The organism is Larkinella punicea, assembly GCF_003334855.1.
GTDB lineage: Bacteria > Bacteroidota > Bacteroidia > Cytophagales > Spirosomataceae > Larkinella > Larkinella punicea.
In genome coordinates, this window is sequence record NZ_QOWE01000027.1 from 57672 (window position 1) to 115342 (window position 57671).

At 53.2% G+C, this 57671-nt stretch carries 44 protein-coding genes (2 of these 44 cut by a window edge); 10 read left to right on the forward strand and 34 right to left on the reverse strand.

The genetic code is table 11. The features are described from left to right. Positions 1-65 carry the final stretch of a 3-keto-disaccharide hydrolase gene (locus tag DUE52_RS26670; RefSeq protein ID WP_114409136.1) on the forward strand. Its footprint begins 634 nt before the window's first position, so 65 of the gene's 699 nt are visible here — the last part of the coding sequence; its start codon lies off the left edge, out of view; the stop codon is at positions 63-65. 69 nt (positions 66-134) lie between these two features. Here the strand turns inward: DUE52_RS26670 and DUE52_RS26675 are convergent, their stop codons facing one another. The 4 genes from DUE52_RS26675 to DUE52_RS26690 form a co-directional block, all read right to left on the reverse strand. Next, entirely contained in the window at positions 135-3242 is a 3108-nt protein-coding gene (locus DUE52_RS26675) for a tetratricopeptide repeat protein (RefSeq protein ID WP_165841045.1), read from the reverse strand. A gap of 108 nt (positions 3243-3350) precedes the next feature. Continuing rightward, positions 3351-4118 (reverse strand): LytR/AlgR family response regulator transcription factor, encoded by a 768-nt coding sequence (locus tag DUE52_RS26680; protein WP_114409138.1) that lies wholly within the window; start codon positions 4116-4118, stop codon positions 3351-3353. Further along, complete coding sequence (locus tag DUE52_RS26685; RefSeq protein WP_229312322.1) at positions 4090-5292, reverse strand: sensor histidine kinase; 1203 nt, start codon at positions 5290-5292, stop codon at positions 4090-4092. The genes DUE52_RS26680 and DUE52_RS26685 overlap by 29 nt, the downstream gene beginning before the upstream one ends. Before the next feature lie 141 nt (positions 5293-5433). Next, positions 5434-10353 (reverse strand): glycoside hydrolase family 44 protein, encoded by a 4920-nt coding sequence (locus DUE52_RS26690; RefSeq protein ID WP_114409139.1) that lies wholly within the window; start codon positions 10351-10353, stop codon positions 5434-5436. Positions 10354-10645: 292 nt separating this feature from the next. Here DUE52_RS26690 and DUE52_RS26695 point away from each other — a divergent pair, with 292 nt between their 5' ends. Next, positions 10646-11680, forward strand: a complete 1035-nt coding sequence (locus DUE52_RS26695; protein WP_229312323.1) for a DUF3500 domain-containing protein — start codon at positions 10646-10648, stop codon at positions 11678-11680. Positions 11681-11687: 7 nt separating this feature from the next. Here the strand turns inward: DUE52_RS26695 and DUE52_RS26700 are convergent, their stop codons facing one another. From DUE52_RS26700 to arfB, 4 genes are all read right to left on the reverse strand, one after another. Then, positions 11688-11930 (reverse strand): type II toxin-antitoxin system HicA family toxin, encoded by a 243-nt coding sequence (locus DUE52_RS26700; RefSeq protein WP_114409185.1) that lies wholly within the window; start codon positions 11928-11930, stop codon positions 11688-11690. 72 nt (positions 11931-12002) lie between these two features. Continuing rightward, positions 12003-12212, reverse strand: a complete 210-nt coding sequence (locus DUE52_RS26705; RefSeq protein ID WP_114409140.1) for a type II toxin-antitoxin system HicB family antitoxin — start codon at positions 12210-12212, stop codon at positions 12003-12005. A 67-nt stretch (positions 12213-12279) separates the two neighbouring features. Then, entirely contained in the window at positions 12280-13677 is a 1398-nt protein-coding gene (locus tag DUE52_RS26710; protein ID WP_114409141.1) for an FAD-binding oxidoreductase, read from the reverse strand. Positions 13678-13683: 6 nt separating this feature from the next. Then, the gene (gene arfB, locus DUE52_RS26715; protein ID WP_114409142.1) at positions 13684-14088 is read right to left on the reverse strand and encodes an alternative ribosome rescue aminoacyl-tRNA hydrolase ArfB; all 405 of its coding nucleotides are present in this window, start codon (positions 14086-14088) and stop codon (positions 13684-13686) included. Between the two features lie 85 nt (positions 14089-14173). Here arfB and DUE52_RS26720 point away from each other — a divergent pair, with 85 nt between their 5' ends. Then, the gene (locus DUE52_RS26720) at positions 14174-14539 is read left to right on the forward strand and encodes a hypothetical protein (protein WP_114409143.1); all 366 of its coding nucleotides are present in this window, start codon (positions 14174-14176) and stop codon (positions 14537-14539) included. A gap of 7 nt (positions 14540-14546) precedes the next feature. Here the strand turns inward: DUE52_RS26720 and DUE52_RS26725 are convergent, their stop codons facing one another. The 10 genes from DUE52_RS26725 to DUE52_RS26770 all read right to left on the reverse strand — a co-directional run bounded on the left by DUE52_RS26725 (position 14547) and on the right by DUE52_RS26770 (position 24068). Then, positions 14547-15017: a GNAT family N-acetyltransferase gene (locus DUE52_RS26725; RefSeq protein WP_114409144.1), complete on the reverse strand. Its 471-nt coding sequence runs from the start codon at positions 15015-15017 to the stop codon at positions 14547-14549. A 49-nt stretch (positions 15018-15066) separates the two neighbouring features. Then, positions 15067-16251, reverse strand: a complete 1185-nt coding sequence (locus DUE52_RS26730) for an FG-GAP repeat domain-containing protein (RefSeq protein ID WP_114409145.1) — start codon at positions 16249-16251, stop codon at positions 15067-15069. Between the two features lie 77 nt (positions 16252-16328). Next, entirely contained in the window at positions 16329-17183 is an 855-nt protein-coding gene (locus tag DUE52_RS26735; RefSeq protein ID WP_114409146.1) for an MBL fold metallo-hydrolase, read from the reverse strand. Positions 17184-17313: 130 nt separating this feature from the next. Beyond that, complete coding sequence (locus DUE52_RS26740) at positions 17314-18339, reverse strand: methionine synthase (RefSeq protein WP_114409147.1); 1026 nt, start codon at positions 18337-18339, stop codon at positions 17314-17316. After that, complete coding sequence (locus DUE52_RS26745; protein WP_114409148.1) at positions 18279-19277, reverse strand: phosphotriesterase family protein; 999 nt, start codon at positions 19275-19277, stop codon at positions 18279-18281. The genes DUE52_RS26740 and DUE52_RS26745 overlap by 61 nt, the downstream gene beginning before the upstream one ends. Next, on the reverse strand, positions 19274-20638 hold the full coding sequence (locus DUE52_RS26750; protein ID WP_114409149.1) for an FAD-dependent oxidoreductase: 1365 nt from the start codon (positions 20636-20638) through the stop codon (positions 19274-19276). Before DUE52_RS26750 ends, DUE52_RS26745 begins: the two co-directional genes overlap by 4 nt. A gap of 19 nt (positions 20639-20657) precedes the next feature. Next, on the reverse strand, positions 20658-21536 hold the full coding sequence (locus DUE52_RS26755) for a sugar phosphate isomerase/epimerase family protein (protein WP_114409150.1): 879 nt from the start codon (positions 21534-21536) through the stop codon (positions 20658-20660). 31 nt (positions 21537-21567) lie between these two features. Beyond that, positions 21568-22356 carry a sugar isomerase domain-containing protein gene (locus DUE52_RS26760; RefSeq protein WP_114409151.1) on the reverse strand — a complete coding sequence of 263 codons (789 nt, stop codon included), beginning with the start codon at positions 22354-22356 and terminating at the stop codon, positions 21568-21570. 28 nt (positions 22357-22384) lie between these two features. Continuing rightward, positions 22385-23263 carry an ROK family protein gene (locus DUE52_RS26765; RefSeq protein WP_114409152.1) on the reverse strand — a complete coding sequence of 293 codons (879 nt, stop codon included), beginning with the start codon at positions 23261-23263 and terminating at the stop codon, positions 22385-22387. 13 nt (positions 23264-23276) lie between these two features. After that, positions 23277-24068 (reverse strand): SDR family NAD(P)-dependent oxidoreductase, encoded by a 792-nt coding sequence (locus DUE52_RS26770; protein ID WP_114409153.1) that lies wholly within the window; start codon positions 24066-24068, stop codon positions 23277-23279. A 236-nt stretch (positions 24069-24304) separates the two neighbouring features. Between DUE52_RS26770 and DUE52_RS26775 the strand changes: the two genes are divergently transcribed. The 3 genes from DUE52_RS26775 (at position 24305) to DUE52_RS32220 (ending at position 26189) form a co-directional block, all read left to right on the forward strand. Then, positions 24305-25036 (forward strand): GntR family transcriptional regulator, encoded by a 732-nt coding sequence (locus tag DUE52_RS26775; RefSeq protein WP_114409154.1) that lies wholly within the window; start codon positions 24305-24307, stop codon positions 25034-25036. A gap of 173 nt (positions 25037-25209) precedes the next feature. Further along, the gene (locus DUE52_RS26780) at positions 25210-25953 is read left to right on the forward strand and encodes a protein NO VEIN domain-containing protein (protein ID WP_114409155.1); all 744 of its coding nucleotides are present in this window, start codon (positions 25210-25212) and stop codon (positions 25951-25953) included. Then, a complete protein-coding gene (locus DUE52_RS32220) occupies positions 25950-26189 on the forward strand; it encodes a hypothetical protein (RefSeq protein WP_133299955.1) in 240 nt (79 codons plus the stop codon). The genes DUE52_RS26780 and DUE52_RS32220 overlap by 4 nt, the downstream gene beginning before the upstream one ends. Positions 26190-26840: 651 nt before the next feature. On the opposite strand, the gene DUE52_RS26785 is transcribed toward DUE52_RS32220, so the two are convergent. Beyond that, positions 26841-28037 (reverse strand): Gfo/Idh/MocA family protein, encoded by a 1197-nt coding sequence (locus DUE52_RS26785; protein ID WP_114409156.1) that lies wholly within the window; start codon positions 28035-28037, stop codon positions 26841-26843. A 121-nt stretch (positions 28038-28158) separates the two neighbouring features. Here DUE52_RS26785 and DUE52_RS26790 point away from each other — a divergent pair, with 121 nt between their 5' ends. The 4 genes from DUE52_RS26790 to DUE52_RS26805 all read left to right on the forward strand — a co-directional run bounded on the left by DUE52_RS26790 (position 28159) and on the right by DUE52_RS26805 (position 33259). Beyond that, positions 28159-28524 carry a DUF8478 family putative metalloprotein gene (locus DUE52_RS26790; protein ID WP_114409157.1) on the forward strand — a complete coding sequence of 122 codons (366 nt, stop codon included), beginning with the start codon at positions 28159-28161 and terminating at the stop codon, positions 28522-28524. Positions 28525-28669: 145 nt separating this feature from the next. Then, positions 28670-30967, forward strand: a complete 2298-nt coding sequence (locus DUE52_RS26795; RefSeq protein ID WP_114409158.1) for a TonB-dependent receptor — start codon at positions 28670-28672, stop codon at positions 30965-30967. Positions 30968-31371: 404 nt separating this feature from the next. Then, positions 31372-31683, forward strand: coding sequence for an isoamylase early set domain-containing protein (locus DUE52_RS26800; RefSeq protein ID WP_114409159.1), 312 nt, complete (start codon positions 31372-31374; stop codon positions 31681-31683). A 154-nt stretch (positions 31684-31837) separates the two neighbouring features. Further along, a complete protein-coding gene (locus tag DUE52_RS26805) occupies positions 31838-33259 on the forward strand; it encodes a sulfatase family protein (RefSeq protein WP_114409160.1) in 1422 nt (473 codons plus the stop codon). A gap of 45 nt (positions 33260-33304) precedes the next feature. Here the strand turns inward: DUE52_RS26805 and DUE52_RS26810 are convergent, their stop codons facing one another. The 15 genes from DUE52_RS26810 to DUE52_RS26880 form a co-directional block, all read right to left on the reverse strand. Next, positions 33305-34240 carry a hydroxypyruvate isomerase family protein gene (locus DUE52_RS26810; RefSeq protein ID WP_165841046.1) on the reverse strand — a complete coding sequence of 312 codons (936 nt, stop codon included), beginning with the start codon at positions 34238-34240 and terminating at the stop codon, positions 33305-33307. Between the two features lie 17 nt (positions 34241-34257). After that, a complete protein-coding gene (locus DUE52_RS26815) occupies positions 34258-37368 on the reverse strand; it encodes a PVC-type heme-binding CxxCH protein (RefSeq protein WP_114409162.1) in 3111 nt (1036 codons plus the stop codon). Between the two features lie 65 nt (positions 37369-37433). Beyond that, the gene (locus tag DUE52_RS26820; protein ID WP_114409163.1) at positions 37434-38426 is read right to left on the reverse strand and encodes an FAD:protein FMN transferase; all 993 of its coding nucleotides are present in this window, start codon (positions 38424-38426) and stop codon (positions 37434-37436) included. 12 nt (positions 38427-38438) lie between these two features. Then, a complete protein-coding gene (locus tag DUE52_RS26825) occupies positions 38439-39578 on the reverse strand; it encodes a hypothetical protein (protein WP_114409164.1) in 1140 nt (379 codons plus the stop codon). Between the two features lie 121 nt (positions 39579-39699). Continuing rightward, a complete protein-coding gene (locus DUE52_RS26830; protein ID WP_114409165.1) occupies positions 39700-41082 on the reverse strand; it encodes an FAD-dependent oxidoreductase in 1383 nt (460 codons plus the stop codon). Positions 41083-41381: 299 nt separating this feature from the next. After that, entirely contained in the window at positions 41382-42818 is a 1437-nt protein-coding gene (locus DUE52_RS26835) for a RagB/SusD family nutrient uptake outer membrane protein (protein ID WP_114409166.1), read from the reverse strand. Between the two features lie 107 nt (positions 42819-42925). Further along, positions 42926-46231, reverse strand: a complete 3306-nt coding sequence (locus tag DUE52_RS26840; protein WP_114409167.1) for a SusC/RagA family TonB-linked outer membrane protein — start codon at positions 46229-46231, stop codon at positions 42926-42928. A 236-nt stretch (positions 46232-46467) separates the two neighbouring features. Further along, positions 46468-47496 carry a FecR family protein gene (locus DUE52_RS26845; protein WP_114409168.1) on the reverse strand — a complete coding sequence of 343 codons (1029 nt, stop codon included), beginning with the start codon at positions 47494-47496 and terminating at the stop codon, positions 46468-46470. Between the two features lie 687 nt (positions 47497-48183). Next, on the reverse strand, positions 48184-48762 hold the full coding sequence (locus tag DUE52_RS26850) for an RNA polymerase sigma-70 factor (RefSeq protein WP_114409169.1): 579 nt from the start codon (positions 48760-48762) through the stop codon (positions 48184-48186). A gap of 123 nt (positions 48763-48885) precedes the next feature. Next, entirely contained in the window at positions 48886-50244 is a 1359-nt protein-coding gene (locus DUE52_RS26855) for a hypothetical protein (protein WP_114409170.1), read from the reverse strand. Between the two features lie 7 nt (positions 50245-50251). Next, positions 50252-51577 carry a hypothetical protein gene (locus tag DUE52_RS26860; protein ID WP_114409171.1) on the reverse strand — a complete coding sequence of 442 codons (1326 nt, stop codon included), beginning with the start codon at positions 51575-51577 and terminating at the stop codon, positions 50252-50254. Beyond that, a complete protein-coding gene (locus tag DUE52_RS26865) occupies positions 51574-53070 on the reverse strand; it encodes a RagB/SusD family nutrient uptake outer membrane protein (RefSeq protein ID WP_114409172.1) in 1497 nt (498 codons plus the stop codon). Before DUE52_RS26865 ends, DUE52_RS26860 begins: the two co-directional genes overlap by 4 nt. A gap of 20 nt (positions 53071-53090) precedes the next feature. Beyond that, entirely contained in the window at positions 53091-56534 is a 3444-nt protein-coding gene (locus DUE52_RS26870; protein ID WP_229312324.1) for a SusC/RagA family TonB-linked outer membrane protein, read from the reverse strand. Between the two features lie 24 nt (positions 56535-56558). Beyond that, on the reverse strand, positions 56559-57566 hold the full coding sequence (locus DUE52_RS26875) for a FecR family protein (protein WP_114409173.1): 1008 nt from the start codon (positions 57564-57566) through the stop codon (positions 56559-56561). Between the two features lie 99 nt (positions 57567-57665). Beyond that, on the reverse strand, positions 57666-57671 hold the 3' end of the coding sequence (locus DUE52_RS26880; RefSeq protein WP_229312325.1) for an RNA polymerase sigma-70 factor. It continues 687 nt past the right edge of the window; only the last 6 of its 693 coding nucleotides appear in the window; its start codon lies off the right edge, out of view; its stop codon occupies positions 57666-57668.

Below are 57671 nucleotides of genomic sequence, written 5' to 3' on the forward strand. Positions count from 1 at the left end.
CGCTGCAAAACCACAGCCCGAAAGAAGTGGTCTGGTATAAAAACATCCGGATTCGGGAGTTGTAGGATTTTAGAGAATTTGTTTAACGGGGTGTTGCCGGACGGTTTTTGAAACCGTCCGGCAACACCCCGTTTTTATTTCGCGATTTGCTCTTCTACAAAAGCTAAACTCTCCGAAATTATTGACATATTCGGATGGTTAGCTCCCCAAGCTTTTACCCCAATTTCAAGTGCTTTTTCAAAGCCGTGTTTAGCTTCCACCCAGTTTTTCATGGCGATCCACACATGTCCCAGATTATTGTAACGAACCGCCACATTCGGATGGTCTTTGCCGAAGTTGGTCAAGTCCGATGCCAGGGCCGCTTCCAGCAAGTCCCGAGCCCGGTTGTAATCCCCTAAGGCGCGATACACAGTGGCCAGATTCGACTGACGAACCGCCACTGTCGGATGGTCTTTGCCGAAGTTGGTCAAGTCCGATGCCAGGGCTGCTTCCAGCAAGTCCCGAGCCCGGTTGTAATCCCCTAAGGCGCTATACACATTGGCCAGATTCGACTGACGAACCGCCACTGTCGGATGGTCTTTGCCGAAGTTGGTCAAGGCCGATGCCAGGGCTGCTTCCAGCAAGTCCCGAGCCCGGTTGTAATCCCCTAAGTCGCGATACACATTGGCCAGATTCGACTGACGAACCGCCACTGTCGGATGGTCTTTGCCGAAGTTGGTCAAGTCCGATGCCAGGGCCGCTTCCAGCAAGTCCCGAGCCCGGTTGTAATCCCCTAAGTCGCTATACACTGTGGCCAGATTCGACTGACGAACCGCCACTGTCGGATGGTCTTTGCCGAAGTTGGTCAAGTCCGATGCCAGGGCTGCTTCCAGCAAGTCCCGAGCCCGGTTGTAATCCCCTAAGTCGCTATACACTCTGGCCAGATTCGACTGACTAACCGCCACTGTCGGATGGTCTTTGCCGAAGTTGGTCAAGGCCGATGCCAGGGCCGCTTCCAGCAAGTCCCGAGCCCGGTTGTAATCCCCTAAGTCGCGATACACAGTGGCCAGATTCGACTGACGAACCGCCACTGTCGGATGGTCTTTGCCGAAGTTGGTCAAGTCCGATGCCAGGGCTGCTTCCAGCAAGTCCCGCGCCCGGTTGTAATCCCCTAAGGCGCTAAAAATGATACCTGCGTTATTTTTTAAAGTTGATATCTGTGATTGTTTCAAATCATCTTCTGATAAGCAAGCCAGTAAAAAGTCGGCTACAGGGAGAAAAGAGAATAAATTTATGGTATTGGTTGAAACATCTGAGTGTAAAAAGCCTGTGAGTGTATCCACCAACAATTTTACATCTTCAAACCCAGGCTGTAGTTGATAATGAACCACTTGTTGAATCAGCCGGTGAATGCTAAAAACAAGATCTTTTCTTTGCAGCCAGCCCTTTTTCTCCAGGCTTTGCAAATTCCCGGCAAACTTTCGCTGCTCTTTTTGATCCGTCAGTTGCAGCCATTCCATCAACTGTTCCTGCGGATAAGCTTCGGGTGGTAAAACCGCAAATTGCTTCATGACCCATTTTTCATCGTCACTCAAAGCCGACAAATCGAAGGTCTGCATGAGGTGGATAAAAATCTCGGTTTCCTCGCGGCTGTGTTCGGTTTCAATCCGTGCTTGTAAGTCGGGGTCATCCAACTGTTTGCTTTTATACTTTTCGGTCAGTTCAGCTACGCTAACCAAACCGTAGTGATTTTCCAGCGTTTTCGCGGCCAGCTCGATCGTCAAGGTGTGATGGTCGATAACAACCAATAGTTCATCCAGTTCTTCGCCCGTCAGGGCATACGTATAGAGCGTTCGGAAAAGCGTTCGGGCGGCTTCGGGATCGAGTTTATCCAATCGAATCAGGTCAAAACCGCTCAGTTTCTGACGAGAGGTCACCAGCACCTGCCAGTTGGGCGGTCCGGGCAGGAGATCACGAATGGCGCGGTCGGCAAGTTCGGTACTGGCATTGTCGATAATCAGCAGATTCGGGCCACTCAGGTTTCGAAGCACATTCATGATCTGGCTAAAGAAAACCGTTGTATCGACTCTTTCGGGCAATTTCAGCCGCAGATTCCCTAACAAAATCGGGTCAAGCACAAACGCATTCAGCAGATCGTCGGCGGTTTGGGTTTTCACATCCGGCACCACGATTTCCACCCACAGTACGTGCTGGTAAGCCAACTTGTGTTGCTGCATGAATTTCCGGGCTAAAGTGGTTTTGCCAATTCCACCCAAACCGTTCATCAACACCACCCGCTGACTCGTTTCTAGCTTTTGCGCCAATTCGGTCAGTTCGTCAACCCGCCCAACAAATTCCCCTGAAAACGCCGAAAAGTTGTTCAGTTCGCGGGGATACGTAATGGCCGGTTTTTCCAGTAACTCGATAATTCGCCTAAAGTAGCCAACCGATTCGGCATGGTTGTCACGAAGAATCTGTTTCAATTCCGTTGTTTCTTCGGCAAACTGCTGTAAAACCGCCGTTGACTGACCCGTTTCGCCATTTTTTAGCGTTCTGATTTCAGCCAATAATAATTCCCGTCCCTCCTGTATTTGTTTCAGTATCGCCCGGTTTTGTTCCTGAATTTCTTCCAGCATCCAGATTTGAAACGAGCGAAAACCTTTGTCATCGTTCTGTAAGGCTTCTTTAAACGCCAGTTCGAAGCAAGTCGGCAGTTTTTCGGCAAAAAAAGTCCGCAATTTCTGCCATTCCGCCAGCGATTCGTCCACGCGCGAGACAACAAACAGGTAATCGGTAATGGTCGTCAGGCAATCCTCAGGATTTTCGAGCAAACCACTCTGAATAGTTTCGTGTTTGACCCAGAACTGCAAGTCCCTCTCCATCGTCTCCAGCACCTCTTTCGCCGTACGGATCGGATTTTGCTCAAAGTGCTTTTCAAAAAACGACAGGTCGGTTTCCTGCCCCAATTGATCCAGATACAAGCGTTTAAGGAAACTCACGGAGCGAACAGCGGCATCTTTCAACAAATTTTCGAGGTTGTGATTCAGTTCGGACGGATGCGCAAACCGCTCCCGGAGTTTGTTGTAGCTGAGGTCGCAGGTAAATTGATGGACAAAGTTGGGCGCGATGGCATTCGCCAACCCCAAACCAATGGTCGTAACTAAGCCCGCACCGGGGATCGCTTTGGCGACTTCTTCATGGGTCAGGCAATAGCCGACGCCTGAAACAATCGCCTTGACAAGGTTGGAAGAGGGGTTTGACATGGAAACGCTGGACAGGTTCAGGATGGTTGCTAAAGATAGACTTTCGTGGCAAAACCCACAACCATCTTTGCACCCGTCTCCAATTTTCAGAATCGACATTTCGCCCCTTCACCCCAGAAACGCCTGAATTTTATCCCGGTAATTGCGGGTCCATTTCAGCGTCTGCCCCAGCTTGAGGTGAACGATGTAATCGCCGTTGAAATGCGTTTCTACTTCCTGAACGTAGGCCAGATTGACAATGTGTGAGCGGTGCATCCGCACAAACTGGTTCGGATCGAGCCGGGTTTCGAGCTTCGTCAGGCTGTCGTACACGATGTGCTTGCCGGTGGCCGTGTGCAGGGTGATGTAATTACCGTCTGCATCCAAATACTGCACGTCGTTCAGATTCACGAAATACATCCGGCCCTGCTCCTTCACCAGCACCCGCGACAGATACTCGCGCGGGGGTGCGGGCGTGTGCGCACTGAGCAGTTGGGCCAGCAGGGCCTCGATTTTGGGCTGGTTCTGGTTGTTGAGCCGTTCGATGGCCCGGCCCAGTGCCTGCCCGAATCGAATTTCGTCGAAAGGCTTGAGCAAATAATCGATGGCGTTGACTTCGAAAGCCTGAAGAGCATACTGATCGTATGCCGTCGTGAACACCACCGTCGGCTGGTGGTCGGGCCAGACTTTCCGCAGCACGCTGAAACCGTCGAGCCGGGGCATCTGAATGTCGAGAAAAATCAGGTGCGGGCGGTGAAGCAGAATTTTCTGCACCGCTTCCAGGCCATTGGCCGCTTCGTCGACCACCCGGAGCATGGGCGTGTCGGCCAGCAACGTCCGGATCACCTCGCGGGCGGCCAGTTCGTCGTCAATGATGAGCGTGTGATACGGGTTCATGGGGTACCGTTGAATTTAACAAGGAACACTGGCAGGGAATCCGCAAGCTGACGGTGGTGGTGCCGCCCGGCGGCTGATCGAACTGCATCGTCGCCTGTTCGCCGTAAGCTTTCTCCAGCCGCGAAAGCGTGTTGGACAGGCCCAGGCCCATCCCGGATGTATCGTGTAGTTGTTCCTGACCCAAACCGTTGTCGAACACCTGAATAACGACGGTTTCGTCAAGCCGTTGCGCCGTGATGCGAATTAGCGCCCCTTCGGTGAGGTCGGCAATGCCGTGGGTAATGGCGTTTTCGACGATGGGTTGCAGAATCAACTGCGGCAACAGGCATTCTTCCGCTTCGGGCGCAATCTCGTATTCAACCATCAAGCGGTCTTCGAAGCGAATTTGCTGGATCGACAGGTACTGCCGGGTCAGGGTCATCTCGTCGCGCACCGAAATGAAGTTGGCCTGCTGACGCACCAGCACACTCCGGAGCAGGTCGCTCAGCGTGGTCACCATCAGGGCGGCCCGGCGGGTCTGGTTCCGCAGCATCAAACTGACCACCGTATGGAGCGTATTGAACAGAAAATGAGGATTTAACTGCATTTTCAACGCCTGCAACTGCGCATTAGCCAACTGACTTTTGAGCTGTTCGTTGACCAGTTCGGCCTGTAAATGTTGCTGTTTCAGCGATTGCAGTTGGTAGACGTGCGTCAACACGGTATAACAAACCACCAGCAGCATGTACTGGGCAAACGCATTGCCAAAACTCAGGAAAAATACTGTCATCACCCGCCGAATGGTGATCACCTTCCCCTGCTCGTGGGCAATGGCGGCTCCCAGCAGCAGGTGTTCCACCACCAGTTCAACCCCATACAGCACCGCAGCAATCAGCAGGTGCGTCAGCACCTGGGTGACAAACCGGCTGGCGCGCTGGGTTTTCAGGAGCGAAAACCGCTGGGCGCAGAAAATGATCAGGGGCGTTGCACTCCACCAATACAACAGCTCGATGAGCCAGTAAAGCGTATCGGTGAAATACAGCCGGGCGTTGGGCGTGAGCAGCCAGACCATGACGGCCTGACCATACCAGATCAGCGAAAAAAAACTCCAGTAGAAAAAACTGTACCACCAAAACTGGCGGACGGTCAGCGGCAGACCCGAAGTCTGCAACAAGCGATCGATGGCGGATTTCATGTGTGAACAGAACGACGATAACCGGGTTCCGGCGATTCTCTCAAAAGACAAAGCAATTTTTCTTCCACTCCTCCCTTTCTTTCAAACAAATACACGGCAGCCCGCGCGGACTGCCGTGTAAAACCGGATGAAACGACCACCCTACTGAACAATCAAGTGTTTCGTTATCAGCGTTTTCCCCTCCAGAATCACCAGATACGTACCACTCCGCAGATTCCGAACCGGCACGGTTATTTCAGTAGCATGTTCGGCCACATCGGCGGTATACACCACCACCCCGACGTGATCTTTCAGCACCACTTTCCGAACCTGGGTATCCACAAAATTATAGCGAACCAGCACCTGTTCCTGACCCACCGCCGGGTTGGGGTAAATCATGATGCTTTCACTGGCGTCACTCAGCGTCGCCGAATAGGTGGTTTTGCATTGGCTGACGAGGTCGGTGACCACCACGGAATAGGTACCCGCCGGAACTTCCCAGATGTTCAGGGTTGTGGCACCATTGGACCAGTCGTAGGTATAGATGCCACTCCCGCCCGTCACGTTCAGGTTGATGTAACCTTTGCCGTTCAGGTAGCTGACGTTGGCCGTGACTTCCGGTGCCGAGCCGGACCCTTCCAGCGTCACCTCTTTTTCAATCTGAAAACCGCCGTCGCCTTCCACTTTGATGCGGAAGGCTCCCGGCACCAGCCCCCCAAATTCGGGGTTGTTGATCCCGGCCGGATTCGGTTCGCCGTTAATGTAGTACCTATTGTTACCACCTGACCCCTTCACGGCGGTTACCCGGATTTTTCCATTGGGCGCACAACTGGGGTTCTCAGGGGTCAGCTCGATTCCGGGAATGACGATGGTGTAGGACGCCGTGGTGCTACAGCCCGTTGCCGCATCGGTCACCTCCACCTGGTACGTTCCGTCGAGAACCTCCCACAGATTTTGGGATTCCGACCCTTCCGACCATTTGTAGATGTAAATTCCGCTGCCACCGGTAACCGTCAGATTGATGTACGCTTTTTCATTTTCGATACTGATCTCCGCCTTGACGACCGGTTTTTCGCCCTTGTCCTGCACGGAAACGGTTTTGGCAAACCGGAAATCGCCATCGCCCGTAATAACAATCTCGTAATCGCCCGCAGCCAGGTCGCTGAAAACCGGTTGGTCGCCCCCCGCCGGATTCGGTTTACCATTGATGGCATACTTCGTGTTACCCCCCGAGCCAGTAACATTTTGTACCTCGATCCGGCCATTGGGTTTACACGTCGCGTCGGTCACCACAAAGTCCGCGCCGGCGGTTCCGCCCGTTGCGGTTATGGATGCTTCGATGGTACAGCCGCTCACCAAATCCGTCACCGTGACGCGATACGTACCGGGCGCTACGTTAGACAGATCTTCCGTCGTGCTGCCATTCGACCAACGATAGCTGTAGGAACCGCTGCCGCCCGAAACGGTTAAATCCAGCGTCGTCTGGTTCTGCACAATGGCGGCCGACAACGGATTGGTGCCCCCACCGATGGGTACGTTTTCGTAATACAGAAAACCGTCGTTCCCCTCGATTCGTAAATCATATTTTCCGGGAGCCAGATTACTAAAAACCGCCACATGCTCCCCGGCCGGATTGACCACGTTGTTCAGGTAAAACGTATACCCCGAAACCGCTTCGCTGCCGTTGATGGAAACCACCCGAATGGCTCCGGTAGAACCGCAGGCGGCATTTTGCGTCGTCAGTTTGACATCCGCAACGTTGCTGCCCCCCGCTTCGATGTCATCGACCCAGAAATCGTAGGCCTTGTCCAGTCCGGTCGACAGAAAACCGATCCGCGTCACCTGTTTCGTATCAATTTTGTCACCCGCCAGCAGTGCGCTCATCGGAACCCGAACCCGCTGGTAATCACCGGAGAAAGCAGTCACATAACCCCCTCCGCGCACCGGCACGGGTGAGGTGCTTGCGGCAGAGCGGTCTTTCAGGAACACCTGAAAATCAAAGTTCTCTCCGGGATTGCTGACTTTCACGTAAAACGTCAGGTAACCCTTGGTGCTCAGGTCTTTAATGGCTTCGTCGTTGGTGTTTTCGTTCCAGTCCCAGACCATCGCGGCAAAACCGTTGTCGGCCATATCGAAGTGCATTTTCATGCTTTTGGGAGCCTTGTTGCCGTTGGCTTCATCGACCACGCAGGTCGTCACCGCGTTGAGCGTGGTCGGTTTTCCGGTATTCACCACATCGCCATCCCACAGAACCACCGAACTTGCTGGCTCATTCACCGTGAACTGAACGGACGCATCGGCGGAGTTGCCTTCGGCATCCACAGCCGCAATGTTGAGTTGCTTTGTGCCTTTGACAACGCCCGACGGAACCGTTACCGTAGCCGAATACCGGCCATTTTCGAGCGTCATGGCCTGTTTATTGGCAAGTCCCAGCGGAGCCAGATCGACGGTTACCGCCCGTAGGTTGTTGTCCGGGTCGTCCACCTGCGCAAAAACCGTAACGGTCGTTTTTCCATCGGCATATCCGCTAGCCGGTGTAATCCCCGTTTCGCGGATAACGGGTTGCAAAACCGGGTTGGAATACGGCAGCACCCGCACGTCGTCGATCCAGACATCGAACGGTTTCTGGGCCGTGTTGCAGTTAAAATTCAACTGCCAGATCTGTCCGAGATCAATTTGCGAGTCGGTCGTGAAGGCCGACAGCGGAATTTTAACCCGCGTGTAGCCACTGGAATTGAGCGAACCGAGGTAGCCGCCCTGCTTCAGCCACACGGTGTTGGAAGTGTGCATTTGCGCCGTAGCATCCCGCAGACTCACTTCAATATCGGAATTTTCGGGCGCATTGGATTTGAGGTAGAACTCCAGGGCTCCGAAATCCCGGATGTCCCGGGCGTCGGCGGGGTTGTCATTGTCGGAAAGCCGCCAGGTCATGGTATTGTAGCGGTTATTGGCGTGTTCGAAGTGCATAAACAGACTGCCCGGCTGGTGCTGTCCACCGGCTTCGCGCCGTTCTATTTTTGCATTTAGGGCCTGTGTATCACTCGGATCGTAGTAAGAACCCCCGGTGCCCCGCTTGATTTCGTCGCCGTCCCAGATCACGGTTTCCGCCGTCCGCTTGATGACCCGGTACGAAACGGCGGCTTCGGCGGTGTGATTGGCGGCATCCTTCGCGGTAATTTTTATGGATTTCGATCCGGCCGCGGTTCCAACAGGCACCTGAACCGACAGGCGATACTGCCCCGCTTCCGTTGCACTGGGCGTAAACGCCACGGCAGTTCCCCCGCCCAGGGGACTCAGATCGGCCGTTACACCCGCAAGATCATTGTCGCCATCGGCGACTTTGGCCGTTAGCTCAAACGTTGCCGTCCCGTCGGAATAGCCCGCCGACGGATTGATCGTCGTTTCGGTGATGTCGGGATAAATGGCAATGTTTTCTTCCGACAAAACAAAATGGCAGGCCGTCAGCGCCGGCAGGACGTATTCAAAGGTATTGTTGTTGATGGTTCGAACGCTTTTCAATTGTTTCAGCACCGGGCTGGAATTGTCGAACGCCCAAACCGTGGCACTTTTGTATGGGCGGCTGCCGCCGATGGTAAAAGTGGCGGTGATGGGGCCATCCTGGTTTTTGCTGAGGGCCACGACGTGCAGTTTCGCATCGTCGCTGCCATTGATGGAGGCAAAAACCGAGGTATTGACCAGATCATTCGTGCCTGACTCCACCGAAGTATCGCCAAAATGACCACCCTGTCCGTCGTAGTTCCGGTACAGATCAAACCCCGATTTGATAAAATCCACGACGCCACCCCAGTAGGTAGCCAGGTAAACGCCCTGCTTGCCAAAGATTCCCAGCGCGTCAGCTTGGGCAATCCCGCCGGAAGCGTGCGTCAGACCCATGTAGCTGTATTCGGTAATGGCCAGTTTCGTTCCCGGATAATACTGCCCGATGTGCTGGTGCATTTTGGGCAGAAAGGGCAAAAACAGTTGCCGTTTGACCGGATCATCGCTCACGAACGTACCCTCACTATACGTCGGATCCCACAGCGAACGGGTCATGGCCATGCGGGCAGCATTGTTGGCGTAGTCGGTCCGGTTGTCGGTCGGGCGAAGGCCGTCATTTCTCCGTTCCGGATACCAGTGTACGTCCAGCACGTCGAGCAATCGCTTCCCGCCCTGCTGCTCTTTTTCCCGCATCTTCCCCAGGTACAAATCCAGAAAAATGGGATAATTGCCCTTTTCCTGGTCCCAGTCGGGCGCAAACTGCAGGTTTTCAAACTCCGAAATCCCAAACGATGCCGGACCGAAAACTTCGGCCGTGGGGTCCATTTCCTTGATGCGCTGGGCCAGTTCAAAGGAGTTGTCCATCAGGTAGCGAACGCTGACCGGCGTCGTGCCCCACATGCGGCTGTGGGAACTGGCCCACAAGCCCGGTTCGTTGTCGAGCGCATAGCCCCGAACACCCCGGGGTGTGTTGCTCCGGCCAAAGTGGTGTTGCAGATAATTCAGTTCCTCGTCCACGTACACCTCGCCATCGTTGACATCAGGCAGCAAGGTGAACGGGCTGGGTTTGCGGTATTTGACAGCCGCCCAACGGCTCGACGGAGCCGCCTGCTCCGGCGTAACGGCCCCGTTTTTATCCTTCGTTACGTACTTCGCCATCGGGAGCGTCACCAGCGAGTAGGCATTCTGATTCAACGACCGCTGATGGAATGTCGACAGGGCGGCTCCTGGAACATCGTACTGATTTTCAGGCACATTCTGCTGTCCGGGGACGTAATTATCGCTTTCGTGAAACCAGTCGAAACCGGCGTTCGACGCATTGTTTTCCCAGTTGTAGTTCGTAATGCGGTTGCCGCCCAGCCGCTTGGCAGTCGCGTAGGGGTATTGATCGTTGGTGCCGTAAATCAGCGGGCTGATCGGCTTGCGGGAATTTTGGGGATTGATGCTAAAATTGACACGGGTCTGGCTGTAGGCGTAGCGACTCAACAGAATGAGCATGAGACCCAACAGGGAGGACTTCCAGAAAAGCCGCAGTTTCGGAAGCCGGAAGCTCCGAAACCGGTTGTTGTTTACAGGTTGTGGCACGGTGGTAAATGATAAGTGAATAGTGGACTTGTTTTGTTGTTATACTGAACGCCCGGACGAAGGGTCAAAAAATGGATTGATCCGGTTATTTATCAGACGAAATACGGAAGATCATATCCCGGGATTAAGCACAAATGGCTGAACTGGACTTTCTATTATTCAAACGGGGGTTTGCAGCGGATGAAAAAAGGATGGAGGTAGCCCCCGGTTTCTCAGGCCGGTTCCGGAAAACAAATTGCAGTACTAAAAACCGTAAAATTCCGTATCTTCCCCCCCAAATTCCTAAGCCTTCATGAAAAAGTACTTTATTCTTCTGACCGGGTTACTGCTGGCCTTTACGCCCCCTTCCCGCGAACCCATTGGCAAGGAAATGGCAGCCGCCGTGACCTCCTTCCTGAAATCCCTCGATGAAGAACAGCGCAAAGTGGCGATGTTTCCGTTCAACGACGACGAACGGTTTGTGTGGTTTTACACGCCGGTTCCGCGCAAAGGGTTGTCGATGAAAAAAATGACGCCAGAGCAGCAGAAAGCCGCCATGGCCCTGCTGAAACTGGCCATGAGTGAGCAGGGATTTGAGAAGACAACGGCCATCATGGACATGGAGAATGTGCTGCGCGTTCAGGAAAATCGCCCGCCGAACGACACCCACCGCGATCCGATCAACTACTTCTTTACGTTTTTTGGCGAACCGAACAGCAAAGAACCCTGGGGCTGGCGGCTGAATGGGCACCATTTACTGTGGCAATTTTCGTCGCTGACGGGCAAAATATCGGGCATGACGCCCACCTTCCTCGGCAGCAATCCGGACATCGTCCGGGTCGATGTACCCCAGAAAGGCAAACAGATTCTGAAACAGGAAGCCGAATTGGGGCTGGCGCTGGTCAACTCGCTGAACAGCGACCAGTTAAAGATGGCCCTCATGAGCGAAACCTCCCCGCAGGAAATTTTCTCCACCAACGTTCGGAAAGTATCCATCGAAAAAATGGAGGGCATTCCATTTCTGAAACTGACGGAAAGCCAGCAGAAAACCTTTCTGACCTTACTGGATACCTACCTGAACAACTACCACGTGACGCTGAAGAACCAGCAGATGGACAAGCTGAAAAAAATCGGGCTGGACAAACTGGTGTTTGCCTGGGCGGGCGACCGGCAACCCGGTTTTGGTCCCGGCAAAGGCCAGTATTACCGCATTCACGGCCCCACCCTGCTGATTGAGTACGACAATGCGCAGAATCAGGCGAACCACACCCATACCGTAGTGCGGGATTTAACCAGTGACTTTGGTGAAGATGTGCTGGCGGAACATTACAAATCACAGCACAAATAACTTAAAACTAACCAAATAGCCGTTTAACCAATTCTTCTTTTGTCATCCCAAAATGATTGGCAATGTTATTTAGGATGGCGTTCAACGTACCAATCTTAAGCGGATTGTGGCGAGGGATAGTTTCATGATGCAGGCCATTCTGTTCAGTTTCAATACGGACATGGCTACCGGTTTGACGAGTTATTCGATACCCCAGCGGTTTGAGAATTTGAATGAGTTCAGTACCGGTTAAATCGCGTGGTATTTTCATGACCCAAACGTAGAAGGAATTTGCCTTGATGGAAAGGATGGTAACAAATTGCAACCATGAAAATACAGTTTATTATAGGGCAAAAACTTCATCTTTCACAAAGTGAAGCCGAACAATCTGGGGCCATTGGCTGGCGTCATCAAAGTGGCAGTCAATGGCATCTCGAATCATTTGCTTTAATTCTTCGACGGTTTCTCCCTGGGTAAAAATAGTTTCTCCCAGCGCCCGCGCCGAATAGCCCCCTTCCGGATCTTCTTCAACAACAAAAATCAATTCTTTCATAAAACCATCTGTTTTTGTAAAAATACGACTTTTTCTCATCGATCATTCACTTTCTCCCGCCAGGTTTTTACCTCAAATCGGGTCCAACCGGCGGCAGCAATTTTCCGGGGTTCATGAGGTTGTTGGGGTCGAGGGCGTTTTTGATCGCCCGCATCACGTCGAGCGCTACGCCGTGTTCCTGAGCCAGATACGCTAGTTTCCCGATGCCAATCCCGTGTTCTCCCGAACAGGTTCCTTCCAGCGCCAGCGCCCGATGCACCAGCCGTTCGTTCAGGGCTTTGGCTTTTTCAAACTGGCCGGGGCTAGCGGGATCGATGGGGATGGTGAGGTGAAAATTGCCGTCGCCCACGTGTCCGAGAATGGGGGCAAAAAGCCCGGTTTCGGCCAGATCAGCCTGCGTATCGACGATGCATTGAGCCAGCCGCGAAATCGGTACGCACACATCGGTCGACATCATACTGGAACCGGGCACCATGGCCAGGGCGGCCGGGGCGGCATCCGTCCGGGCCTGCCATAATTTCAGGCGGGCGGCTTCCTCCTGTTCCCAGATCAAATCCGTTCCCCCAAACCGACTCGCAAAAGCCTGTACGCGCTGGATCTGCCCTTCGATTTCGGCGGGTGAACCGTGAAATTCCAGAAATAACGTCGGTTTTTCAGGATAACCGAGACCTGAATACCGGTTGACAGCCTGCATCATCAGCGCATCCAGCAACTCAATTTTGGCAATCGCTACGCCGGCCTGAATCGTTTGGATAGCGGTATTGACCGCAGCTTCCACATCCGGGAAGGAGCAAACGGCCGCATAAATGGCTTCCGGATAGCTGTGTAACTTGATGGTCAGTTCGGCCAGAATCCCCAGGGTTCCTTCCGAACCGATGTACAAGCGGGTGAGGTCATAACCGGTCGAGGATTTCCGGGCTTTGCTGCCTGTTTTAATGACCTGACCGTCCGGCAATACCACCTTTAGCGACAGCACATTGTCTTTCATGGTTCCGTAGCGAACCGCATTCGTTCCCGACGCCCGGGTACTGGCCATGCCGCCCAGCGTGGCATTGACGCCGGGACCGATCGGAAAAAAGAAACCGCTGCCTTCCAGCCAGGCATCCAGTTGGTTTCGGGTCACTCCCGCCTGAACGGTGGCGCACCGATTGGCCGCATCGACTTCCAGAATCTGATTCATCAACTGCAGATCGATGCAGACGCCCCCTTTCAGCGCCAGAACGTGGCCTTCCACCGAGGTTCCGGCGCCGAACGGAATGATCGGGAGCTGATGTTCCTGGCAAAGCCGGACGATCGCGGCAATTTCCTCCGTCGTCTGGGGATAAACCACCCAATCCGGTGGCTGGCAGGGGTGGTAGCTAAACCCAGTTCCGTGTTGCTTCCGGATTTCCGGCTGGTCCGTTACCCGGTCGCCCAAAAGAGCCTGTAGCGTCGTGGAAACGCGTTGTCTGAGCAGATCGTCCATGCGTTCTTAGTCAAAATCGACTTTTTTTCTGCGTTCCTTGACCTCACCCCTTTTTTTCTTCGCAACCAGTTTTTCCTCCCGCGACGCCTTCGTTGGCCGGGTGGATTTCCGGGGCTTTTCTTTCTCAAAAGCCTTGCGGATGAGCTGGTAGAATTTCTCGGTGACCTTATCGCGGTTGCCCAACTGGGTCCGTTCGGTCTGGTGGTAGAGCACCAACACGCCCTCGGTGGTGATTTTATTGATGAGCTTTTCGAGCAAAACCGCTTTTTCTTCCTCCGTCAACACCGCCGAGTGGGGAATGTCGAAGTATAATTCCGCTTTTGTTGCTACCTTGTTCACGTTCTGACCGCCTTTGCCCCCACTGCGGGCAAACTGGAATTGTAATTCGGGGTATAGTTGGGTTGGGTCCATGTTCTGCAAAAACTTGACAAAGCTACAAACATTCCCCGATACCAGCGGTTCAGTTTACAGGAATACGACATAGCACTCGAGCAAAATGGAGCCCCAAAACGATTTTTTAGACAGCCTTCCCGAAACAAGCGAACTGCTTGAGAATACGATCGACACCCTGACCAACGGCATTGATTTGGAAGCCGGCAAAGCCGATACCAGTCTGCTTCAGAAATGGATCGACATTCTGAATCAGACCGAAAATACGCAACCGCTGGGAAGTAAATTGTCGGAACTGAACGAGGCACTGACTACTAAATCGCCAGATAAAGCTACCACCCAGCGGCTTCTGAATGACATTGCCGATGCCACGACCGAATTCGCGACCGAGGTAGGCCCTGAAGGAGAACTTCCTCCCCAATTGGAAGGACTCGCTGCGGCTTTGCGCAATCTGGCCATTCAGCTTTCGTAAAGCGGTTTTATAGGTCGATCTGCATCTTGATGTTCGACCGCTGGTAGGGCGACGGACAAGATTCGACCTTGGAAAAACCCACTTTTTTATACAGCTCCAGCGCGGGAGTCAGGCTGGTGTTCGATTCCAGATAGACCTGTTTGGCTCCCATTTGCCGGGCGGTTTCCAGGGCGTGAAGACAAAGTTTCTTCCCAATTTGTTTGCCTTGCGCTTCCGGTGCTACGGCCATTTTGCCGAGTTCATAGATTTCATTGCTGCTTTTCAACAGCGCACAGGTTCCCACGATTTCGTTACGATACCGGGCAAAAAACACCCGTCCGCCTTTGGCAATCACGTACCCTTCGGGGTTGCTTAAAGCCCGAATATCGGGTTCTTCCACTTTGAAATACTTCTCAATCCAGGCCAGATTCAGTTGCTTGAACTGTTCGCGATAGGCCGGATCGAAATCGATGATTTCAACCTCGTCGAGCTGTTTCATTTTGAAATAAGTTTTGAAACGGGTGAGGTAATGTTCCTGCGCCCAACCGCTAACGCTGATTCCAGTAAATCAGCAGATTCAGCGTGGCCCGACCGGACGCGATCAGATCCAGGTCGCCATCACCATCCAAATCAGCGGCTTGCAGGTCTTCGGCCGCCATCATCACGCTGTCGTCAAGGACGTGTTGCTGCCAGGTTTGCAACGTCTTATCCGGCACAAATAACCGTACGCCCACTTTCTTTTCGGCATTGGGGTTACGCCAGCCAACGGCAATCTGATCGACGCCAAGTTTCAGAAAGTCCCCACAAGCGAGCGCGTGGCCCTGGTTCAACCGCTCCGTCAGCGTCTGCTGAACACCGTACATCAGCTTGTCGGGCGCATCGGCAATCGGGCCGTTTTTATACACCACGAGCTTGTTGCCGTGCATGGGTTCGACGGCGGCCACAAAGGGCAGCCTGGCAGTCTGGAAGCCCCGACGCACCTCTCCCATGCCGTTTCCGGCCCCGATCCAGCGATCCACAGGCGTCCATTTGCCGTTGCGATAGGCCACCGTTTTTCCACCTTCCTTGCTGCCAATCAGCATCCGGGTTTCGGCGCCATCTTCCCAGATCTCAAAATTATGCGTCATGTGCATCGTTGAATCGACCAGTTGCATCCGCCACGGATCGCGGGGGTTTTTCGGTTTTTCGTACCCCAAAATCCGAACACCCCGCCCCTCGCCGTTTTTGTTCCCCAGCCCGTGCAGCGGCACCACAATCAGTTGATACCGATTTGGTGCCACTTTAGCCCAGCGCATCCGGTGGGTCGTCACTTCGTGGTGCAGCCGAACGGCTTCCCAGATTTGGGTCGGATCGTTCGGGCGAATCAGGTAAAAAACCGCCCCGGATTTGGTGGAATCGTTGGTTTCGGACGGGTTCCAGCCCGCTCCGACCGCCACTTCCACTTTGCCATCGCCGTCGATGTCGCGGGCGGCCAGGCAGACGTTGTCCTGCGGGGTTAGATTCTGGGCCATCACATGCCGCTGCCAGGCATCAGCCGGTTTTCCCGGGTTGCGGTACCAGACAATTTCTTTCTGGTCGGCCATCAGAATATCCGGTTTTTTGTCGCCATCGACGTCACCGATGGCCAGTCCGTAGCCAATATCAATCTGATTATCAACAACCTGAATCTTGAAATTGGGATTTTGGGCATAGAGCGGCCCGGCAAGCAGAAAAAATGCGGCTATTTTTTTCATGGGAAGAAAGGCAGGGTTCGTAGATAGACCTTTCTTCAATATTCGGCATTCAGCCGGCAATAATCAACAGTTCCGGCCTATTCCTTTTTTCCGCTCCATCGCTCGCCCAATCGCAGCACTTTAAAGGGCGTCTGCTGCCGTTCCGCTTCGCGAACAAACTGGGCGGGATCTTCGGTATTGAACTCAAACAGGTGGTAATGGTGCGGAATTACCAGACTGGCACCAATCTCCTTTCCCAGGCGGGCAGCTTCTTCCGGATTGAGGTTTCCGGCCACGCGCCGTTCGGGTTTGTTGCCATTGATGGGCAAAAAGGCAATGTCGACATGAAACGATTTCAGCGTTTCGACCATCCCGTCATACCAAAGGGTGTCCCCGCTGTGATACACCGTCCACGGTCCGGCCTGCACCACAAACCCCATGAATTTGCAACGCCCCAGATCGTCGCGCTCCAGGTTGTTATGGGCCGCCGGAACGCCGTGAAACATAAAACCGGCGACTTCGGTGGTTTCGCCATCGTTCAGGCCGATGGGAAAACCGGGATCGCGTTTGGTTCGGTCGGCCACAAAAAACCGGTTGGCTTCCGGAATGACGAACTGAATTTCCGGGTTGGCGTTGAACAATGGAAGCAGGGTTTCCGCGTCCAGATGATCGGTATGGTTGTGACTCGACGTGACGACATCGATCCCGGTGAGTTGGCCCGGATCAACGACCCGTTCCGACATCCGAACGTGCGGCTTGTCGGTTTGAGCGTATTTAACCGACAACGAATCAGACAAATACGGATCAAACAATAACCGTCGATCCTGCCATTGCAGCAAAAAACCGCTCTGCCCCAACCACCAGATGTGCAGGTGACCGGGTTGGGAACGGGCGGTTTTCAGATCCGAAAGAAAGGTCTGGTCTTTTTGGAAAGCAGGGATTAAATCGTTCATAGAATGGTAGGACTCTAGCTTGTTGCTCCTAAATCCCCTAAAGGGGACTTTTAGTAACCGGATTAAACTGCGTCCAAGTCCCCTTTAGGGGATTTAGGGGCGATTAATTGAACGCCCTAATTTTTAATTCCTACCCCAACCGCACTTTTTTCGCGCCAGCCACCATGTTCGTCAGTTTCTGGCGGGCGGCCCAACGGGCGGTCTGGCTCAGACCACAATCGGGTGCAACGGCCAGTTTTTCGGCGGGAATGTATTTCAAACACCGCTCAATGCGCTCGATTACGTCTTTGACGGTTTCGATGTAATAGTTCTTCACGTCGATGATGCCAACGGCGACATCCATTTTTTGGGCAAATTCCGCAATCAGTTCAATTTCGTCAAACTCGCGGTTCGCCATTTCAACGTGCACTTCGTCGACCGCCAGATCCAGAAAATCCGGCAACATCGGGTGGATTTTCCGGTACCCCACCGGTCGCCCTTTGAAATTCCCGAAACAGAGGTGCGTCGACAGGCGGCATTTCCCGACGACCGGTGCGACCGTCCGGTTGAAAATATCGACAAACCGCTTCGTATCTTCCTTGTAAGCATAACACGACATCGACGGCTCATCGACGGTGATTTCGGTACAGCCAGCCGCCACCAGGTCCTCCAGTTCTTTCCGAACAAAGGGCAATAGGGCTTCCGTGATGTCGTAGCGGTCTTTGTAGCGTTCATTCGGCAACATCCGGCCACTGAGCGTATACGGCCCTGGAATTGAAGCTTTTAACGTGGGACCAGCCGGAGCCAGCTTCTTCAGTCGTTCGAATTCGCGGACGGCTCCCAGTCCTTTCGGCGCGGTCAATTCTTCCACGATGGAATGCTTGCCGCGCTGGTCGTGGGCGGGTGGACCAAATTTGCGCGTCTCCGAATGGTTGGGTTGCAGGCCTTTGATGTAGCCGTAAAACGACAGATTGAAGTCCAGCCGGGTTTGCTCGCCGTCTGTGATTACGTCCAGGCCCGCCGTGGTCTGGTCGTGAACAGCCGCTACAACGGCATCTTCAATCATTTCCTCAATGTCGGCCTGACCAAACTGATCGAGGTTCTGGGACGCAAATTCTAGCCAGCCGGGAAACGGGTAGCTGCCGATGACGGTGGTGCGGATGGGGTTGGGTTGCATGAATAAAGCTGTTTAGGCGTATCGATGAATAAATGTTGAAAATAGTCGGCTAAATCAAGTCTCCGCAAATAGTCGCGAAAGGTGGTCAGGAGCCACGTCAGGCCCGGTTTTCCGCCGTACGACTGCCAATAGGTGTTTCGGGCGGCATCCATGCCCACCGTAATCTGGTTCGGAAATTCGGGCAACAGCGTTTGCAACAGCGTGTACGTCCAGTTTTGCTGATCCGGCTTCCAGCGAAAACCGCTGTCGTATTCGACCCGAACGCCGGTTTGCAAAACCGCCCGATTATACGCAATGTCTTTGTACCGATCGACATGCGAGAGTACCACATGCTGCAAATCCGCTCCCAGCCTGGCGAATAATTCCGCCTGGGCGAGTGCGTGTTTGCCTTCATTCGTATGGGTCAAAATCGGAATACCGGTTTCCCGATGCGCATTGACTACGGCCCGAAAAACCGTCTCCTGATGCTTCGTAAACGGTTCGTCACCCGTAGCCAGTTTGATCAAACCGGCTTTGTGCGGGGTTCGTTCGATGACCGGTCCGCTGTAGTCAAAAGCGTCGATGCCTTCTTCGAAATCAGCAATAAACAGACGCGTCAACTGATCTTCCGAATACCGGTAGCGCCAATGATCGGGCGGGTAATACATCTCCAGATGAAGCCCGGTCGGTGCCAGAATCTGCATATTGGTTAAGCGCGAAACTTCCGCCAGTTTCAGCGCATTGCGGCCACAGTTGGCGGGCATCGCGTCGACCATCGTCCGTCCTCCGGCTTCATACACCCGCTGTACTTCCTCTGAAATTTTACCAAGATCATTCAGCAGGAAATCCGGATTGCCGCGCGTCGGAAAGCTTTCGTCGATCACCACATGCTCGTGCGAATACGTGATCCCCAGTTGTTCCGGATCAATGTCCCCCAAAACCGTTCTGACAAAATTCATTGTTTCCAGCCTTTTCGCGATGTATCGGCTACCGCATCCGGTAACTCCAGAACCGCCCCAATACCGTATAATTTTCCCTGCAACGAACTGACAGTAATCTGATTAGCGGCTTCATCATAAGCCAGTGACTGCACAGCCGCCAGCCCCGCAGCCTGGCCCATCGACATGGTCTGCGCCATCGACCGGCACGACGCGTGGGCATCGTGGGTGGCCGAAAAACACCGTCCCACCGCCCAGACCGACTGACTGCCTTTGGGCACAATCGTGCCGTAGGGAACGCCATAAACGCCGTCGCCGGGGATATATTCCCAGTGCGTTTCGTCTTCTCCGTTGAGTCCCTGCCGGTGGTCCTCGATGGGCGCTCCACAAAGAAAAATCCGGTCAGATGGCAGCTTGCCCGACAAACATTCCTCTTTCGTCAGGCGGTGTTCACCATTAACGCGCCGGGTTTCACGAACGCCAATCTGGTGCGACAACCCGATGATGTTCGACTGTTCAAAACCGGGTACGGCATCCCGAAAAAAATCTTCGTATACAAACGCCTGCCGTCGCCCTTCGACCTCGGCCTGCGTCAGTTCGTCCGCATTCAGGGCAGATAAACCGCTCACTTTCACGGCCACCGTCGAAATACAGCCTTTCGCATTCATTTCGTGCGCCGAACCTTCCTTGCGGGGTAACCGATGCCGCCCGGTTTCGACGGCCATCCGCATTTGCTCCGCCAGCATTTTCTTGCCGCCTTCCCGCTCGTAGCGGTCCAGATCGACGTTGCTCATCCGAAAGGTGGTGGTCATGCTCTGCGCCGGTTCGTTTTCGCCCGCCGTTTCGTAGGCAAAACCTGCCAGATGGCAAAAATCGGCATCGCCCGACGCGTCGATGACCCGTTTCGCCAGCACCTTGCCAAAACCGGCTTTGTTCCAGAAAATACAGGCATAGCGTTCCCCTTCCGGACTCACATCGACCAGCGTTGTATGCAGCCAATACCGGATGCCGCTTTGCAAAATCAACTGATCCCAGACAAGTTTCAACCGTTCGGGGTTGTAATTGACGCCCGTTCCGGCCCCGTAGGTATTGGGACGCAGAAAGACCGCACCGGCTTTATTCAGTTCATTGACCACCCGGTCGGGCCAGCCGCCCACGACTTTGCGGGGAGTGGAACCGGGGGTAAAAAAACCGTAAAACGTGTCCAGCATCTGCGTGGAGGTTCCGCCCGGAAAACCGTAGCGTTCCACCAGCATCACCGAAAACCGCCTTCCTTCGGCAGCAGCCAAAGCCGCCACGCAACCCGCCGACCCGGCCCCAATCACGAGGATGTCGGTTTCGGCCCGAAGCGGTATTGGGGTATGGTTTAAAAATGGATGCATGTGAAGGCTTCTCGGATGATTAGACTCCAAATTTCTGACGGATTACGTCACGGCTCATTTTCAGGCTTTCCCGAATGGGCCGGGTTGGTTTAAAACCGCTGGGAAAAGCCAGTTCAACGGTGATATCGCCCGCAAAACGATTTTTCTTCAACTGCCGGGCCACCGCTCCCCAGTCGGCAATGCCTTCACCCAGTGCCTCCGACCGGGTTCCCGTCCAAAGGTGATCCCGCAGGTGGAGATAAACGATTTTATCAGAAAATTTTTGCAGGAAAGTCAAAACGTCCACTTTGGCCTGAAACAACCAGTCCAGATCGGGACCCAGAGCGATGTCGGGTACGCGCTGCAAGGTGTTTTGCAGGTCATATAAATCATCCGCTACTTCGTAAATGTGGTTGTGAAGATTGGGAACGACCTTGTTCTTTCGGCAGATTTCCTGAATTTGTTTCAGGGTTTCGGCCTGCACATCGAACTGCTCGGGCGTTTTCTTTTTCGGGGTGCTACCGACCGAGATGCCCAGCGTTCGGCCACCCAGTTTACCCAGACGCTCGACCACCTTTTCGGCATCGTCCAGAATCTCCGTCTGTTTGCTTTTATCCCACATCGGCTGGCTATACGAGGTCCCGATAACGGAAACCCCGCTCTTCCGGGAACTGTCGCCAATCCGGTCGACGGCGTCATCGTGCCGCAAGTTGACTTCCATCAACTCGACGGCTTCAATTCCGGCATATTTTGCGTCCGAAAACACCTGATCCAAAATCGGAAAGCAATCGTAAGCAGGCTTGTCCGATGAATAAATCCAAACGTGCAGTCCAACAACGGGTTTGCGATCGACGGCGGAAAAAACATCCGGTATGGCCAGCGCCAGGGTGCTGGAAGCCAGAAAGTCACGACGGTTCATAGGACTCTATTCAAGGTTTTTGACTTACTTTTTAGCGAACAACGGTCTTTTTACCAACCTCGGCATACAACTTTGCCAGCCGATGCGCGTGTTCGTCATAGGCGGATTCAAACAGTTCCGTGGCGCGTTGAGAACCGACCAGGGCGGTGGCCGTCAGCACTTTCGGCGGCTGACCGGCTTCGGTCAGCAAGCGCGCCAGTTCGGCTTTGATGCTGTTCACGATCAAGGCACCACCAACGGTACTGCCGGGTGCAACCGGCGTTTCCAGCCCCGGAACCGTCACCATCGCATCGCCGACGGGTGCGCCGGTATCCAGAATCAGATCGGCGAAATCGCTCAGTTTCAGGCCGTCTTTGCGTTTGCTGGTGCTCTGGTCCGAATGTTCTTTGGTGATGAGTGCCACCACTTTCACGCCCCGCTTCTGAAACTCCTCCGCCATTTCAATCGGCACGACGTTGCAGCCGCTTGACGAAATGATCAAAGCCGTATCTTGTTCTGAAAGATCGTAATTGCGCAGAATCCGCTCGGCCAGCCCGGAGACATTCTCCAGAAACATCGCCTGCCGCTGGCCGTTGGCCCCCACCACCAGGTTGTGAAACGTAAGCGACAATTCGACAATGGGATTGAAACCCGGAAACGAACCGTAGCGCGGCCACATTTCCTCGACCATGATCCGGCTGTGTCCCGAGCCAAAGACATGCACCATCCGACCCGCCAGAATCGTTTCGGCAAACCATTGGGCCGCCTGTTGCAGTTGTGATTTTTGCTCCTCGACCGTATCGATCAGTTGGCGGCATTTTTCTAAATAGGTTGTTATCATACAATCTTTTGGTGGATCTCCGAACGTATTAAATTACAAAACCTGCGGCTCCTATGGCCCCGGCCCAGTCTTCAAAATGCGCTTTGCAGATGGCGGTTTTCTTACCGGCCGGTCGCCATTCAAAAACCGCCAGAAAGGCTTCCAGCGGACTGAACAAAGCTTCGCCGGCCTGCGTGATTCCCCCGCCCAGCACGACCACTTCCGGCGAAAACGCATTGGCAAAACCGGCAATGGTAACGGCCAGTTGCCGAACGGACGTGAGCCAAACCAGCGTGGCCAGCGGTTCCTGTTGCCGGTAGGCATCGACCAGTTCCTGCGTGGTCTGGTACTTGCCGTTGGACCGCCGAAAAACCGTCGCGTTGCCGATTGCATCTTCCAGGCTAGCCGGTATCTGCGTAATATCCAACTGGTTGCTGTCGGCATTCACCGAAACGTGGCCCAAATGGCCCGCCATCTGGTAATAGCCCTGATACAGATTTCCGTCGATCAGCAACCCGCCCCCAACGCCCGTTCCCAGCGTGAGCATCAGGGCGTTCCGAATGCCTTTCGCGGCCCCATACCGGGCTTCCGCCATCAGGGCCGCGTGGGCGTCGTTCAGCACCCGCACCGGAACACCCAGAAACGCCGACCAGACGAAGCCTTCCAGCCCCGGCAGTCGGCCCGGCATGCAGGCAATGGCGTCGTTGGCCGGGGTTGGCAAACCGGGTGCCGACAAGCCCACGCCCGTTACCGGTTCGGGAGTAGCGGTTTTCAGTTGTTGATAGGTATCGGCAACCGCCTGTTTCCATTGTCCGTCCTGCCCATCGTTGGTCGGGCAAACCACGCGATGCAACACCGTTCCGGTTTCGACGTCGATCAAGACGCCTTTAATGCGGGTACCGCCAATGTCGATGCCGATTGCGTTCATTTTTTTACGGTTCTCAATACTGTCCTTCGCTGACGCTCCAGCCGCCGTCGACAGACAGCACCTGGCCCGTCGTGTAGCGGGAATAATCCGACATAAAATAGATGGCCGCTCCGTCTAAATCCGTGGGTTGGCCGATGCGACCGCCGTCCAGGGGCTGTTTGGTGGCGACAAATTTCAAAATGGTTTCGTCGGTGGCGGCCCGCTGCGCCATCGGCGTTTCGACCAAACCGGGAGCCAGCACGTTCACGCGAATGTCGTGGGGCGCGTAATAGGCGGCAATCGATTTCGTAAAACCGATGATCGCGGCTTTGGTGGCGGCATAGGCGTGGGTCGAAAAGTATTTCGGCGACGGCGAATAGCCCAGCACCGACCCCATGTTCAGGATCGTTCCGCCGGTATTCTGCTCCTGAAAAGCGCGGATGGCCGCCTGATTCGACAGCATCAGTGAGGTCAGATTCAGTTCGAAAGTTTTGTTCCAGCCTTCGAGCGTCAGGCTGTGCAACGGACCGTCGCCAAACCGTCGGCCACTGCCGCCCGCCACGTGGTAGAGTCCGTCGAAACCGCCAAACTCGCCCTGACACAACGCGATGGCCGAAAGAGCCGTGGCCGGATCGGTGGCGTCGCCGTTCAGCGCAAAACCGTAGCCACCCAACTGGACTTCGGCTGCTTTGCAGCTTTCCTCATTCCGGCCCACCACCACGACCCGCGCGCCTTGCCCGACAAAAGCATGGGCCGCTGAGAGGCCCAAACCCGTTGTTCCACCAATGACCACAATCCGTTTGTTGGCCAGCCAGAGTTGATCCATCCTGAAAAAATAAACGATTAAAATCCTGTAACGCCCCTAAATCCCCTAAAGGGGACTTGGACACGGCAGCATCCAGATGCGAAAAGTCCCCTTTAGGGGATTTAGGGGCGTTAATACGAAAAATCTAACTACGAACGACGAAGGTATAAAGGCAATTTTAGTATTGCAACAACTTATTATAATAAGTTTCAGATTAAGCAGATTTTCGTATACTTGTTCGTCAACAACCTTTCTCTATGAACGATCGGCCTACCCGCATTCCCCAATATCAGTACCTCTATGAATCGTTACGCCAGCAGATTATCCGGGGCGATTTCAAATCGGGGGATCTGTTGCCTTCTGAAAAAGACCTCCAGAACCAGTTTCGTCTGACCCAGCCCACCATCCGGCAGGCACTGGGGCTGCTGGTGCAGGATGGCTACATCCGCAAGCACCAGGGCAAAGGCAGCATTGTGCAGCCCCTGCCCATCGGTTTGGGCGTGATGTCGATCGTTGGTCGGCTGGCCAATACCGCCAACGCGAGTCGCACCGAGCGGATGACCACCGCCATTTTAACCAAACCAAAGCTTCATACTTTCCCGGACGACTTTCTGTTTACCCCCACCGAAGACGATACGAAAGCCGGTTTTTACTTTCTGGAACGCCTGCGGGCTGTGGAGGAAGAGCCGGTATTTTTTGAGAAGATCATTCTGCCAAACCGCTATTTACCCGGTTTCTCGCGTCAGCGGCTGGAAAACCGCTCGCTGTTCGATTTGCTGCGAACCAAATACGGTTTACTGGTGAAAGGCGGAGAGCAGAAGGTGCTGGCCGTGGCGGCTGACGGCGATCTGGCGCGGTTGTTAAGCGTTCCAATCGGCAACCCGGTTTTGCGGCTCGACAAAAGACTCGACACCAACCGGCCCGATTTCAGTTTTTATTCTTCGTTGTACGCCCGAACGGATCGGTATATTTTGCACGGGCGGTTTTAAGAAATGAAAGCAAAACCTATTTTCAAGTGTTCTACCAAAGCATTACATTTGACCACTCGTCTATAGCCACAATAAAACACGAAAAATTGAAATTTATCGTCGTTTTTTTTGAATATTAAGGAAGTTATGAGCTTAATTTTAGACACAGACTATTAAGAAAATTGTTTTATAAAATGAACACTTTTTCAACAAGAGACAAAGCTATACTAATTGGCTTGTATCTTTCAAAATTTGACAAAGATGCTCTAAAAATATTGGGATTTGAAAGTACTAAACAAGCATTTAACACTTTGGGGTATTGCATCGGTGTAAAACCTGCTTCTATAAAAAATTACCGTGATGAATTCGACCCCTACTTCCCTAATTCCCGGAAAGGGTGGCATAAAAGACATTTGAGAGATTATTGCAAAAAGTTACTTGATGACTTTAATCAAATTGATTTTAGTGATCTTACTGCTATTATAAAAAGTTTCACAACTAAAAACAATGAAATTGAACAAATCGTAGAAAATATTAATAAAAAAGACTACAGCGAAAGTGTTGCTAAGCGACTCATTACAGGAGCTGCTGCCGAAGAATATTTCAAAATCGAATACAGCACGATCCCTGAATTTGAACATTTTAATTTAAATGACACCACAAAACTTGCCTGCGGATTTGATTTCCATTTAACATTGGCAGCTAATTATTATTGTGTAGAAGTAAAAGGATTAAACGAATTATCAGGTAGCGTTTCTCTGACAGAAAAAGAGTTCCTTGTGGCTCAAGATATTCGAGAAAAATACTGTCTTTTTATCGTTTCTAATTTCAGAAATAAGCCTTTTCATCAATATTTTTTCGACCCAATAAATAGTGGTCTTTTATTTAAAAAGACAGAAACAAAGATCATTCAAACTACTTATCTTACCAAGATATGAATGATGAAATTAATACCAAATGGGAATGTTACGTTTGTAGCACAGAGAATCTTTTCAAAATCCTCCCAACGGGCTATTTGAGCAACTACCACCCATTATGTAAAAACTGTGCTGATAGTATCTTAAAAGATCATCACCATAAATTCTACTATCGTTTAACTTATCATGCACAAATTGGTGAATTAAAAATTATCGGTAGCGTTGTCACTCAAGCTGATTATTTTAATTTAAATTGATACAAACTACGAGATTATTGGCCTCGTAGCGACTGTAGGCCGTTGCCGTCGAATGTTTCCGGGTCGGGGGTGAGAAGCAAATGAGTTGTTACAAAAAGATCGTGCCTTTGGCACATATTCATATCAAACAACCTGAAGAACAGATTCTGGAAACATTGGGCTTTGATAGATCCTGGATCAGTGTAACAGAAAAAATAACCTTCCTCATTAACAGTTAGTAAATCAGTACTGTATGAAGGATTTAAAATGATTGGTAAACCGTTTTTCCTTCCCTTTTTTGGTCACGATTCTTGCAAACGCTTGTCGATGCTAACGCAAATGAGGGATGGTTGGCCGCGTAGCGGACGGATGTTTGTAGCCACAGTGTGCCATCAAGAAAGCCCGCGTGCCTTTGGGTGCGCAATCACCTGCACCTGCCTGTTGCGTACCCAAAGGCACGCGGGAGGAACCGGGTAGTCTTTTCGTTACAAACATCCGTCCGCTACGCGGCCAACCATCCCTCATTCGCATTATAGTATCAGAAAAAACCATTCTAAAGATCGTTCTACGCCAACAGCCAAAGAGGGTAAAAAAAAAATGCATCCTTCGTACACTACTGGTTAGTAACCGATCATGGATCGCCCGTTGCAACGGGCGATCCATGATCGGTTACTAATTTGTCAAATCCCGCTCCGAAATCCGTCCGGTTTGCTTGTCCTTCAGGATTACCTTGTGTCGGCCATCGTGCGTAACTTCCTCTTTGATGAGGTAAAACTCTTCGTCGTAATCGACCAGCGTCGACTCCTGTGTCAGCCCTTCGCGACCGCGCCAAACCGGTAACTTCACCTGCTCCCACTGTTTCGTTTCGGCGGATCGGTACGCAGCATCCAGAATGGCATTTACGACATAGCCATCATAGAACGTTTCGGCCGGTTCGCGCCCCTGCTCGGCCGCGTTGAACATGTCCGTGAACATGTGGTTGTAGCCCAGGTCATTCACTTCGTCGCCCACCGGAAAAAGCCAGCCGGTGGTGCTTTCCGCTTTTTCGGCCACATAGTCCGCGCCTTTGCCAGTCGTGAACATTTCAAAACCGGTGCGCAGGAAGTTGTTGATCCAGATGGTGCCTTCGGTGCCCATCACTTCGTCGCGTAAATCCATGCCACCCCGGAACGTCCAGCTTACTTCAAACTGTCCGATGGCACCGTTCTCGTATTTCACCAGCGCAATCGCGTGGTCTTCGGCGTCGATGGGTTTCACCTGTGTGGCCGCCCAGCACATCACCTCAACGGGTCGGACGTCCTTGCCGATAAAATTCCGGGCAATCTCGACGCAATGGCAACCCAGATCGAGCATACAACCGCCACCGGCCTGCTCTTTGTCCCAGAACCAGTCGCTGTGCGGTCCTGGATGTGTTTCGCGGGATTTGGCCCAGAGAATCCGGCCCAGTGCCCCATTCTTCACACTTTCCAGTGCCTTCAGGAATTTTGGCGTGTAGCAGAGATCTTCCAGATACCCGGCAAAAATACCGGCTTCCTCCACGGCCTTCATCATCCGTAAAGCCTCATCGGCATTGCGCCCCAGTGGTTTGGTGCTGACCACCGCTTTTTTGTGTTTGACGCACAGCATGACGGCGGCTTCGTGGATGTTGTTGGGCAACGCAATGCACACCATATCGACTTCCGGATTGGCAATCACTTCCTCCATATCCGTCCCCCAGATGGAACAGCCGTAGTCGTTGGCAAATTTTTTAGCACTTTCTTCCCGGCGGGCGTAGATGGCAACCACCCGGTCACGGCCGCGTTGACCGTGGATGGACTCGGCATAAAACCGGCCAATAAAGCCGGAACCCAGCATGGCAATTTTTCGCATGTGTCGAAAGAAATTTAAGCGAATAAATTCAATCCTGTAAAAAATTTAGACAAGTCTAAATCTATTCTCTATATTTGTTAAAATGGTTACAGACGCAATCTACAACTTATTATAAAGAGCCATGTACTGGTTGCCGGTTTATCGACGAAAAATTGCCCGCGTCCTGCTGATTCTCTTCAGCCTGATGATGGTCAATTCGGTGGTTTTCCGGCACGCCCACAAACTGGCCAGTGGGCGGATTATCGTTCACGCCCACCCTTTCAAACCCGTTGGCGACAGCCCCTACCAGCCCAATACACACACGACCAACGAGTTAGTCTGGCTCGAAAACTTTACCAACCTACTGTATGACGGCCTGACGCCGTTCGTATTTGCCTGCGTCGTTCTGAGCGCACCGGCCACTCAGCGGTTTTGGTCGGTTTATTCGTTTCAGAGTGCATACGTCTTCCCCTACTTCTCCCGCCGGGGTCCGCCGGTTGTCGGATGATCGTTTCCTGATGAGTCGCTCCCGGCGATTCCTTTTCAATGCCCTGCTGCCACTCGCTTCGGTGTGTGCCGGTTTGTAACCGGTTGAATCATCGCGTGTTGCCGACATTCGGGCCTTCATTTCTTCTGATCGATCCCATACAACCATGTTAAAAACGATATACCTATCGGTTCTGTTTATTTTAGGCAGTACCTTCCTTGCCCATGCCCAGTCGACGGCCACCGTCGAAGGCAAAGTAATTTCCAAGCAAAAACCGGTCGAACTGGCCACGGTGGCACTGAAAGGCACCCGGTTCGGCGTTCTGACCGACACATCGGGCGTTTTCCGCCTGACCGGCATTCCGGCGGGTCGCTACCAACTGGTGGTTTCGCTGGTGGGATTTGACAGTTTTCAGAAAACCGTCAACGTAACGGCAGGCCAGACCATCCGCCAGACGGTCGACCTGCGTGAAGCCGCCAACACGCTGGGCGAGGTCGTCATTACGGGAACAATGAAGGAAGTTTCGAAGTTGGAAAGCCCCGTTCCGGTGGAGATTTACACGCCGAAATTCTTCCAGAAAAATCCCACGCCCAACATCTACGACGCCCTGCAAACCATCAACGGGGTTCGGCCCCAGTTGAACTGCAATGTCTGCAACACCGGCGACATTCACATCAACGGGCTGGAAGGACCGTATACGATGGTGCTGCTCGACGGGATGCCGATTGTGAGTTCGCTGTCGACGGTGTACGGTTTATCCGGGATTCCGAATTCGCTGGTGGAGCGGGTCGAGGTGGTGAAAGGCCCGGCGTCGACGCTCTACGGTTCGGAAGCGGTGGCCGGTTTAATCAACATCATCACGAAAAATCCATTGAAAGCACCGACCGTGACGGCCGATGTGTTCGGCACAAGCTGGCAGGAATACAACGCCGATCTGGGCGTGAAATACCGGGTTGGAAAAGCCAATTCGCTGATTGGTCTGAACTATTACAACTACCAGAATCCGTACGACAAAAACAACGACGGTTTTACGGACGTGACGCTGCAACACCGGATTTCGGTGTTCAACAAATGGCAGTTCGAGCGGAAAGAAAACCGCCAGGCCAGCATTGCCGGACGATATTTCTACGAAAACCGCTGGGGCGGGCAAACCAACTGGACGCCCGAACTCCGGGGTACCGACAGCCTCTATGCCGAAAGCATTTACACGAAACGACTGGAACTGATTGGCTCTTACCAACTCCCGACGACGGAAAACATCACGCTCCAGTCGTCGTTCAACAGCCACAACCAGAATTCGTATTACGGCACGACCTCCTTCAACGCGACCCAGCGGATCTTTTTTGCCCAGTTGCTCTGGACGAAGGAGTTTAACAGCCAGTTCAGCCTGCTGGTCGGAACGCCCTTCCGCTACACCTTCTACGACGACAACACACCAGCCACCCAGTCTGCCGATTCGCTGCGCCCCGCCAACCAGCCCGACCGCACGGTTTTGCCCGGTGTTTTCGTGCAGCCCGAGTTTACGTTCAACGAAAAACATAAACTGTTGCTGGGTTTGCGTTACGACTACAATTCGCGGCACGGCAACATCCTGACACCCCGGTTTTCGTATAAATGGGCACCCAACCGCGACAACATCATCCGGTTGAATGCCGGAACAGGCTACCGGGTTGTCAACCTCTTTACCGAGGACCACGCGGCCCTGACCGGCGCCCGGCAGGTGGTGGTGCAGGATGAACTCAAACCCGAACGAAGCTGGAATGTGAACCTGAACTATACCAAACAGATTGTATTCGGGAGCGGTTTTCTGGGCATCGATGCGTCGCTGTTTTATACGTATTTTACCAACCGGATCATTGCCGACTACGACACCGACCCCAACAAGATTTTCTTCGATAACCTGAAGGGCCATTCGACGTCCAAGGGGGTCAGTGTAAATTTTGACGCCAGTTTTACGTTCCCGCTGAAGGTTAACGCCGGTTTTACACTCATGGATGTGTATAAGGTGGAAGACGATGCGGACGGACAGGCCGTTAAAACCCGCCAGTTACTGACCGAACGCATTACGGGTACCTGGACGGTTTCGTATGATTTCGGACGCGGTTTTTCAACGGATTACACCGGGAATCTCTACGGGCCGATGCGGTTGCCGCTGCTGAGTTCCGACGATCCACGGGCCGAATATTCGCCCACCTGGAGCATTCAGAACATTCAGTTGACCAAAAAATTCAACAGCGGTTTCGAGATTTACGGCGGGATCAAGAACCTGCTGAATTTTACGCCCCCGGCCAACAGCATCGCCCGCGCCAACGATCCGTTCGACAAGCGCGTCGTGTTCGATCGGAACGGGCAGGTGGTGGCAACGCCCGACAATCCGTACCGGCTGACCTTCGACCCGAACTACGTTTTTGCCCCCAACCAGGGCATCCGCGGTTTCCTGGGTATTCGCTACACGGTTCGGTAGTGGACGGCTTCGCTGTGCAACGATTGACGGTTTGATCCTGTCCTTACCACTGAATCCAAGCGGTTCAAACAATTTAACGGACCGGATCGTTTATTGGATTTTCGCTTTCTGCCCCTAAATCCCCTAAAGGGGACTTGGACGCGGCTTAATCCGGATGCTAAAAGTCCGGCTGCGTCCGACCGTCCTTTAGGGGATTTAGGGGCAGAAAGCGAAAGTTCGATAGAACTATCAGACGTAAGTTCTACGTTTATTGGAAAAATTCTATTTCAATCGCCGGCTTTTTAAATTATTGTATCGAATAATAGAACAATAACAAGAAAGCCCTGTTTTAATGATTTGATAACCATTGCATTACTCATTTTTCCATATAAATTTACAACCGTAAACCAAACACTCTACTCTATATGGCACTTGCAAAACAGTATGTAAAAAGCAAGCCTACAATTTGCAAAGTAACGTTTACGCTGCCTGCTGACGCCGTTAATGGTGCGAAAGCGGTTGCTTTGGTTGGTGATTTTAACGGCTGGGATGCGTCGGCTACGGCTCTGAAGAAACAAAAAGACGGTTCATACAAAACAACGGTTGAACTTCCGGTGGGTCAGGAAACGCAGTTTCGCTATCTGATCGATGGTGAAACCTGGCTGAATGATTCGGAGGCCGATAAGTACATTAGCAGCGGTGTTTCGTCCGACGAAAATTCGGTAGTTGCTTTGTAATTGATTTCCATTTCGTATGTTCAGCCGCCTTTATTCTGGCTGTGAATACGTGTGATAGCCTGATCTTCTGATCGGGCTATCTTGTTTATCGGGGATCTGACCGTAGTTTTGGGTTTTGATAGCATTAGTCAGCCACAATGAACCCCGGCCGAGCATGAAATTATACGTCAACAGACTGCTCCTTATCCTTTTAAGTAGTTTTTTATACCCGGTTTTTGGGCAAAAAAAACCGATGAATGTGCTGGTTCTTTATTCCGACGATCAGCGTTATAACACGATTCATGCGTTGGGAAATGACGCCATTCAAACGCCCAACCTGGATCGGCTCGTCAAAAAGGGCGTCGCCTTTACGCGGGCGCAGACGATGGGCGGTTTACACGGTGCGCTGTGTGTTCCAAGCCGGGCGATGCTCCACACAGGCCGCTACCTACACAGTTTACACAAATCCGGCGATGTGATTCCCAAAGAACACACCACGCTGCCCGAATACCTCCGAACGAAAGGATACCAAACGTACGCGATTGGAAAATGGCACAACGACAAAGCTTCGTTTTCGAGGAGTTATGAAGGGGGGGCCGCCCTGTTTTTCGGCGGGATGCACCTCCCGGAAAAAGGCGGTCAGGAGCATCCGCAGTATGTAAATTTTGATCCCGCCGGGCAATTTAAGGAGCCCAATAAAAAGGCCGATGTGTATTCGTCGGAACTGTATGCCAATGAAGCCATCGCCTTTTTGACCAACCGAACACCGGAAAACCGATCTTTTTATTGCTACGTCGCGTTCACGTCGCCCCACGACCCGCGCACCCCGCCGGAAGCTTTTCGGAAGTTATACCCGAAAGAACAGATGAAATTGCCCGCTAATTTTCTCCCGCAGCACCCCTTCGACAATGGAGAACTGAACGTACGCGATGAGAAACTACTGCCGCGCCCATTGACCGAAGTGCAGGCGAAAGAGGAACTTGCGCTCTATTACGGCATGATTTCGGAGCTGGATGCCCAGGTTGGCCGGATTCTGAATGTACTGGAAAAGAACGGCTTACTCGAAACGACGCTGATCGTTTTTGCGGGCGACAACGGGCTGGCAGTGGGCAGTCACGGCTTGCTGGGCAAACAGAATCTATACGAACACAGCATGCGCGTACCGCTGGTCATCAGCCATCCGGCCCTGCCGCAAAACAAGCGCGTCGATGCGCTGGCCTATCTCGCCGATATTTTCCCGACGGTGACGGATTTTCTTGGGATGCCGGCACCAGCGACGGTTGAAAGCCAGAGTTTGCTCCCCTTTATAAAAGGAACCAAAAAGCCGGGCCGGGAGTCGGTTTATTATGCCTACCGGGATTTTCAGCGGGCCGTGCGAACCCGCGACAACTGGAAACTTATCAAATACAACGTCAATCGGCAGGAAACCACGCAGTTGTTCGACCTCAACAAAGACCCGTACGAAGTGAACAATCTGGCGAACAACCCGGATTTTGCGCAAAAAAAGAAGGTGCTGGAAAACCGCCTGATGAGTGAAATGAAGACGTATCACGATTTTCTGGACCTCAGCCAGCCTGATTGGGGGCGGCAACCGTGATTGAACAATAGAATGGAGCGCCGGACGCCCGGCGCTCCATGAATACTAAACCGTAAAGCTGTCCGACTCGACGTAGGCTTTGATCAAAGCGGTTTCACCTTCTTTGCCCGGATAGGCATTGCCGTGTTCCATGCCCCAGATAAAGTCCTTGTTTTCGGCTTTACCTTTCTCGTACACGTGTTTGAAAACGTTCTTGTAATTGATTTCGCCCGTCGTCGGCTCCTTCCGGCCCGGATTGTCGCCGATCTGGAAATAGCCGATTTCGCTCCAGCACCAGTCGATGTGCGGAATGATGTGCCCTTCGTTTTTCTGCATGTGGTAGACGTCGAACAGGATTTTGCAGGCCGGACTGTTGACGGCGCGGCAAATCTCGTAGGTCTGGTCGGAAGTGCGTAAAAACAGATTTGGCGTGTCGCTCAGCGGTTCCAGCACCATCGTCAACCCGTTGGGGGCCAGAATGTCAGATCCCCGGCGCAGCGCGTCGATCACGTGGCCGGTTTGAATGCCGATGGGCAGATTGCGCTGAAAATCACCGGGAACCACCGTCATGAATTTCGCATTCACGCGTTTGGCCACCTCGACGGCTTTCTTGCAACCCGCCAGAAAAATGTCGATGAATTCCTGTTTGCCGGCCGCGAGCGTATTTTGTCCGTTTCCGCCCTTATCGACCACAAAAACGCCCATTTTCATGCCCAGGCGAGTCATTTCCTTCGCGATTTTCTCCTGCTCCTCCACCGGACGGCCCATCATTCCGTTGTCTTCGAGGGCGGTAAAACCGTTGTCGGCCATGAACTTTAGCTGGTCGATCACGTCTTTCCCGGCACTATTTGTAAACATCCCGAAGTGGGGGGCATATTGTAATTTGAACTTGTTTTTCACCACCGTCTGCGGCTGTACAGCATTCGTACCCGCCAGGGCATTGCCGACAAGCGTCGCACCGACAAGGCCTAACGTTGATTTGACAAAATCGCGTCGTTGAATCATGATAAAGGAAGGTTCTATTTTTTCTTTAAACTCGATAAGTAATCCACTAAATCGACCAGTTCCTGCGTAGACATGTTTTCCTGCAATCCGGAAGGCATCATCGAGGCATCCATTTGCTTCATGGAAACGACGTCGCTCATTTTGTAATCGCTCACCACCCCACCCGGAAACTTCATTTGCAGGTCGGTTTCGGTTTTGCTGGAAATGATCCCGGAAACCGTGCTGCCATCTTTGAATTTGACCTCAAACCCTTCGTAGCCGAAGCTTACCCCGGCATCGGGATACAAGATGGAAAGGTATTGTCCTTCTTTCGGCAATTTGCTCCCGATTTCGGACAGTTTGGGGCCAAAATCCATGCCTTCGCTGTTGATCTGGTGGCAAATGGCGCAATTGGTCTTGAAAACCGTCAGCCCCCGGCCTGCGTCGCCGGTCATGGCCAGCAGATCCGGAATGGCGGGCAGTTTCTTGCCTTCTGCGCCTTTGGCACCGTCGAGATAACTGGCGGCTTCCGTCCGGACTTTCTTCCGCCAGGTGTTGCTAACCCCCTGAACAGCCGCCGTTTTGTACTCCGGTTTAATCTGGCCGGAGCGCAGGAGTGACAGAATCATTTCTTCCCCGTCGTTGCTGCCGCCGATGGCGCGGGTGGCTTCTTTCCGCAGCAGTGTCGGACGCTTTTCGTCCAACGCAATGGTTTTCAGCATTTCGAGCGACTCCTTGGTTCCCACCCAGCGCAGAGCCGACACCATGTTGATGGCGGCTTCCGGGTTGCTGCCATTCAGGATTTCCCAGACCTGCTTCCCACCACCCTGCTTCAACAATTGACGGGTAGCGTCGCGGCCCACAATGTCGTTGAACTGCTTCTGACTCAGGGCCAGCAAGCGCGGATTTTCGGCTACGGGTTCATACCGGCTCACCATTTCCATGTATTCAGGTTTGCCGTAGGTTTCGTCCAGCAATTTGGTCAACGACGCCATCGCTTCCGGCGAATTTTTCACGAAGTTCTGGTCGAGGTGGCGCAACGCCAGTTTGGTAATTTGTACGTCGTTCGGGTTGGTTTTCAGAATGCTCAGCAAAGCGGTCGATTTTTCGGTAGCCCCCGGATTGAAATCGAAGGCCCGGAAATACCGCAACCGGCTCGTCAAATCGGTTTTCGAATCACCCGCCAGACTGGCCAGCAAGGGCACCGATTCTTTGGTGCGAGCCCGCCAGACGATGTCTTTCCCGGCATCGGTAGCCACCGGATTCGCGCCCGACCGTTTCAACCAGGCGGCATAATACGCATCCCACTGACCATCAGCCCCAATGCCGAGTGCTTCCAGATACCAGCGGTCTTTGCCATCGTGTTTGGCGGCCAGTTGCGCCCACAAATCCGGCGCTTCGGGTGATGTGTTCCGGCGCAGGGCAATGGCACATTCCCGGCGAACCTGCGGATCAGTGTCGTTCACCAACTGCTTCACGTAGGGAATAATGTCAGTTTTCAATTCACGAGCGGCCCGCAAACCGGTGATGCGCAGGTTCGGATCGCTTTCTTTCAGCGCGGTTTCGATGTATTTTTTGCCTTTGCCATCCAGTTTGCTCAGCAACCAGAGGGCGCGGGCTTTCATGCGCGGATCGGGTGATGTTTTGTACAGTTTCGCCAGGTCTTTTTCGGCTTTCGTGCCCAGATCGTGCAGTTTGTTCCAGGCGGCATAGCGAATCGCCATGTTCGGGCTTTGCAGGGCTTCAACGGCACCGGCGGTCGTAGCCAGATCGACTTTCGGTATTTTGTACGGTGTGTTCGGTGGGGCCACGCGGTAGACCCGTCCCCGGTTTTGATCACCCGCCTGGTGACCACCCACACCGGGATCATACCAGTCGGAAATGAGCAGCGAACCATCGGGCGCAACGCACACATCCGAAGGCCGGAACCACTGGTCGCGCACGCCTTCCAAAAGCGGCACGATGGTGGCTTTGTAGCCCGCGCCGTCTTTCGTGACCGGATACGACCGAACGATATTTGGCCCCGCGTCGCAGTGAATCATCTGACCCTGAAACACTTCCGGCAGCAATTTTCCTTCATACAGAATAATACCGGTGGGCGAACCCGCGCCGGTTTGCAGCAAATTCGGCACCACGCCGGGGTCGTTCAGGTGCCAGTGTTGCAGCGGAATGGTGGCTTCCAGGTTGGTGCGGTTCACGCGCCAGCCCGCGCCGGTCATTTCGTCAGTATAGCCGTAATTGCCATACTCCATCACATAATTGATCCGAACGCCCTTGTTGCCGTCGTCGTCGTTGTCCGACTGCCACATGGTTCCGTAGGAATCCAGCGCGACTTCGAAGTTGTTCCGGAAGTTCTGGCCCAGCACTTCCATGTCACTGCCATCCGGGTTGCACCGGAAAACCATGCCCTGGCGGTAGTTTTTGGTATCGATTTCTTTGCCGGTCGTGCGGTCAAAAATAGCTTTGCCGTCTTTGTCGCGGATTTGCTTGCCTTCGTTGCCGAAATTGAAATACCACTTGCCATCGGGTCCAAAAACGAAGGAGTGCATCCCGTGGTCGTGGTCGGCCCCACTGAGTCCGGTAAACAGCAGTTCTTTTTTATCGGCTTTATCGTCGCCATTTTCGTCCGTAAACACAAACACATTTGGGCTATCCGACACAATGACCTTGTTGCCCTGCACCCAGACGCCCAGCGGAGAAACCAGTTCCGGCCCCTGGTAAAACGTTTTGGTGACGTCGGCCTGCCCATCGCCGTTGGTGTCTTCCAGAATCAGAATCCGGTCGCCTTCGGGGCGGGTGGGGTTTCCGCTGATGTTGGCGCGGTAATTATACGCTTCGCAAACCCAGACGCGCCCCCGGGCATCGACGTCGATGTTGGTCGGATTCGTCAGCATCGGTTCGGCGGCAAAGAGCCTGGCTTCCAGACCCGGTGCTACGTTCAGACTACCCACCGCGTATTTCGGATCGCGCTTGTCGTCGTCGGAAAGTCCGGCGAATAAACGGTTAAGGTATTCCCCGGAAGCCTGATTGAGGTTGTCGTTTTGCCAGGCGCCTACCAGGACGCCCCCGACGATCAGCCCGGCGGTGGACCAGGCCAAAGCCCGCCGTGACAGCCGGAAAAAAGAAGAGTAACGAGTTGAGTTCATAAACGCCCCGTAAGGTTTGTAAGGGTTGGAATAAAACGTGTAAATGTAGCAATAAAACCCAAATGTTATTTGATAAACTCCCTGATCCCGTCCGTGGCAACGGTTTTCAGGTTTCCCGCATCGTCTTTGTAGATCAAATAGGCGTCCAGTTCGCGGTGTTGGGACAGAAACCGCCGGGTTTTGGCCAGGCCCATCACCAGAAAAGCCGTGGCAAAGGCGTCGGCGGTCATGGCATCTTTGGCAAAAATCGTGGCACTCAGCAGCGCGTCGGGTTTGGAAAAACCGGTTTTGGGGTTGATGATGTGGCCGTAGGTTTCGCCGGTTTGCCGGTAAAAGTTGCGGTAATTGCCAGACGTCGCCATCGCCCGGTTCGCCATCCGAACCGACGACTGCAGCCCGCCGGGTCGCACCGGGCTTTCGATCCCGACGTTCCACCATTGCCCGATGCTGCGTTCGCCCCGGCAGCGAACCTCTCCGCCCACTTCCACCATGTAGTGATCGATGCCGTTTGACTCCAGAAAAACCGCCAGGACATCAACGGTGTAGCCCTGGGCCAGTGCGTTGAAATCCAGCCGGACGTTCTTTTTGCGCTTTTTTACGGAAACCGTATCAAACGAAATATACTGAAAATCAACGTATTCCAGCAAAGAATCCGTATTGGGCAGCCAGGGTTCCCCGGACTTTTTGCCTTGTTCATAAGCTTCGACCAGCGGTTTCACCGTCGGATCGAAGGCACCGTTGGTAATCCGATATACTTCTTCGGCTTTTTTAAGAACCGGGTAAAAATAAGGGCGTTGAAACCGGTGCGATTCGGATTGATTGAACTGCGAAATCTCCGAATCGGGGCGGTAGGTGGAGAGACAAAGATCGATTTCGGTAAGCAGCGAATCGACCGGTTTTTTAAAATTGCGCTGGCGTTCGTCGCGGTATTTGATGTGGTAGGTTGTGCCCTGCGCTTCGCCTTCCAGACTAACCATTGGAACCTCCGCCGACCGCTGATAATCAGGCGATTTGCCCCAAAACGGAACCAGCACGATCAGCCATACCAGTCCTTTCATGCGTTGTTTCGACTATAAATGATGCTTCGTTTTGTAGGCATTCAGTTGCTCCGTCACGCGTTGATCGTCAATATTCGCACTTTTCAGGTAGATAAACGCTTTTTGGGAGAGGAAATTATTCTCACTTTGCAACAGGCCGGCAATGATCCGCCCGGTTTCCCGATCCGACACTCGGTGTTGTTTGAAGAGATCCAGAATATTGGTCAGTAGTTCACCATTGGCCGACTTCAAGGCATTGGCCAGGGCGGTTTTGACCGAAGAGTTGAGATGGGGGGCTTCTTTCAGTTTGGTAACGATCAGGTTTTTCAGGCTGTAATTCACTTTGGGGTATTTTTCAAACAGCATTTTTTGCAACGAATCTGATTTCAGTTCGGCGGGATTCAGGGCGTTGATGGCGCGTTCGGCGAGATTAAACCGGTTGTTATCGATGAAACTCAGAACGGTATTTCGCAGCGCGGGCGTCAGCTCGACCTGCCCGCGAATGTGGTTCAGCGCCCAGATTTTATCGCCGGAATCGGAGCTTTCCAGCACCTTCAATAGAAAACCGGGCGACAATCGTTTTTCGGTCAATTTGATCACTTCCTTTTGCGCGGCACCATACACAAAATGCCACATTTTGTAGGTCGTATACACCGCCCCTTCGACCACGTAATTCAGCACATTTTTCGAGGTAGCCGACGAAACCGCATCCAGTCCCGAAGCCGCCAGATCGGCTTTAGGCACTAGTTCCTCGTACGAAAAGTTGGCCAGTGGCGAAAACGGATCGGCCAGCAGGTCGTTCAACCGGGCGTATTCAGCGGGTTTGAACGGTTCGTGTTCCGTCTTGCTCAGAAATTCCCCTTCCGGCAATTCATAGCCCAAATAGCGTCCGGTGACGTTCCAGTAGAGCACAATGTCCAGCAACCGGCATTTGTTATCGAAGCAGACACTCGTTTTAATTTTCCGGAAATACGAAACCGGATACCCTTCTTTCGACCGAATCTGAAACAGGGTATCGTTGCCTGCATCGTCTTTAAACTGACTCACAAACGCCTGAATCGTATCCGATTTTAGCGGAATCGTTTGGGTTTGGAAATAGCGAATCCGCTCACGACTGTGCGCCCCTAAATCCCCTAAAGGGGACTTTTTGCATCCTTTCACTTCAGTGTCCAAGTCCCCTTTAGGGGATTTAGGGGCAGCAAGCGACATGTTTGAACAAGCCAAAAAATGGATTGCCACTATGATAACCGCGTTGAGTAAACCTATCCTGAGCCAATTTCGCATACCAAAAAAATTACCCTTTTTGAGCCGAAACCGGCACAATTCCGCCGTGTTCTTCAATCAGTTTCCGGAGGTCTTTCATCGACACGTCCAGCGGTGTTTTGTTCTGCAAATTGGCTAAAACCGCCACGGCTCCGGCCGCCTGACCCATGCCCATGCAGGATGCCTGCACCCGAAGCGCCGAATTCGCCAGCCGGTCGCTGCTCACCATCCGCCCGGCCACCAGAAAATTCCGGCTGTTTTTCGGCACCAGCGCCCGCAGCGGCACCGTCGGCACCACGCCTTCCTTCAAATGATCAGGAATCACGCCGTTTTCGTCGTGGACGTCGATGGGATAATAGGAATACGAAACCGCATCGTCGAATACTTTCCCGGTGACGTAATCTTCGTGCGTAATTTTGTAATGGCCGTCGATGCGGTAGGTTTCCCGCACGGCAGTTTCGTTCTGCACATCCGCCAGCCGGATTTTCTCACAGCCGGGCAGCGTTCGCAGAAACCGTAGCGTCGTCAGCAGCGACGACCGCCCTTTCAAATTCGCCACGGTATGGGTTTCGGAAGTCGTGGAATCGGCGCCCATCACGTGCTGGATGTTGTCTCCTGCGCTTTTCAACAGGCCCACGATGTTGTTCCGAAAGTCGGTTTTGACGAGTTCGCCTTTCTGGATCGCTTCTTCATACCGGCCCTTGATCAACTTTAAATCCAGCGATTTAAAATCGTAACCTTCCAGCCGGAACATCAGCGTTCCGGGTTGCGTGACCGACTCCCGCAGCAGCGGAAAACCGGCCAGCGAAGCCGCGTAGGCATTTCCGGTGCAATCGATCAACTGGTTGCAGATGATCTGCGTGCTGGTGCCCTTGCCGACGGTTTGAACGGTCCAGTTTCCTTTCTGAAAGGTTGCACTGGTGGGGGTTTCGTAAAACCGGATTTGTACGCCTGCGGCAACGGCTTTTTCCTCGATTAACATGGCATACAACTGCCCATTTACCCGCACCTGATGCCGGGGGTGGTTTTTGCCGTGGGGAATCGAAAAATCCGGCAAGGTATCGTCATTCAGGGCAACGGCTTCCTGCACCATTTCCCAGCCGATGCCGCCGATGACCTGCTTGCCCCAGGCAAAAAAGATTCCCGGATAATTCACCCCGCCGGTCGTCGTCGTGCCGCCAAGCTGGCTTCCGTTTTCGACCAATATCGTTTTGCGTCCGGCCCGGGCCGCCTGAATGGCCGCCACCACGCCCGCCGTGCCGCCACCAATCACCAGGATGTCGGTTTTTAGCGTTTGCTGAACCAGTTTGTAAGGCTCACTCAGTCGTTCGCCTTTCGACAAGGTCGGTACGGCCATCCCGAAGGAAAGTGCACCGAGCGAGGTTAAAGCGGATCTTCTTTTTATTTTTTCCATGATTTTCAAGTTTTCGGGTTTGCAATTTTTAGTTTAGCGTTTACCGCGCACTATGAGATTCCTGGCCGCGTAGCGGTCTAATGTTTGTAGCAAAAAAGGCTACCAGAGTTCTCCTGCGTGCCTTTGGGTACGCAATTTTCAGCACTGATTGCGTACCCAAAGGCACGCGGGTTTTACCACTTACTTCTTCTACAAACATTCGTCCGCTACGCGGCCAGGAATCCCATAGTGCGCGTTCGAATTTACCTAAATCGATACCAATCAGACTCAATGATAAACACTAAACCGCATACCCATTTTTAATACCCCGGATTCTGGTCCGTCGCCGGGTTCAGGGCTTTGTTGTAATTCATTTCCGAAACCGGGATGGGCCACAGGAGGTGTTTGTCGGCGACAACTTTGCCTTTGGCCGCCAGAATCACGGCTTTGGCGGTTCCGGTTCGTTTGAGGTCCAGCCAGCGTTTTCCTTCCAGTTGAAATTCGTAACTCCGCTCCTTTAAAACCAGATCAACGAACGTCGCAGCGTTGTAATCGGCCAGTTTGAAATCCACCGCCGACGCCACGGCGGGGGCTTTGCCAAACGCCCGGCGATGCACCTGATTCAGGGCTTCCATCCCGGCGGCTGTGGGGCCGTTCCCGGCTTTGGCCGAAGCTTCAGCATAGATCAGCAACACGTCCGAATAGCCGTAAACCGGGTCATCATTCCCCGCGCCGTTTTGTCCCACGGCGGCCTGATCGATAAACTTCGAACTCACGAGCGTGTTGGCCCCCAGACCGAAGTTGATCAAATCCCACATGCTTTTGCGAAGATCACCGGCATCCCACGATTTGTAATATGTGCTGTTCACATCGACGTAAATCACATACGCACCACCGAAGTTGAATAATTTCGTATCCGGGTGGTTGCTGATCCAGAGCATATAATTTCCCTGGCCAACCTGACGGGTGTATTTCAGGTAAAAAATTTCCTCCGACGTCGACACCAGATCCGGCCCGAACACCTTGGTTTGAAAGTCATTTTTGGTCGCCACCGGCACCAGCGAAAACAGGTTGGATTTCATCACCTCTTCGGCTTTATCGCGGGCTTCGGCGAATTTTCCCAGTTGCAGATTGACATCCGCCAGCAGGGTTTTGGCAGCCCATTTCGTCGGTCGGCCCACCTGAGCCGGTTTTTCGGGCAGGTTGGTTTCAGCCTCTTTCAAATCGGCCAGAATCAGGGCATACACCTCATCGGCGGTGCTTCGTTTCAGGTTGATATCGGTCATGTTGCTTTCCGTCCGAATCGGAACGCCCCCCCAGTTTCGCACCAGTTGGAAGTAATTAAACGCCCGCAGAAACTTCGCTTCGGCGACGTACCGATCCACATCGGCTTTGCTGATGGATGTGCCGGTGGGCGCATTTTTAATCACCAGATTCGCGTTCCGAATGCTGAGGTAGAACGAGTTCCAGAAACCGGACACCCGCGAAATGTTGGCGTCGTTGAAGCCCTGAAACTCGTGCAAAGGTGCCCAGCTTCCCCGACCGGAGGCATAGTCGGCCTGGCATTCGAGCGTGGCTTCGTAGTTCGAGTACATGGTGCTGCGCAGGGGCGAAAAAATGGCATTCACCGCCGTTTCAACATCGCTGGCCGTGTTAAAAAACGTTTCGACCACAATGGATTTCGGGGCTTCCACCAGCGCGTCTTCGCAAGCCGTCAGAAGCAGGGGTATTGAGAGGAGAAGGAGTATCTTTTTCATAGTAGTTTCAATTTTGAATGATAGAATGAGTGAATGATAGAATAAATCCATAAGCTTCTTTCTTCTATTTTTATCATTCACTCATTCTATCATTCACTCATTCAAAATTAAAACCCAACCCGCACGCCGACGGTGACGGATTTGGAGGATGGATAACTGTTGAAATCAAAGCCCTGGTTGGTTGAGTTGGCTCCGCCGTTGGAGTTCACTTCGGGGTCCCACCACGAGTAGTTGGTCAGTGTCAGCAAGTTCTGGCCGCTGGCATACAATTGCGCATTCCGAATCCAGTTGACGCCCCAGGTTTGCACCGGCAGGTTGTAGGCCAGTTGAATGGTCTTCAGCCGCAGGTAGGAGCCGTCTTCGATGTACCGGTTCGACACACTCGTCCGGCTGGAATTGCTGATGATCGGGTATTTCGCGTTCGGATTGGTGGGCGACCAGTGGTTGTAAAAAACCTCCTTCGGCATGTTGAGGCCAAAACCGTAGTCCATCGTGTTGACAATCGAGCTGGCGTTGAACAGATCGTTGCCCTGAACGCCTTGCAGGAAAATGGTCAGATCGAAATTTTTGTAGCTCATGGCCGAATTCACGCCAAACGTAAACGTGGGATTCGGATCGCCGATGTAGGTTTTATCCTTGATGCTGATGGCCCCGTCGCCGTCGAGATCCTTGAACTTGATTTTGCCTTTGTCGTCATACCCCTCTTCGACATAGCCCCAATACCGCCCGATGGGCTGGCCTTCGCGCAGGATGTTCGTCACGTCGTTAATGGCAACGACACTAACGGTTCCGCCCAGAATGTCCTCGCCCCCCTGCAACTTCACCACTTTGTTGCGGTTCAGGGAGAGGTTGGCATTCAGATCCCACCTGAAAGCGCCGGTAAAGACCCGGGCATCAACACCCAGTTCGAAGCCTTTATTCTGAACCTGTCCCACGTTCTGAATCGTGCTGGTAAAGCCCAGCGACGACGGCAGAACGACGGTATTGAGCAGATCACGGGTATTTTTGATGTAGTAATCGAGCGTAAACGTCACCCGGTTTTTCAGAATTCCCAGATCGATTCCAACGTCTTTCTGTTCCGTCGTCTCCCATTTCAGATTGCCGGGCAGGCGCGTACCGGGTGCAAACGTGTTGTATAACGCATTGTCATACACGGTTTTGCCCGACGAAAGCTGGTTCAGCGTTGCATACGCCCCAATGGCCTGGCTGCCCGTCAACCCCCAGCTTGCGCGGAATTTCAGGTCCGAGATCACGGTATTTTCTTTCAGGAAATCCTCATTGGAGACGCGCCAGGCAAAAGCCGCCGACGGAAAAGCGCCCCACTTGTTGCCGTCGCTGTATTTCGAAGAACCGTCGCGCCGAAAGCTGGCCGTTACCAAATATTTTCCATCGAAGTTGTAATTGACGCGCGCCAGATACGAGAGCAAAACCGACTTGGAATACCCGGAGTTGAGAATGCCCGGCGTGATGGAAGCACTCAGGTCATAAGTACCGAAGATGTCGCTCAGAAAACCGTTACCGCTCCCGGACAGTGACGTACTCACAAAATCCTGGTAGGTAAAACCGGCAACGGCCGACACCGAATGTTTTTGAAAGCTTTTGGTGTAGCTGATCGTATTTTCGCTCAACAGGCTGGTAATTTGATTGGTGCTGACACCGGCGACACCCGCCGAGTTCACAAAATTGCGGGTGCGATAGGAGTCGGTGCGGTCATCGCGGTTTTCAATACCGCCCGCAATCTTGATGGTCAGATCGGGAATGGGGCGAAAAATCAAGGCCGCATTCACCAGCGCCAGATTCGCCTTGATCTGGTCGGATTGTTCGTTGATAAAATTCAGCGGATTGATTAAATCCGTCGCCACAAACGGATATGAAGTGGCCAACACGCGATACGTGCCGTCATCTTTGTAGGGTGTCAGCGTCGGCGGGGCCGAAATCGCCCCCGAAATCATCGAGTTCCCCCGGCTCCCTCCCCCACTGTCTTTGCGCCCCGTGTTCAGGCGGGTCAGCGTGCTGGAGAGGTTGACACTGAACTTCTTACTGATTTCGTGATTCACATTCGCCCGCAGTGAATACCGTTTGTAATCACTGCCTTTGACAATACCGGCCTGGTTGAACACACTCCCCGACACCGAAAACTGGGTTTTCTCATTTCCTCCGCTGATGTTCAGCGCCGAGGTGGTCATGGGCGCTTTCTGGAACACCAGATCCTGCCAGTCGAACCCCTCGCCAAAACCGTCGATCTGCGCCTGTGTGAAGTAAGGGGATAATTTATCGTTGAGGGCCTGTTCGTTGTAGAACGTCGCGTATTCTTTCGCGTTCATCAGATCCAGTTTTTTGATCAGCTTCTGGCTGGTGTAACTGGTCTCGAAATCGACGTTGGTTTTGCCGGTTTTGCCACGTTTGGTCGTGATGATCACGACGCCGTTGGCACCCCGCGAACCGTAAATGGCCGTGGCCGAGGCATCTTTCAGAATCTCGATGCTTTCAATATCCGAATTGTTGAGGGCCGTCGGATTGCTGCCCGAAATCGGGAAACCATCCACGACATACAGCGGTTCGTTGCTGCCCTGAATGGAGTTGGTACCCCGAATCCGAACGCTGACACCGGCTCCGGGCGCACCGGTATTTTGCAAAACCTGCACCCCAGCCGCCCGGCCCGACAAGGCCTGCAACACATTGCTGTTTGGAAAAGCGTTCAGTTCCTTGGATTTGACCTGCGATAACGAACCGGTTAGATCGCTTTTTTTGACGGTTCCGTAGCCCACCACCACCACTTCCTCCAGGCTTTTGGTATCGACTTTCAGATCAACCGCCAGATCCGTGCGGTTTCCAATCGCCACTTCCTGGCTCAAATAGCCCACGAACGAAAAAACCAGTGTCGTTGCATTGTCCGGCACATTCAGTTTAAAGCGACCGTCGGCATCGGTGCTGGTGCCGCGCGTCGTGTTTTTGACCACCACACTCACACCCGGCAAGCCTTCGCCTTTTTCGTCCGTCACTTTTCCGGTAATCGCCCGGTCGAGCGGTTTTTCGGTTTCGAGTTGGGTACTTTTCGGTGAAATCCCGGGATTGATGGCGGGCGAAACCGGCGGTTTGCTGAGCAAAATCTGCTTCCGGCCCACGACTTCATACGACACGGCGGCATTGCGGAAAAGCTGATCCAGAACGGAAGATAATGGCTGGCTGGTGACGTTGAGCGACACCCGGCGGTCGGCCTGAATCTGTTGTGGGATGTACGAAAATGTCACCTTCGCCACCTTTTCGATTCGGGATAAAACCACACTAATTTCCTTATTCTCAATCGACAGCGTAACGGGTTGTTCCAGCAGCGCCTGCGCGCTGACGGTTTTGGCGTAGGTCACCCCCACGACCAGAAACGTACAAATCAGTTGGGTAAACGTGATACGCATAAGGGTAAGGACGAATGCGTGAGAGATTCGAGGTAATTTCATACCTTTGGATGTTTTTGTTTGAGGATTTAGGCAAAGACAAAGAAGCCCTGCACATCTGAAAAGATGCGTCGGAACACGATCCGGCGGCTGGGGCTTGATCCGGTCGGTGATGCTTGGACCCATCGCCGACCTTCTTTTTTTGAGTTGCGTTAGAATTACATCATACCTTTCGGGTTAAGTGTGAAACGGTTTGGTTACTGGCAACCCGGCCCGGAAATGACGATCTGGGCGTCGATCACCTTGTAGCTGGCTCCCAGCAGTTTACAAATGATGTTTAGTTTGTCGTACAGGTCTTCCTGTTCCAGAGAAGTAGTAATGAAGCAGTTACTCATCACCTCCTCGTCGTACACCACATCGACACCGTACGTTTTTTCAATGGCAGTCATCAGCACCGAGATCGGCGTGTTCTGAAACGTGAAGGTGGGGAGTTCGGCTTTCTGAACCAGCACAACCGGCTTTTCCACCAGCGTTTTCACCAGCCGGTGTTCCAGATCCAGGTAGGTTACCTGCTGGTTGGGCGTCAGGACCACGCCAATGGTTTCGGGGTCGGATTTGGTTTTGGCCACCGTCGCCAGCGTGGGGGAATACACCGACACGCGCCCCGTCCGTACCGAAACCGTAATGTTCCGGTTGGCCGCATTGGCTTTGATGCGAAAGCTGGTTCCTAATACTTTGGTAATCAAATCATTTGAATACACCAGAAACGGTTGGTGCGGATTTTTCTGAACCTCAAAAAATGCCTCGCCTGTCAGAGTAACTTCCCGGTTCTGGCCGGTGAACGTGGCCGGATATCGGATTTTGCTGCCGGGTTCCAGGGTTACTACACTCTTGTCACTCAGGGTGATCCGCTCGGGAAGGGCCGAGGTGTTGGTCTTCTCAAGAAAGGCCGGTTTTGCATCCGAAATTTCGAACGGTTGTGTCGGTACGCTAGTCGTTTTCCAAATCTGAAAATACCAGCCGAGTCCCATCAATACCGCCAAAACTGCAGCGGCTGCCCAGTAAGGCCGGAAATGGATCTCCTTTACCGGTTTGTTTCTCAGCGTACGCTGGCTCAGATCCTGCCAGTTTCGGGCCAGAAGTTGTTTTTTTTCATCAGCCGTGGCCGGCAATTCCACCTCCGCATCCAGCGACGCAAACCACTGGTCGATCAGTTCCCGCTCTTCGTCGGAGCAGTCGCCGTTCAGGTATTTGGCCAGCAATTCCTGGTATTTTGCGCTATCCATCGGGCTGAGTGGTTCGTTCAAAAGGCATAGACGAATACCACCGGAAAATCCCTAAGGTCAAACGCGATTTTTTTGAGATTTTTTCTTTTGACACCCATAAAAGCGATTGGGGTCCCTACAAAATGATTCATCCCTACGGAACGGATGGCGCAACCACATCCACACAAAATCAAAAAATCCCATAGAGATGGACCATTTTGTAGGAACAAGGATAAAATGAACCGTCCCTATGGGACTCATTCATTTACAAACGAACGCCTTTGCTACAAAATGAACCATCCCTACGGGACGGATGGCGCAACCACATTCACACAAAATCAAAACAATCCCGTAGGGATGCCCCGTTTTGTAGAAACCACATCCACAGGAAAATCAAACAATCCCGTAGGGATGCCCCGTTTTGTAGAAACCACATCCACAGGAAAAACCAAACAATCCCGTAGGGATGGCCCATTTTGTTAGGAACAAGGATGAAATGAACCGTCCCTACGGGACTCATTCATTTACAAACGAACGCCTTTGCTACAAAATGAACCATCCCTACGGGACGGATGACGCAACCACATTCACACAAACCCAAAAAAAATCCCGTAGGGATGACCCGTTTTGTAGAAACCGCACCCGCAAAAAACCAAAAACAATCCCGTAGGGATGGTTCATTTTGTAGCAGGACCGACGTTTTGGGATTTAGGGGCAAAGGAAAAACACCACCCAAACCGCGACGAAATCGCGCAGGTTCTGGCGGAGAAAGGACGTGGAACGGGAAAGGTGGTATTCGATGGCTTTTTCGGACAGTTCCAGCCGCTGGGCAATTTCACGGATTGACAGTTGTTCAAACCGCCGAAGGATGAAGACCTCGCGGGTTTTCTCGGGAAGCTGCGCCAGCGTATTCTGAATGGCTTCCGTCAGATCGTTCAGTTGGACGGTTTCGGTGGTTGTAAACGTTTCGACCGGAAAAAACAACCGGAGTTGATCGAGATAGTGTTCTTCCAGAATGTTCCGGCGGATGTAATCCACCATCAGGTTTTTGAGCGTAATGCCCAGAAAAGCCGGCAAATTCAGAATTTTGAGCGAATCCCGTTTCTGCCAGAGCATCACAAATAGCTCCTGCGCCAGTTCTTCGGCTACTTCTTTCCGCCGGAGTTTGCGGTGGGCCACGACGTACATTTTATACCAATACCGCTCATACAACGCTCTGAAAGCCTGCTCATCATCGTTTCGGAGCAGGTCTAACAATTCGGTATCGGTGAGTTTCTGGTAAGGCATTCACACAGAGATTTATTATCAAAATTGTAACAAATCTCCAAATATTTCAAAATGTAGCGGGTTTTTAATTTTTCAAGACCAGTTCTTTTTCCACGGAAACCCGCTAAACCTTTTTCATAACTACTAGAAAACCTGATTCAGCTTCGCTTCGTAATAGGCCGGGATGACTACAAAAAACCGCGACGTGTACAGTCGCTGCCAATCGTAATGCATCAGCGCACTTTTCAATTGCGGTTTATAACACTCGATTAACGCCTTATTGCCGGACAAAAGCACCACCCAACAGGCAAACAGCGGTTCGCGCATGTGCTTGTCTTCATAGCCACGGGCCGGTGACAGCTTATTCCACTCCCGAACCTGCTTGAGCGCTACGTCGAGCGTCGTAGCAATGTCGGGCTGCGGTTTCCACAGATTATTCAAAAACCGCCAGTTTTCGGTAAACACCAGGTCGTGGGCGTTGTCAAAGTTTTTATACCTCGACAAATGCAGGGCGGCCCGTTCGGCTCCCGCTGTCAGGCCGTTCCGGAATTTTTCGCGCCGTTCGGGGTTGTCTTCCAGTTCGACCAACGCCTTCAGCATGGCCTGTGAAATTCCGGTAATCCAGAATTCATTTTCGGTTTTGTTGCCTTTTTCCAGATTAACGGTTTCGTACGGAAGGCCAGCCGAACACAATGCCAGCCGGTTCATCGAATCGCCTTCGGGAATCTCGTTCAACCGCTGGTGGTAGCCGTCCAGCCAGTGTTTGTTCTTCGTCACATCGTACAGCGCCCGGTAAATAAACACCAGCCGCACCGAAATCCGGCAGCCTTTGTCGGTCAGATTGCCGCGAAAACCGTAGCCAGCCCGGTCACACGGTAGTTGCCAGTTTGTTTTTTCCAGGGCCTTGCCCACCGATTCCATCAGATTGATCAGGCGTTTCTGTTCGGCCTGATCGGGAATGCCGCTTTTGATATACCGCCATAAACCGTAGAACCACGGCCCGGTCTGGTCGTCGGAACCGGCGACGTGGTGGCTCTTTCCATCGGTCGAAATGCCCCGCGCAATGAAACCGGGGACACGCCCGACGGTGGCCAGCAAAACCAGGCCATCGGCTACCTTGCGGGCTGCCAAAGCATCCTCTTTTTTACGGCTCAATTTCCAGCGATTGCAAAGGCCATCCAGGTAAATCCCGTTGAAAAATGCCCCGTTTTCGATGGGCGACCACCACGACAGCCCATTCGGTTTATCCGACTGACATTCTTCCGGGGTTGGAATAAAATTGTTTCCATCGCGACTGGCGTAATCGTACAGAATCCCGGTTTGCGGACTCATAAACCGCTTTTCAATTTCCTGACCCGCCCGTTCGATCTGCTGCCGGAGCGAATCATCGGACGGCAAAACCGACTGGTTCTGGGCACAGGCGGGGAGAAAAAGCAGGAAGCCAATAACCGACAAACCCGTCGTAAAACCCACTTGAAAAGACTGGATACACTTTTTCATCATAAACCGTTTACGGATGCTGAAGACGAAACCAGACGGCTTCGGCGGGGAAAAACTGGGAATAATAGAGCCGGTCAGGCCGAAAATGAGCCAGGGCACCCCGGATTTCGGCCCGATGCTGTTCCACCAGCTTCCGGTCGGGGGCCATCGTGACAATCCACGCCATCCAGAGCGGTTCGCGGACAAAGCCCAGCTCCTGATTTCGGCGCGGAGACAACTTCACCAGCTCATTCAACTCCGTTTGAGAAACGTCCAGCGCGTCCTGTTCGCTGCGTTGCGGTTTCCACCACTGGTTCAAAACCCGCCAGTCGTGCAGAAAGGTTTTCTGATCGTTGTGATCGAATTGACGCCATAGACTGATCCCGCTGGCAGCACTGCGCGCACTGGCATTCAGCCCGTCTTCATACGCTTTTCGCAGAACCGGGTCTTTCTCCATTTCCCAAAGCGCCCGCACATCCACGGTGCTCGACACGCCCGTCCAGCGAAATTGCTTGGGAACGTCGAATTTCATGCCGTCCGCACAAATCTGGAGTCGGCTGCGTTTGGCCTCACCGCCCACTTCGCGGGCCGCTTTCTGATAGAGCTGGTCCCATTTGGCATCGCCGGTCAACTGATGCATCGCTTTCAGGATGAACAACAAGCGGGGGGCACCCTCCCAATTGAAGCTGGCAAACGAGTTCCGAAACCGCGCCGGAGAATACGACATGGTCGGCAACCGCCAGTGGTTCGCCAGTAACGCGTTGGCGACTTCCGCCATTTTGGCAATGATCTGCCGCCGTTCAGGCGGGTCGGGCATACCGGTATCGAGGTAACGCCAAAGTCCGTAAAACCAGGGCGACGTCTGATCGTTCGAGCCCATCGCCGGGGGCGTTTTGCCATCCGTCGCTACTCCACGTCCGATAAAACCGGGGGTGTCGCCAATTGAAGCCAGGAACAAAAGACCCTGCGCCAGTCGCTTCGCCTTTTGCCGGTCGTCTTCATTCCGTCGGTGCATCCAACGCTGGCAAATGCCGTCCAGATACAAGCCATTAAACATCGAACCGTTTTCAGTCGGCGTCCACCAGCCCAGCGCGTTGGGTTTGTTTTCCCGAAACTCGGCCGCCGTCGGACGATCAAAGTGGCCGTTGAAATCCGCAAAATCGATCAGAATGGCATGTTCGTCGATAAACCGTCGCCAGATTTCCTGGTGCGCTTTTTCAACGTTCAGGCTATCGTTCGCTTCCAGTTGGCGGTTTTCTACTTCGGAAACCGTAACAGTTTTTAGCTGAAACGAACTGAATACCAGCAGGATCAATCCCGTAAAGCTTAAAACCGTTTTTTGCCGGAATTGCCTCATTTCCAGTCCGGGTTTTGTTCCAGTTTGGGATTCGCCCGGATTTCATCCAGCGGAATCGGGTAATACCGGTGTTTCGGCTGGGGGGCGCGGGTTGGATACACTTCGTTGACCGCTTTCGGAATCACCGTCAGAAACGTATTGGTGCGGGTCAGGTCGTACCAGCGGTCGCCTTCGGCGAAAAACTCCCAGCTCCGTTCCTGCAAAACCGCCCGGATAAAATCATCTTTGCTCAGCCCAGGCTGGAGATTGGCCAGCCCCGCCCGGTTTCGAATCGCGTTGATGTACTGGTAGGCCGTTGCCGTCGGGCCGTTCAGCCGGGCTTCCGCTTCCGACGCAATCAGGTACAAATCCGCCAGCCGCAGCATCGGTACGTTATTTCGTCCTTTTGCGCCGACTGAGTTTCGATCCATGTATTTTTTGATCAGCACGCCTTTCACGGTATAGGGCGTAATTTCCTTCTGCGGAACCACTTTCCCCGCGACACTGACGAAGCTGGTGTCCAGTAATTGCCGCCGTTTGTCGGTGGGGCTAAACGAATCGAAAAACGCCTGGAAGGCAAAAATGGAGCCGAACGTCGTGTTTCCGTAATCCCGGCTGGCGCTGTTGGCGGGTCCGCAGAATCCCATCAACGTCGTGCCGCGCGCCCGGGTGGCGTTATCGCCTTCAAAAGCAAACATGTTTTCCTGCCGGGCCGCATCCTCTTTTTCGACGTCGAACACATCCAGTACATTCGGCATCAACGTGTATTTTCCGGAATTAATGACCTCGATTGATTTTGTTTTGGCGGTTGTCCAGTCTTCAGCGTACAATGCCGCTTTGGCATACAGCCCGATGGCGACTTCTTTGGAAGCCCGCCCTTTGATCGTGGAAGCCACATACGATGGCAGTCTGGCAATGGCATCCTCCAGGTCCTTGAAAATCTGTTTATAGACCTCGGCTTTGGGACTTTTCGCCACCAGCGCGTCCGATTCACTCTGGCTGGGTGAGGTCCGGATGACGACGTCTCCGAAGTTTTTCGTCAATGTAAAATGATAGAACGCCCGCAGGAACAGCGCTTCGCCCACAATGGCATTCCGGCGGTTGGTTTCCATCCCGATGGCTGGCACCCGGTCGATCACCCAGTTGGCGTTCTCGATGCCTTTGTAACAAAACTGCCATAAACCGTAGGGGCTTTCGGCGGTCCGGCCAAAGCTTTTCGGCCCCGAATAGTCAGTATCGTAGCTGTAGACGGCAAAGACATTGCGCCCCACCACCGGTTTCACCCAGAGCTGGTCACCGGCAAAATCACCGGCAAAAACTATGGGTGCCTGGTCGAACAGGTCGTTGATCGACCCGTAAGCCGCTGTTAAAGCCGCTTCGGCATCCTGCGCACTTTTGTAAAAATTGGTCGTGATGACCGACGAATACACGGTTTCGTCTAATTCCTGGCAGGCACTGGAGCAGAAGCCCGCCAAAACCGCCACCAGAATGGATGTTGAAAAAGATCGTTTCATGAAAGTCAGGGAGTTTAGGATCAAAATGTACACTGAAGACCCACTACGTACGATTTGGCCGCCGGGTACGTACCGTTGTCGTAAAACAGCGCGTTGGCACTCCCGTAGTTATTGGATTCGGGGTCCCATCCCTGGTATTTGGTCAGCGTAAAAAGGTTGTTTCCAGCCACATACACCCGAATACCTTTGGTGAATTTGACGCGGGGAAGGTTGTAGGCCAGCGTTAAGTTCTTGACCCGGATGTACGAATTGTCTTCCACCCAGCGATCGCCCACCGGCAGGTTCGTGCCCTGCGCCGGTTTGACGTACTCGTTGTTGGGATTGGTGGCCGACCAGCGGTTGGCCGTCCCCTCCAGCAGGTTGACCTGACCGGATGGCGTTTCGAACGTAAAGCGGAACCCGTTGAACAGCCGACTTCCCTGCACGCCCTGCACAAAACCGCTCAGTTCAAAATTCCTGTATTTCACCAGCGTGGAAAACCCGAAAAAGTACTTGGGCTGCGCATTGCCGACGATCACCTGATCGTCCGTGCTGATTCTGCCATCGCCGTTGACATCCTTGATTTTAAAGCCGCCCGTCCGCGCGTCGTAACCGGGGAGAAAGGTTTCGCCGGTCTGGTTGATGCCGTCCAGCATATACGTCCGGTAGATGCCCAGCGGTTGCCCGACTTTCAAAATGGAATAACTCGACAGCGCAATTTCGTTCTGAATACCGTCCAGCGCCAGCACCTTGTTTTTGTTGAAGGTGATGTTTCCCGAGGCTTCCCACTTGACCGCGCCCGTCAGAATCTTGCCACTCAGAGCCAGTTCCAGCCCCTTGTTCTGAATCGAACCGTAGTTTCCCGTGATCGTCGTGTAGCCCGACGACATCGGCAAGGCTTTGGTAAAGAGCAGGTTATCGGTCCGTTTGTGGTAATAATCAGCGACGACAGTCAGCCGGTTATTGAGAAAAGACACATCCAGCCCAATGTCGAGTTGTGTCGCTTGTTCCCACTTCAAATCCGGGTTCGCAATCCCGCTCGGGTTGATACCGGTTTGGGTTATATTGTTGAAATTGTAGTTGTAACCCTGCCCGCTCACCGTCGCCAGCGACTGGTACGGCCCGATGGCCCCCGCGTTTCCGGTGACGCCGTAACTCGCCCGGAGTTTGAGGTCGCTGACGAATTTGACGGGCTTCATAAATTCTTCCTCGATGATCCGCCAGGCCGCCGACACCGCCGGAAAAAAACCGTATTTGTTGTTCGCGCCAAATTTGCTGGAGCCATCCACCCGACCCGTCAGATCCAGAAAATACCGGTCTTTAAACCCGTATCCCACCCGCCCCAGCCACGAGCTCAGGCTGCTTTTATTCCGGAAGCTCGACAGCGCATATACCGTGGCATTGGCCGTCGACCAGTTTTCGGTGAAGTCGTTCCCGAAACCGGATGCCGTCTGGTTATTATTCTGCAAAATATCCGATTGCGTCGCGTACACCACGGTCGCATTGAGCGTATGGTATTGACCGAACTGGGTTTTGTAGGTTAGGATGCTTTCGTGCAGCAAGGTTCGGGCGTAGCTGCTGTTGTTACTGGCCGACCCGTTCACGGCGTTGGGATTATTCAGCGAAATCGAGTCGACAATGGAGCGGGGCGAATACTGTTCCTGCAAACTATTTGACAGATCGGCGTTGAGGCTGGCGCGGTAAGTCAGTCCTTTGAGGAGCATCACTTCGAGGTACAGATTCCCCAGAAACCGGTTCCCGCTGGTATAATTTTTCTTCGCCAGTTCGCCCATCGGATTGACGGTTTCCCGGTAGCGTCCATTGAACTGATCGGCAAAGGAATACACGCTGCCGTCCGGTCGGAAAGGGCGCAAGGTGGGCGGAGCCGCCACGGCCCGGCCCAGAATCCCTTCGCGCGCGCTCGTCACATTTACGCCAGTTCCGCCCGCATTCACCCGGTTTTCGCCCGTTGCGGTATAATACAGACTGGTACCGACCTTCACCCGCTCACTGATCCGGTGGTCGATGTTGGCCCGGAGCGCATACCGTTCGTAATCCGTCTTTTTGATGATGCCTTCCTGGCTAAAATAATTTGCACCGAGCGCAATCTGGGTTTTGTTCGTGCCGGTGTTCACCGAGAGCTGGTGGTTCTGAATCATCGCCTGGCGAAAAATCAAATCCAGGTAATTGGTTCCGGCCCCCACCGCATCCGGATTGGGATAGACGACCGTGGGGCTGTAGGTGGCATTTTCCAACTGGGCAAACTGCGTCGCATTCAGAATGCCCAGTTTCCGGGTGGTTTCCTGCTGACCGATGTAGCCGTCGTACGAAACGTTCGTCACCCCATCTTTGCCGCGTTTGGTCGTGATCAACACCACGCCGTTGGCCGCTCTGGCCCCGTAAATGGCGGTTGCAGCCGCGTCTTTCAGCACTTCTACCGATTCAATGTCCGAGGGATTGATCTGGGAAAGCGGATTAGCCGCATTGACGCCCGACGAAGCCGAAATCTGAATGCCGTCGATCACATACAGCGGTTCCGACGTTCCGTTGATGGAGTTCGTCCCCCGGATGCGCACGCTGATGTTGCCTCCGGGCGTTCCCGAATTTTGCCGCATGTCCAGCCCGCTCACGCGCCCCTGAAGCCCCTGCGCCAGATTGGCCACCGGCGTCGCTTTCAATTCCTCGGCTTTGACGGAGGCAATGGCTCCGGTCAGCGAGCTTTTGGTTCGGGTGCCGTAGCCGACAACGACCACTTCGCCCAACGCCTTGGTATCGGGAGCCAGCCGGACGTCGATAAGCGTACGGTTTCCGACCGCAACTTCCTGATTTAGATACCCGACGAAGGAAAAAATCAAAATCACATCGCCGGTTGGAATGCTGAGTTTAAACTTTCCGTCGGCATCCGTCGTGGTTCCCCGCGTCGTGTTTTTGATAACAATGCTGACGCCCGGCAGCCCTTCACCGGTTTCGCTGGTGACGGTTCCGCCAATCGTCTGATCGCTTACATTTTTCGCCGGACCGGACGCCACCAGATCCTGAACCGGCGGAATCGTGGCCGTCAAGGGGGCAGAAAAACCGGGGGTGGTTTCATTCACGCGGTGCAGCACTTCCGGCGAGTCGGCATTCCGGCGATCCTGTTTTTTGTCGAGAATTAAGTAAGCGCCATTCTGCGCTTTTTTGTAATACAAACCGGTCGCATTCAACAGTTTGTCCAGATTAAACTCCAGCTTCCGGTTATAATTCAGCCGCCCCGCCGGAACGGTAACGCCTTCCAGCAAACCGCCCTCGAACAAGATATCTACGCCGTAGTGGTTTTTCAAATCCTTCAGCACGTCACGCAGTTTGCGAACTTCCGGATTGCTTTCCTGCCGGGCAGTGGGTTGCTGGGCGCGGGCCAATGTCTGCGCCCGGTTTGGGAAGCTCATCAGGGAAAACAAGGCAAATAGACAGCCGCCCCAGAGCGTTTTTCGTAAGGGTCTTTTCATGGCAACAAAAGGATTTAGGAATGGTTAGTGGTCTTCGACAAACCGGACGGTGTCGTCGTGCCGGACAACCCGGATGCCAAAAACTTCGGAAATGATATCGAGCAAATCGTCTACATTGTCGGCGCGGAACGATCCCACCAACGTGCGCCGGGCAAGCTGGTCACTGCTGATTTCTACCTGCAAGCCGTAATTTTCCGTGAGCATATCGCCAAACTCACGCAGGGACATGTCTTCAAAAACGAAGCGTTTTTCCGTAAAAGCCGTGAATTTTTCGGGCTCCACCTGACTCCGCAGTTGCAGTTGGTTCTGTCGGCTAAATGTCGCCAGATCACCCGGTTTCAGCATCACCTGCCGGCGTTGGCGGTTTTCGGTGTAGCTCAGTTCCACTTTTCCCCGGCGAAGCATCACCTTGCCACCCCGCGTCCGGGAATAGACGGTGAACTCGGTTCCGAGAACGGTTACGTTGAAATCACCCCGGGTTTTCACCAGAAACTTCTGATGCCCAGCCTGGTGCGTAACCGAAAAGAAGGCTTCTCCGAACAGAACGACCTCGCGGGTTTCGGCTCCGAACCCAAACCGGGGCACCTGCAATTCGGAATTGGCATTCAGCGTCACCTTGCTGCCATCCGACAGCGTCAGCGAGCGGGTTTGGCCGAAATCCGTCCGGTAAGTCTGGTAATAAATTCGGTTTCGGCCCAGCCAGCCCGCAAAAACCAGCCCGATCAAGACGGCTGCGGCTGCCAGCCAGCGGATTGAAAACCGGGATTTCCGACTGATATCAGGCAAGGTTTCCACGCTGCTGACGGAAGCCATCGACGGATGGTTCTGCATGTGTTGCACATACCGCTCCAGGGCCTGGTCCAGTTCCGGCGCATACGGTGGTGCCTGGCGTTCCCAGTCCACCAGCCACTGGTAGAACGATTCCTGGTTGGTTTCGTCGTGCAGCCACTGTTCGATCTGCCGCTTCTGCAAGGGGGTGGTCTTCCCGGCAAAATGCGCGAACACCAGTTCTTTCGTAATCATCGGATTCATGGTTTGGCTCGTCGGAAGCGGTTGTTGTTTTGACGCCGTTTCTAGCTAGACAAAAAGGACGGGATCTACACGTAGTCGAAGTGTCGAAAAAGATGAATTTCAGAT

Coding starts and splice junctions, on each gene's coding strand:
- DUE52_RS26870 (WP_229312324.1), bottom strand. CDS start 56,534: ATGAAAAGACCCTTACGAAAAACGCTCTGGGGCGGCTGTCTATTTGCC.
- DUE52_RS26855 (WP_114409170.1), bottom strand. CDS start 50,244: ATGATGAAAAAGTGTATCCAGTCTTTTCAAGTGGGTTTTACGACGGGT.
- DUE52_RS26845 (WP_114409168.1), bottom strand. CDS start 47,496: ATGGATAGCGCAAAATACCAGGAATTGCTGGCCAAATACCTGAACGGC.
- DUE52_RS26705 (WP_114409140.1), bottom strand. CDS start 12,212: ATGAAAGAATTGATTTTTGTTGTTGAAGAAGATCCGGAAGGGGGCTAT.
- DUE52_RS26720 (WP_114409143.1), top strand. CDS start 14,174: ATGGAGCCCCAAAACGATTTTTTAGACAGCCTTCCCGAAACAAGCGAA.
- DUE52_RS26755 (WP_114409150.1), bottom strand. CDS start 21,536: ATGAACCGTCGTGACTTTCTGGCTTCCAGCACCCTGGCGCTGGCCATA.
- DUE52_RS26750 (WP_114409149.1), bottom strand. CDS start 20,638: ATGCATCCATTTTTAAACCATACCCCAATACCGCTTCGGGCCGAAACC.
- DUE52_RS26840 (WP_114409167.1), bottom strand. CDS start 46,231: ATGCGTATCACGTTTACCCAACTGATTTGTACGTTTCTGGTCGTGGGG.
- DUE52_RS26865 (WP_114409172.1), bottom strand. CDS start 53,070: ATGAAACGATCTTTTTCAACATCCATTCTGGTGGCGGTTTTGGCGGGC.
- DUE52_RS26695 (WP_229312323.1), top strand. CDS start 10,646: ATGAAAAAGTACTTTATTCTTCTGACCGGGTTACTGCTGGCCTTTACG.
- DUE52_RS26770 (WP_114409153.1), bottom strand. CDS start 24,068: ATGGATCAACTCTGGCTGGCCAACAAACGGATTGTGGTCATTGGTGGA.
- DUE52_RS26835 (WP_114409166.1), bottom strand. CDS start 42,818: ATGAAAAAGATACTCCTTCTCCTCTCAATACCCCTGCTTCTGACGGCT.
- DUE52_RS26710 (WP_114409141.1), bottom strand. CDS start 13,677: ATGGACGATCTGCTCAGACAACGCGTTTCCACGACGCTACAGGCTCTT.
- DUE52_RS26780 (WP_114409155.1), top strand. CDS start 25,210: ATGAACACTTTTTCAACAAGAGACAAAGCTATACTAATTGGCTTGTAT.
- DUE52_RS26680 (WP_114409138.1), bottom strand. CDS start 4,118: ATGAACCCGTATCACACGCTCATCATTGACGACGAACTGGCCGCCCGC.
- DUE52_RS26785 (WP_114409156.1), bottom strand. CDS start 28,037: ATGCGAAAAATTGCCATGCTGGGTTCCGGCTTTATTGGCCGGTTTTAT.
- DUE52_RS26700 (WP_114409185.1), bottom strand. CDS start 11,930: ATGAAAATACCACGCGATTTAACCGGTACTGAACTCATTCAAATTCTC.
- DUE52_RS26685 (WP_229312322.1), bottom strand. CDS start 5,292: ATGAAATCCGCCATCGATCGCTTGTTGCAGACTTCGGGTCTGCCGCTG.
- DUE52_RS26725 (WP_114409144.1), bottom strand. CDS start 15,017: ATGAAACAGCTCGACGAGGTTGAAATCATCGATTTCGATCCGGCCTAT.
- arfB (WP_114409142.1), bottom strand. CDS start 14,088: ATGGACCCAACCCAACTATACCCCGAATTACAATTCCAGTTTGCCCGC.
- DUE52_RS26740 (WP_114409147.1), bottom strand. CDS start 18,339: ATGCAACCCAACCCCATCCGCACCACCGTCATCGGCAGCTACCCGTTT.
- DUE52_RS26805 (WP_114409160.1), top strand. CDS start 31,838: ATGAAATTATACGTCAACAGACTGCTCCTTATCCTTTTAAGTAGTTTT.
- DUE52_RS26800 (WP_114409159.1), top strand. CDS start 31,372: ATGGCACTTGCAAAACAGTATGTAAAAAGCAAGCCTACAATTTGCAAA.
- DUE52_RS26775 (WP_114409154.1), top strand. CDS start 24,305: ATGAACGATCGGCCTACCCGCATTCCCCAATATCAGTACCTCTATGAA.
- DUE52_RS26830 (WP_114409165.1), bottom strand. CDS start 41,082: ATGGAAAAAATAAAAAGAAGATCCGCTTTAACCTCGCTCGGTGCACTT.
- DUE52_RS26760 (WP_114409151.1), bottom strand. CDS start 22,356: ATGATAACAACCTATTTAGAAAAATGCCGCCAACTGATCGATACGGTC.
- DUE52_RS26745 (WP_114409148.1), bottom strand. CDS start 19,277: ATGAATTTTGTCAGAACGGTTTTGGGGGACATTGATCCGGAACAACTG.
- DUE52_RS26850 (WP_114409169.1), bottom strand. CDS start 48,762: ATGCCTTACCAGAAACTCACCGATACCGAATTGTTAGACCTGCTCCGA.
- DUE52_RS26790 (WP_114409157.1), top strand. CDS start 28,159: ATGTACTGGTTGCCGGTTTATCGACGAAAAATTGCCCGCGTCCTGCTG.
- DUE52_RS26860 (WP_114409171.1), bottom strand. CDS start 51,577: ATGAGGCAATTCCGGCAAAAAACGGTTTTAAGCTTTACGGGATTGATC.
- DUE52_RS26815 (WP_114409162.1), bottom strand. CDS start 37,368: ATGAACTCAACTCGTTACTCTTCTTTTTTCCGGCTGTCACGGCGGGCT.
- DUE52_RS26795 (WP_114409158.1), top strand. CDS start 28,670: ATGTTAAAAACGATATACCTATCGGTTCTGTTTATTTTAGGCAGTACC.
- DUE52_RS26765 (WP_114409152.1), bottom strand. CDS start 23,263: ATGAACGCAATCGGCATCGACATTGGCGGTACCCGCATTAAAGGCGTC.
- DUE52_RS26675 (WP_165841045.1), bottom strand. CDS start 3,242: ATGTCAAACCCCTCTTCCAACCTTGTCAAGGCGATTGTTTCAGGCGTC.
- DUE52_RS26820 (WP_114409163.1), bottom strand. CDS start 38,426: ATGAAAGGACTGGTATGGCTGATCGTGCTGGTTCCGTTTTGGGGCAAA.
- DUE52_RS32220 (WP_133299955.1), top strand. CDS start 25,950: ATGAATGATGAAATTAATACCAAATGGGAATGTTACGTTTGTAGCACA.
- DUE52_RS26735 (WP_114409146.1), bottom strand. CDS start 17,183: ATGAACGATTTAATCCCTGCTTTCCAAAAAGACCAGACCTTTCTTTCG.
- DUE52_RS26875 (WP_114409173.1), bottom strand. CDS start 57,566: ATGAATCCGATGATTACGAAAGAACTGGTGTTCGCGCATTTTGCCGGG.
- DUE52_RS26730 (WP_114409145.1), bottom strand. CDS start 16,251: ATGAAAAAAATAGCCGCATTTTTTCTGCTTGCCGGGCCGCTCTATGCC.